This window comes from Paenibacillus sp. J22R56, assembly GCF_056269375.1.
This window is the reverse complement of sequence record NZ_JBWDNV010000003.1, coordinates 173,015-230,685: the sequence shown is the minus strand read 5'-3', so window position 1 is coordinate 230,685 and position 57,671 is coordinate 173,015. Positions and strand designations below refer to the sequence as shown.

Sequence of the window (57,671 nt, the reverse complement as noted above, 5' to 3'; positions counted from 1 at the left end):
TCATGGCGGCGGCCATGGGGATATGATATCACCCGAAGGCAGTATGAAAGGCGGTCCCCCGCCCGAGCGATCCGTATCCTTCGCGCTTGAAGCGGATAGTGATTGGAATATTACAAAGACGGATTCCCGCTTCGATATGGACAGCGACTTCTACGCACTTGCGATCAAAGCCGCTTCTACAGATAATTCCGATCAAGGTGAGTTCAACCTGGACGGTAACCGTTGGGCTTTTGACAAGCAGGCTACTCTTAATGGATATTCCGTTGTATTCCTTGACGTCACGAATCAGCATCAATTCCTGATGACGCTCTTATACACTTTCCTTGTGGTAGGATTTATTATGCTCATTGTGATCTACTTCACGAGCCGATATTTTGCGAACCGCTCCATCGCTCCGGTCAAGGAAGCTTTCGATAAGCAGCAGCGGTTTATCGCCGACGCTTCTCATGAGCTGCGAACGCCGCTCGCCGTCATTAATACGAATGCGGATGTCCTTTTATCTAATAACGATGATCTCATCCGCAATCAGGAGAAGTGGCTGCATCATATCAAATCGGAGACAGAGCGAATGAAAACACTGACGAGCGACCTGCTGTACTTGACTCAAATGGATGATGCACGGGACAATGTCATCTTCGCGCCATTCAACTTAAGTGAAGCGGTGGAAAGCGTCATTCTTACGCTTGAAGCGGTTATTTTCGAGAAGGATATTGTACTCAGCTATGATATCTCATCCGACTTATCCATTAACGGCAACGTGGAACAGATGAAGCAGGTGGCACTGATCCTGCTTGATAACGCCATCAAGTACACCAATACGAAGGGTACAATTGATCTAACGCTGAAGAAGCAGGGTCATGATATTATGCTGACAGTCACCAACTCCGGAGAAGGCATACCAGCCGAGCATCTGGGCAAAATATTCGACCGCTTCTACCGCGCGGACGCTTCCCGCTCCCGTAAAAACGGCGGCTACGGCCTTGGTCTCGCCATCGCGAAAGCAATCGTGGAGCAGCATAAAGGCAAGATCCACGCCAAAAGCGTGCCAAACGAAGCAACCTCATTCTACGTCCAGCTGCCAGCTGAACGCAGCTAAGCAAATAGTTAAGCGGTCATGTGGGTGATAAACCTGCATGACCGCTTTTTTTTGCGTCTGGGTGCGCTGATCCAAATGCATAACTACTTTACATTTTTCCGATCCATTTAACCACCGCCATGACGCGTCCACGTTGGATTTCCTCCAACCTAAGCCAGCTCGATTGCAGACTGCTGCTAGCTACGTTGGATTCCATACAGTAACTTTCGCCAGAATGAGCTTCTTCCTACCAAATGAACTCATTACGCTGGAAGATATCCAATATAGCTTTAGCTACTCGCCCTAGTGCACCATTATGCTGTACGAAATCCAATGTAGGCGGGCGGGGCTGTTTCTAGTAACTAGTTATGCCGTTATCACCGTCCATGCGTTGGATTTCCTCCAACCTAAGTCAGCTCGATTGCAGACTGCTGCTAGCTACGTTGGATTCCATACAGTAACTTTCGCCAGAATGAGCTTCTTCCCACCAAATGAATTCATTACGTTGGAAGATATCCAATGTAGCTTTAGCTACTCGCCCTAGGTGCACCATTATGCTGTACGAAATCCAACGTAGGCGGCGTATGAGGCTGCTTCTTAGTAACCAGTTAAGCCGCCATGACGCGTCCATGTTGGATTTCCTCCAACCTAAGTTAACTCGATTGCAGACCGCTGCTAGCTATGTTGGATTCCATACAGTAACTTTCGCCAGAATGAGCTTCGTTCGACCAAATGAGCTCATAACGCTGGATGATATCCAATGTAGCTTCAGCTACTCAGCCTAGCGCACCATTATGCTGTACGAAATCCAACGTAGGTGGGGAACAGGGCTGTCTTATACTCCCGATTGTGATTGTGATTGTGATTGTGATATTGCGGCGTACCGGGGTTCGCTAGAACCCTGAAGTTAGTTAGTTAGTTAGTTCATCCCTGTTCCCACCCGCACAAATAGGAAGGAGGATCCGTTTGGATCCTCCTTTTTGTCACACGGGGAAGTTGGTGGTTTGAAGGGAGCTAGGGTATCCCCTGAGGAGCGCAGCGTTCGCCTTTGCCTGGCAGGGAATATCCGCTATGCGGATTCCAATCCAGATTCCCTGCCAGGCAACAGCGACCGAAGGGGATACCCCAGCCCCTCAAACACCATCCACTCCCCTCCCTCAAATAAAAAAGGAGGATCCAATAAGAGTCCTCCTCCCCGCATTTGCACGTCCCACCCTCCCATTTAAGATTGGCTAAAGGTTGCCGATCTAAGATTACTCCATAACACAAGGCTAGCGCCTATTAAAGGAGTGATCATTATTATCCGAACCAGCAAAAAAACCAAAATCATCACCATCATAGTTGTCATCCTGCTTATTATTTCAGCCATTCTCTATAAGCTGGCCGATCGTTATTTGATCGAGCATGTAGAGGTGAAGGTTACACCTACGATTACGCAGAGCTCGAGTTCTAATTCCAGTTCAAGCTCAGGCTCAAATTCAAGTTCCAGCAGCGGAACATCAACCACCACCCCATCCTCGGATGCCGAATACGATGACTGGAACTATAAGGATGATAACCAGACGATCAGCATCAAAAAGGTGGAGACCGGCTCTGGCTCGGATCTGATCACCTACTATGTCGCCGATGTCACCTTTAACAGCACAACCAACCTGCATACCGCTTTCGCCAAAGACTCTTTTGGCACCAACATTATTCAGAACACGTCGACAATCGCGGCCAATCATAGTGCGATCTTCGCCATTAACGGCGACTACTACGGCTTCCGCGAGGATGGCGTCGTCATCCGCAATGGTACGGTGTATCGGGATGAACCAGCAAGGATTGGTCTCGCCATGTTTAACGATGGCACGATGAAGTCTTACGACGAAGAGGAGACCTCTACGGATGATCTGCTCGCTCAAGGTGTAACCAATGCCTTCTCCTTCGGGCCAGCTCTGGTTACAGACGGCGAAATCGCCGGTGATTTCAGCCATGTCGAGATCGACAAAAACTTCGGCAACCGTTCAATCCAAGCATCTAATCCACGGACAGGCATCGGAATGATCTCAGCGAACCACTACCTGTTCGTCATCGTCGACGGACGGAGCTCGGGCTACAGCCGTGGTATGACACTGACGGAATTCGCTGATTTGTTCAAGGAGCTGGGAGCAACTGAAGCTTACAATCTGGATGGCGGCGGCTCGTCTACGATGTATTTCATGGGCCGCGTTGTTAATAGTCCGCTTGGCAAGGGTCAAGAACGTGGTGTCAGCGATATTATCTATATCCCTCAATCCTAAGACATGGAGGTAAATTATTTGACTATACTTATCCCCTCCTACGAGCCGGATGAAAGGCTGCTAGCGCTCATTCATGATCTAAAAGAAGAGGCCGGCGATGCCCCTATCCTGATCGTAGATGACGGCAGTGGCGAGGATTATCGCGGGATCTTCAAATCCGCAGAACAAGCCGGTTGTACGGTACTCACGCATGCCAGCAATCGAGGTAAGGGCAGTGCGCTTAAGACAGGCTTCGATTATGTAAGGCAGCACGGTGATGCAGACGGTGTTGTTTGTGCCGACAGTGATGGGCAGCATCTTCCGGAGGATATCTTTCGAATATCGGATGCCGTTCGCAAGAACCGCAATCATATTGTATTAGGAAGCAGACAATTCACAGGTAAGGTACCGCTGCGCAGCCGCTTCGGCAATTCGGCAACCCGAATGGTCTATGCGCTCGCGACCGGCAAACCTATTCAAGATACGCAGACCGGCCTTCGGGGGTATTCCTCCGATATGCTGGACTGGCTGTGCGAGGTGCCAGGTGACCGGTTCGAATATGAAATAAACATGCTGCTGGAAGCGCCTAAGGCCGGCTATGATTTTATAGAGGTGCCGATCGAGACGATCTATTTGGAGGATAACAAATCCTCCCACTTCCGCCCGCTTACTGATTCGGCCAGAATCTATTTTCCGTTGCTGAAGTTCGTGACCTCATCAGGCTTCTCAGCTATTCTCGATTTTGTTCTGCTGTTCCTGCTGCAGTGGCTGACCTCAAACCTGCTCGTATCAGTGATGGGAGCAAGGCTGGTCAGCTCGATCTTCAACTTCTCGATGAACCGCCGTTTTGTATTTACGGAAGGACAAGGGATTGCGATCAAGAAGTCGCTCCCCCGCTACTTCTCCCTTGTTGTCGTAATTATGATATCGAACTATGCCCTTTTATATCTGTTCCATGAGAGCATCGGCATCCCGTTATTCGTGGCCAAACTGATGACCGAAGTGTTCCTATTCGCCTTCAGTTATATGGTGCAGCGAAAGTTTGTTTATTAGAGTAAAAAATAAGCACCCGGCATGATTAATGCCGGGTGCTTTCACATCCTCCTCTATTGCTTCGCTTTACGTTGCCCTATAAAGGAGTCGCTTGGCACTTCGAAATATTAGCGTCCGTATCTCCAAGGACGTACAAGTAGGTGCTAAGCGCATGATAGCATGGAATCGAGTGCTTGATTGGGAATAAAGTTGAATTGATCTCAAGTCCAGGCTCGAGATGACGGTAGCCTGCGATTTCCACTGGCACTTGCGGCACGATGTCCGGTTTATTGAATACACGAGTGTTCGGGATATTCATCCGCTGGAACGCCTCAACAAATGGGTTGTCCCCCACGCGAGGGGAGGCGAATGTCACCAGCTCAACATCGATATTCTTGCTCCCTGCGAGAAAAGCATGCAAAGTCGCTAGCGAGCTACCCAGACTATGACCAGTTACAAGAAGCTCTGTGCCTTGCGTCAGTGAATCAATTGAATCCATCAGCGATTGGGATGGCAGGCTTGCATCTGCATATTCAACCATCATGCTGCGGTACAAGTTCGTAAATCCACGCTCAGTTTTGCCGCCGTTTGGAACCTCATGAAATGTCTCCAGCACAAACTCGAAATCCGCCAGCCAGTCGAGCGCGCTCTCCGTTCCACGAATGACCACTGCCTGATGTAATGGATTATCTGTCGATCTCGCAATATAACCGGCAAATTCCCTCTCCTTCAGCTTCTCAAGGCGGGGTATCATCGTCAAATTAGCAACCAGTTCCCAACCTGCCGGAAAATCCGTTGGTACCACTGGCGACAGATGATTCTGCGCATACATCTCATAGGCAACCTTTACGAACTTCCCCCAATCAATCAGCTTTTCCATACTAATCGTATTACTCATTCGAACTAGCTCCCCCTATACAACCAAAATGGTTATTCTTACCTTTAATTCGACAAATATAGGAAAAAACCTCCAGCGGCAACTGTCTGACGACTCCAATTCGATGGACAAAAAAAGGAGCGCCCTCTACGGACAGCCCCTTCTTGTTAGGTTGTTAGGCAACCAGAACCCATACCCCGCCATTTGTCGGGATCTCACCTTTAGTCCACCATTTTGCCTTATACGTATGTCCTGCATAAGTGACTTGATCGCCGCCATTGTAAGCCTTCGTGCTGTTCCAAGCTTGTACAGCTGTCGTAGATACCGGCTTCCATACATCGGAGTTGTCCGGCTGATCTCCTTGTGTCCACCAGCCAGCTTTGTATTCGATACCGTTATACGTCACGATGTCGCCAGCCAAATAGATTTTCGTGCTATCCCATGTACCTGTTGCTGTAGGAGGTGTTACGGCTGCAGCTTTGGTTGTAAGTATCAATGCAGCACTCGCTGTCGAGCGGTTGCTCGCTGCATCAAGGGCGATAACCGTGTAAGCGTAAGCCGTTGATGCCTTGAGGCCGCTGTCAGAATAAGAAGCAACAGCTGTAGTCCCGAGTAATTTACCATCGCGATAAACCTCGTACTTCGTTACCCCAATATTATCTGTTGAAGCTGTCCAAGTAAAAGCAGCTGTCATTTCCGTCACATTACCAGCCTTAAGGCTCGACGGTCTTGTTGGTGCCTGAGTATCTGGAGCAGGAGTTACGACAGCAGGCAGTGTACTTGCCGATACCGGCACGCTTGCAGCCGAACGGTTACCCTTATTATCTACCGCTACTACGGTGTACGAGTAACTCGAATTTGCAGGCAAGCCGTTGTCGGTATAATTAGTTCCTGTCGCCGTACCAACGACTTTACCGTCGCGGCTTACTTCATAATTCTTAATCCCTGCGGAAGCAGTCGATGCCGACCATTCCATCGTGATGCTGCTTTCCGTATGACCGGAACACCATACACTTGCCGGGAAGTTCGGCAGTACAGTTGGTTCAGGGTTTGGTGTTGTTGTGCCGCCGCCTTGAGTCAAGTTCACGTCAACCGCCTGATAGAAGGCATTAACCGTGTCCCCAATCTCCCATACGCCGAGGATAATGTAATAGCCAGTCCGGTCTGTTGGCACATTACACGTATGTGTTACCGTCATCTCCGGCTTCTTCATCCCGCCGTCTACTGTACAGAACGGCTTCGATTCAAGCTGGTCGCGGGTCAGCGGCTTATTTGGATCCCAACCGATTTTCGTAATATAGTAGTCCCATTTCTCTGTAATATGATTGGCTGTGAGCGTCCAGGTGAATGTATTGCTGCCACCCTTCATATCGACCTTCTTCCAGCGATCGGAAGATTGAGCGTCCAGCTCCGTATATTTGCCTACTCCGGCAATACTGCCGTCGGCTGGTCCTGCTGCAGGGAAGCCGCCTACGCCTTCCACACTTTGCGGCTCATATTGAATGGCACCACAATTTTTGTTCGTTCCTTGGTTACAAAGCAGCGTCCGGCTTGCCGGTGAAGAAATGTAGCCATGGGCAGATGCTTTGTCTGCAACAGCAAGTGTGCAGAGTAAGCCAAGCAAAACAAAGCTGAACAGAATAGCCAGCTTGCCCCAAACCGATTGTTTCGTTATCGTCATGTCGATTCTCCTCGTTTTTTGAAATGAAATGTTAGTCGTTTCCAATCATAACCAATTAAAAAGCGTGCTCCTAGATTCCATAGACCTGTGTGATTTTTCTCTGCATACTTATAGTAAAAAGCCAATTCCAGCAGGCTATTATCCATGAAAGTGCGACAGTAGTCGCATACTAAGCTCTATTTTAGTAAACAACCAATAGTAATTGGATATATTTGTAATATAAAACACAACTGTAATATAGTCCGACTTCATCTGTTGAGTCCGTCCTATATGCGTCAGAAAGCCTATCTTTTGTCCGTACCGCTTCATAGACCATGCCAAAAAGCCCCCTTGCCTTCCGGCAAAAGGGGTTCTTTTCTCTTCCTATTTGCGATCAGCGATAACGGTCCATTAGCCCCGCCAAGCTGATCCGCACCGCTTTCCGTAGTTCATCTGGCCCCTTGAGCACCACTTCTTCTCCTAGTCCAATTAAAAATTCCGTATAAAAAGGAATATCCCCGCGGGATACGTCCACGTTGATCAAACCGCTGCCATCCTCCCGGACCTGCAGCATAGGAGCTAGCCATAGCTCTGCTTCGCATCGCTGAACACCTACCCTGCTTAGCTCCAAGTGCAGACGGATCGGATCACTTGGCGCCACTGTCGCCTGGCGGCTAAGACGGATATCCCCGAGATCCTTCTTGGCCGTACCCGAAGTATCCTCTGAGGCTGAGCGGATTCGATCGCACCGGAATACACGGAAGCCTTCGCGCAGGAAGCAATACGCCGTGCAGTACCAGAGCCCGTTATTGGCGTAAATGCACACAGGCTGGATTTTACGGCATCCCGCTTCGCTGTCCTTCGTCTCATACTCGATATCTAACAACTTCTGGTGTACCGCCGCATCGAGCAGCACGGACAGGCAGGGAGCATCTCCCCGTCTTGTTGGCGTAATGAAATCAACCCTATGCTTCATGCTGTCGATGCGGTCTCGTACATCACCAGGCATATGCAAATAAAATTTGTTCAACGCTGAAGTGGTCTCCGTTTCGAATGGTAAGGATGAGTAATGCCGCAAAGCATGCACCGCGAAGAACATTGCCACCGCCTCTTCTTCCGTAAATGCAATCGGAGGCAGCACTCTCTCTCTCAATACCTGATAACCCCCATGTGGTCCTACTTCCGAGTAGAGAGGAACACCAAGCTCACTCAGCTCTTGTAAATCCCTTAGAATGGTCCGCTTGGAGACACCAAACTCATCGGCCAGCTCCTGCACTTTGAAACGGCGTTTACGATTGACGGTCATCATGAGCTCCATTAACCGTTTGGATTTGGGCATCCTTATCCCTCCAATTTCAATATCAATGACAGAATGTGTCACTATTATCCATTACGATAAGGGCAACATGCAAGACCAAACCAAAGGAGTGACTGACCATGCTCAAATATTCCGTGCTGTTCTTCCTTATTATGTTCATGATCGGAACCGATACGTTCCTGATCTCGCCGCTGCTTCCGACTCTTCAGGCGCAATATGGCGTTTCCACCAGCATTGCGGGCTGGATGATTGGTGCCTATACCTTAGGATCTGCCTTGTTCGCACTTATCGCCGGACCTTTGTCAGATGGTTGGAACCGCAGAACAGTCATGATTAGCGGTTTAGTTGCCTTTTCCATCTCAACTGCCCTCTGCGGCTTTGCAGACGGCTTTGAAACCATGCTTCTATTCCGCTTTCTTGCTGGTGTCAGCGCTGCCTTCACCGCTCCCCAAGTATGGGCATCTATCCCTGCCGTCATGCCAGCAGCACGTATCGCGAAAACGATGGGGATTGCCTTCGGCGGACTTGCTGCCGCGCAAGCGCTTGGTGTACCGATCGGCAGTTGGCTTGCTGCATCAGATTGGCCCGTACCTTTCTGGACAATTGGCACTGCTTCGCTACTTCTCGCAGCCATGGCCTTTTATTTGCTCCCTGACATGAAGCCCAGCAGACAGAACGGACAGTCCACCTCCATTCTTAGCCGCTATATCCCTTTAATAACTAATGGTAAAGCAAGAAGCGGATTTTCCGCTTACCTACTGCTCCATCTCGGCAGCGGCACTGCTATCGCTTTCATCGGAAAATGGATGGCCGACCGCTTCGAACTGTCAGTTGGCGGAATCGGTAACGTTATGATGTGTCTCGGCTTTGGCACGCTGCTTGGTAGCATCATCAGCTCTGCCATTGTCCGCAGGCTGGGTATTACCACTGCGGTTACAGCGGGAATGCTGCTGATCGTTGCCCTCTATGCAGTTGGTCCTCATGCTGCAGGCATCAAGGTGACCACTGCTGTCTATTTCATCATTTTCACCATTCTCGGCGTGATCTTCCCTCTTGTGATGGGATTGCTCACTGCTCTTAATGCTTCGATTAGGGGGACGATCTCCAGCCTCGCCAACTCCACAATGAACGGAGCAAATACACTTGGTGCCTGGCTGGCCGGTATCCTGTATGTACAGTTTGGCGGCTATGAAGCTATTGGAATCTTCTCTGCGATATGTATTGCTCTATCACTTGGCGCATTTCGGATAGGCGGTCTGCTTGGGAGCAAGGAAGTGCAGGCCGGATAACAGACAAAATCGGCCTCATGAAATCATAAAGAGCGCTGCCTTTAAGGCCTGCGCTCTCTATTGGTATTGCTATGCTATGTTAAATTATCGACTTGACTGCATGCACATGCCTTGCAAATACGCGGTTAAGCTTTCGATATTCATTTGAATATGACGGTTGTTGCCCTCCAGCTTGCTGAGCATAATGCCACCTTCCATCCCCGACAGGGTGAAAGTGGCTAACGCATCCACATCTAGATCTGCTTTGAACTCGCCGGACTCCATACCCTCAGAAATGATCTGCTTCATAGCACCAAGCGTCCGTTCCATTCCTTGATGGGCCTTGTCCCTTAAGAGAGGGTGGCTGTCATCTGATTCTGTCGCAAGATTAAGCAACGGGCAGCCTCCAGCAAAAGGCGGAGCTTCAACGACGTTTGCATACACCCGCAAAAAAGACAGCAGCCGACCCATCGCTGTTGTCTCCTGTTCCATTGCCTCGCGTATGGACTGATTCACAATACCTCCAGCATAATGGAATGCCTCAACGGCAATTTCGTCTTTACTCGCGAAATAGCGGTAAATACCGCCCTTCTTAATACCCGTCAGTTCCGTAATGTCCGACAGGGATGAGCCCGCATAACCCCGCTGATTAAACAGCTCAGCAGACTTTGCAATGATATGATTGCGGGTATTTTCTCCTTTTTGCACGCCCGATCCCCCTGTTCCCCACGTCCAATAGTGCCTTCATTATAACAGCAAAAATGTGCTTGCGATAACAGATTATCCCATGTTATGGTAAAGATACCGATTGGTATCTTCTGTAAGGAGGGGGTCTTTATGTTATTAAATGAGATTCTAGGCGAGGCTAAGCAGCAATTCAAGTCCAAGGTGCCAGAGCACGCTCAAGCTGAAATATTCGGCCTAATCCTTGAGCAGCAGCAATCCGGTAAGGTGTATGGTCTGCAGCAGGGACATCAGGCGCCAGACTTTACACTGCCGAGCGCCAACGGGGTATCTGTCAATTTGGTTGAGCAGCTGGCAAGTGGTCCGGTTGTTTTAACCTTTTACCGGGGTGGTTGGTGTCCCTACTGCAATCTCCAGCTTCGTGCCTACCAGAACATTATGCCTGAGATCGAAGCCCTCGGCGGCAGACTTATCGCACTCAGCCCGCAAAGCCCGGACAATACACTTTCCCAGCAGGAGAAAGAGGATCTCAACTTCCATGTTCTTAGCGATCCAAATGGCAAAGTCGCTTCTCTCTACGAGATATGGTTTGAACTTCCTTCTTCCTTGCAGGAGGTTATGCTCCATACCTTAAAGCTCGATCTTATGGACTATAACATCACTGACCGCTGGATTCTTCCCATTCCCTCTACCTTCATCATCGACAAATCCGGTATCATCCGCTTCACTTATGTGAATCCCGACTTCATGCAGCGGCTGGAGCCGCAAGTCATTCTGGAGCAGTTAAAGAACTTATGAACATGCAAAAGCCCGGACACCCTCCTGGGCTTTGAAAACCATTTATATTCATACAGAGTTTTTATCGTTTTTTTATAAACTCTTTAGAGTCCGTAAACATCCACCAGCTATACTGTGGACACACATCTCAAAGGAGTGCTGTCCAATGAAAAAAAGCTGGTGGATTCTGTTTCTTCTATCCGTTGCCATTATGCTGCCTTTTGTCATTCCATACCTTAGTCTAAACCCGGCAAACAGCCGCATAGTCATTTCCTCACGGGCGCTGCAATATCCTGCCTTAGTCATCCATATCGTACTGGCTTTACTCGCCTTAGTGACGGGATTTCTCCAATTCCACAAAACATTACGAAAGAACAAACCTTCCCTGCATGTCCTGCTAGGCAAGGTGTACGTAAGCTCTATCTTACTTAGCGGAGGCTTTGCCCTCATCCTTATAGGCTACGAACCGGACTACGGAAGAGCCTTGTCTTTTCTTTTCCTGGATCTGCTTTGGCTGTTTACAACGGTAAAAGGGTTCCGGGCAGCAATGAACAAGGATCTTACAGCTCATAAAAAATGGATGATACGCAGCTTTGCTATGACCTTAACAGCAGTTAGTGCAAGAGCATTTGTACCACTACTGATTCTGATGTACCTATTACTGCACCGATTTGCCCTCCCTGACGGCCGTATGGGCATGATCGAAGAGGTACTGGACAACAATATTTGGGCAGCGCTAATCCTCAACTTTATAATAGTGGAGTGGTACTTGCTGAAGCCGCGCCGCGAGCAACTTTCGTTATAGCGAAACTTAACCACCAACTGGGATAAAATGTATGACATACTAGGGTTATCTAATTCATGGTGGTGGTCAATATGAACTTTATCATCCGTAAACTGAAACATCCCGAAGACTTTCAAGCCGTAGCGCCTCTCCTCAACTTAATATGGCCGGAACCAACAACCGCAGCGCGATTGCAGGAAGACGAGGAAAAAATCCCTCCCGGCCAGCTTCACTATAACGAAAATGGCCAGCTTATGGGCTGGGACCGTCCCAAATGGGTAGCCGAAGAGGAAAGCGGACAAGTCATAGGGTATGCGATTGCCTGGCGGGCACCGTGGACTGAAGCTGGCGCTCTCATTTACACCTTGGTTGTAGATCCGGTCTTCCGGGGGAATGGTGTTGGCACCGCTTTGTATGCTGCACTCCATGCTTGGGCATTGGAAGTAAAAGCATCGTGTCTCCTTAACTATTCCATGAAGGAGACCGATGAGAGATCGCTCGCTTTCGCAGAACGACGTGGCTATAGGAAGGAAAGACTCTCCTTCGAATCAGTTCTTGATCTGGATCAGTATGAAGTGAAGGAGCAGCTTCTTACGTCAATCAGTGATGCGGAGCAATCTGGCATCCGTTTCGTCACTTTGGCAGAAGAGCCCGGCGAAGAGAATGAGCGCAAGCTACATGAATTGTATAAAATTACTCATTCTGATATTCCCGGCTATACCGGTGATTACCCTTGGTTTGAAGAGTGGAAACGATGGAGTCTTGAGCTTCCCGGCGTACGTCCGGAATGGGTTCATATTGCCAAAGACGGTGACCGCTACATTGGCGTGGTGACTCTGCAGCATAATGAGCAGACTGGGGCTATGTATCATGAATACACCGGTGTTCTGCCAGAGTACCGCGGCCGCCGCCTTGCACTCGCTTTGAAGCTGCTTGGTTTGCAATCCGCAAGAGCAGCCGGAGCCCCTTATCTGAGAACTAATAACGATTCCGCTAATCATCCGATGCTCCGCATTAATCGCGATCTGATGGGATTCCGGGCTGAGCCTGGGAGTTATAAGATCGTATGCGAGCTTTAGCGTACACAACAAAAAGGTCATCCTTAGCGGGATGACCTTTTTGTATCTCTCTATAACATGCTTTTGAAGATTTTTGCCTTCTCCTCAAGCTGGTAGGCAGAATGTCCAATTTGAGTGAACTCATCAACGGCTTTTTGAGCACGCTGCTGGCTTTCTGTAATAATCGTTTGTGACCGATGCATACCTTTCGCCATGTTGCCAACTTCAGCGGCTATTCCGACCAGATTGGCTTGCACCGCTTTCGCCGCTTCCTCTGCCTGATTTGCCAGCTTACGAACTTCAGTGGCTACTACATTAAAGCCCCGTCCATGCTCCCCAGCATGCGCTGCTTCGATGGCGGCGTTTAAGGCAAGCAGATTGGTTTGTTTGGCTACTTCCCGAATAATTCGAATCGTGCTCTGAACGGACTCCGTCTCATGCTCCAGCGCCCCAAGCACCCTCATGTTCTTATCTGATTCTTGAGCCACCCCTTCTATGGTTTGCTCAATCTGTCTGCTGCCGGCAATTCCGTCTCCCGTTCGTTGCAGCAAATCCTGAGCCATATGCTGAAGCTCATCCACGAGCCTTGCTGAAGCATTTTCTCTGGCCGTAATATCTGTTGCCACTTTGAGTATCCCCTCAACAAACCCCTCATTATTAAATACAGGCATATAAGTGGCTTCAAACCACAATAACCGGCCATCCTTTGACACACGTGAGATTTTCTCCTGAAAAATGCTGCCGCTTCTTAAGTTATCCCATAATTCCGAGTAGGAAGGACTGTTTACGAATTCTGTTGTACAAAACTGCCGATGCCAGAGTCCCGGCATTTCGTTTGCCTCATAGCCCATAGCCTGCGCAAAGTTATCATTTGCCCATAGCACTTTCCCGTCCGTACTCAATTCAATCATAGCAAGCGACTGCTCCATAGCCGCCAGTACGGAATGCACATCCAATACTTGAGACCTGGAATGCCGATCCTGGGATGTTGTAAGCATTCGGATCACCCTCTAGTTATAGTCGTATAATTTCTGTATAGTATTTCCATTAAAATTATACATAAATTATATTTCCATCGCAAGGAAAGAGGGGAGTCTATGCTTTTTGTATAACTTATGTATAATAAACCTGAGGTGTACGCGTATATGTATAGCATTCGAAAAGTATCCCAATTAGTAGGGATTCCGGCTGTAACCATTCGGGCATGGGAGAACAGATTTCAGCTCACCGAACCGGTCCGGAGTACGGGCGGTCATCGTTTATACCGTGATGCAGATATCGATACCCTAAGATGGATTAAACAGCAGATGGACAGCTCGCACTTAAAAATCAGCGAAGCTGTCGCACTCTATCGGGACAGGCAGGCAAAGAAACCGGTCGTAACCTTGAGTCAGCCTAACCGCTTCGATAACCTTACAGACCAGCTTTACCGGGAGCTTACAGATTTAAATACCATTCAAGCTAATGAAGTTATAGATTTGGCTTTCTCTTTATTTCACCATGAAGAAGTATTCCATTACATTCTGACTCCCGTTATGAAGCGGATTGGCGGGGCATGGGAGGATGGCTGTATTTCGGTTGCTCAGGAGCATTTTGCCTCCCACATTGTTATACAGAGATGCACTCAATTTTTACGGATTCTACCGCTTCATTCGCAGCTTCCAAGAGCGGTAGCTTTATGCCCTGAAGGAGAGCAGCATCAAATGGGGCTTATGTTGTTCAGCCTGTTTCTACGGAATAAAGGCCATGATGTCATTTATCTAGGACCAGATACCCCGTTAAATGACATCACAGCCTTAATCCGAGCGAAAAAAATTGAGATTGTCGCCATATCGGTCAATAATCCAATCTTGGCAGACTCCGTCGAACGATGGATTGCAGATTATCGGCAAATCCATCCCGAGCTTACGATTGTTGTAGGAGGCGAAGGCTTTCAGAATACCAGCCCTTCCCTTGCCCCTTTCGTTTGCCCTCCCGGTCCTTCGGAATGGGAGAACTGGTATAGCTTACTCATGCGTTGAGAGATACAGCAGGGTGACGCTCGGCGTCTGCTCTGCTGCCTATCATCCCTTCAGATGGCTGATTGTTTCCTTAATCCCTTGCTCGAAGCTTGTTGCTGTGACGGGACCAATAAATCGTTCATATTTTTTAGTGCTGAGGCGAAGAGGTTCGTTCGTCAAATAAAGCATCTCCACGACTTCCTTCATAACAGGGACAAACAAGCCAAGCAGCGACAAGCCTACTTTCCCAAGAGCTAGAACGGATTTGCTGGAGCCGCTGACTTCCTGCGCAATACGGACAATCTCTTGGCCTTTGATTACCCCTCCGCCAGGTATGTTCCACTCTTGTCTGTAAGACTGATCACGCAGCGAAATTTCGACGATCATATGTGCGGCGTCCGGCAGATAAACATATTCGCGCGGAACTTGCATGTTGCCAATAAAAAAGGCCATTTTACCAGCAGCAATGGCTTCCAGTGTAGAGCCGAGATATGAGGCCTCGTTTGCCGTTGGTCCATAATAATCGGGCAGCCGGACAATGAGGGGACGAGCTCGGTTCCATCGTTTATCAAATACCATCTCTGCGAATTTCAGACGAGTACGCCCTTTTCGCGTATGAGGCTGCTTGGGATGCTCCTCGGTTACCCTATCCATTTGCCTTCTTCCATATGGATAGATACCATCTACAACAACGACCTTGAGACCAAGCCGGTTGGCTGCCTCCATAACCGCCTCGCCGAGCGGGAGCAGACGTTCAGCCATCTCATGGTACGGAACATTGGCACAATGGAACATCACATCGGCCCCTATGGATGTCTTCTCCACATCATCCGCATTGAACGCATCCCCTATGGCAAGCGACAGATGCGCAGGATTGCCTAACCTATTAGCGAACTGTTCCAGCTTAGATCGAGACCGCCCGAACGCAACGACCGGAATCCCCCTCGTTACTAATTCTTCCGTAATAGCAGCACCTGTGCCGCCTGTCGCCCCTATAACAATTGCCTTTTTCATAACTATCACTCCTCTTCATATATGTGATTGATCAATCACTAACCTTTGTTGAGTTCAATATAGCATCTATTTAGTGATTAATCAATCACTAAATTTCAAGGCTTTACAGCCCCTATTATTTGTTCATCAGCTCCGGTATATCGAGTGCCATCGAGATATTGCAAAGCATGCCGCGGGCAAGGAACAGCAGCGTCCTATCTTCTGGATTCGATAGCGTATTGTTCTGGAAAGCTTCCAGTACAATACGGCGGACTTCTTTTAAGCCCGTCTGCATTGCAGCACGAATTGGCTCCTCCTGCATCGTCTGTGCCTGCATCTGGAGCAGTGTCTCCTGGCGGTGTACCGCTAGAATTTCCTCATACGTCTCAATTAGTTCCTTCTCCAATTGTTCCGGTGATGCTGTTGTGACGACTTGACTAAATGCTTCCGTGATTCTCTCCCACGAAACCTCAAGTGCCGCTAGCATTAACGCTTCCTTTGTTGCAAAGAACTTAAATACATAAGGCTGCGAAATGCCTGCTCGCTGTGCGACCTGGGCCGTTGTTGTGCGGTAATAACCAGTTTCCGCGAATACCTCAATTGCTGCCGAAATAATCTCCGTCCGTCGGTTAACCGATGCTGTATCGTTTCTCGCCATCGTCCATCGCTCCTCTGTCACTTGTAATTAGTGATGAATCACTTATTTATCGTTAGTATACCAATTGCACACACATTGCGACAACCCGAGCACTTTAACCAGATAACAAAGGTCTGCTGTTTATCTTCCTTTTAGTTTCTAACGAACCGCAGTATTTACGTGTTCACGGAGCAGCGTGTCTGCGGTTCGTTAGGATAACATCTAATCAGAGAAGCCGTCGTTACAGCAGATGCATCTTCGCTTCCGCTTCATCCCAAGGTACCGTATAGCCGCTGCCCTTCGCACAAAAAATCGAAGATGAGCTGTACAGCGGATCAGCATCCTTTCGATAGCCCTTGCGCTCAATGACTTCTTGCTCATTGTGACAGCGGTCATAACCGGCGAAAACAAGCTGAATGCTTCCTCTGCCATGAGTATAGGCAGCAAGCTCCGTGTTGTAATCCATAAAGGTAGCGACAGGCACCTTGCCTGTAACTACCGCATGAGTAGCAGTCGTGTGCGACGGATCAAACTGCCCGGATGCTCGCTGAAGATCCGATAGTACTTTGCCCAGATGATCAAGCTCAACCTTGATTTTATACTCGTAAAATGGCTCCAGCACCACGTTCTCCGCCTTCTCAAGCCCTTGCCTTAATGCCCGGAATGTTGCCTCCCGAAAGTCGCCGCCATGTGTATGCTCGTTGTGGGCGGCACCCGTCAGAAGTGTCACTTTTATATCCGTAAGCGGCATGCCGGTAAGCAAGCCATGATGCTCGCGTTCAAATAGATGCGTTTCAACCAGATTCTGATTGCCGATGGTGAGATCATTCGGATGGCAGGCATTATGATAGGTAATTCCACTACCCCGCTCTCCCGGCTCTAGCAGCAGATGTACCTCAGCATAATGTCTCAAAGGCTCAAAGTGGCCATAACCTCTCACTGTGCTAGCAATCGTTTCTTTATACAGAATTTCAGGGCTGCCAAAGGCAACCTCAAGCTGGAACCGCTCCTTCACCAATTGCTGAAGCACCTCAAGCTGAATGAGGCCCATCACATGAATATGGATCTCCTGCAGGCTCTCCTCCCAGAGAACATTCAAGGACGGGTCCTCTGCATTCAGAATACGGAAGGCCTTCAGCACATCCTTCACATGAAGCGATTCAGGAAAAATAACCTTCGACGTAAGCGCAGGTACAAGTTCATAAGCCAGCTTGTCCGAATAAAGGCCAACGCCTTGCCCCGCCTCGGCACCGGAAAGTCCAACCACAGCAAACAGATCACCTGCTGTGACCTGGTCTACGGCCTGCGACTTGCTTCCGTTAACAAGCAGGAGCCGGGTTGCTTTTTCGAGTATCTGGTCCTCATCATTCCCATTGCTATAGCTGAGTTCATCGCGAACTTTTAGCGTACCGCTCAAGGCTTTAATATAGGTTAAACGTGTACCATTGCTGTCATGGCGGATTTTATAGACACGTCCTCCGAATGGAGCCTGCTCGTTATAATGAACAATTGTAAGCAGATGTAGCTGTTCTAACAGCTCAATGACGCCAACATCCTGCAAAGCCGAACCACTGGCGCAAGGATACAGGTGACCACTCCGGATCATCTCTTGAAGCGCCTGCAGCCAAAAGGCTTGATCTCCTGTACCCGCTAGAAAAGTGTCCAGCAATTGTTCATCCCGCTCCGCCAGACTTTCCATCAGAGCTTCCCCTACTTGGCCGCCGGCGAAGCTGCCCGTAAGCATACAAACATCCGCCGTCAAATGCATTCTAATTTCCTCAAGCACACGGTCTACGTCTGCCCCGGTCCGGTCGGTTTTGTTTATGAATATAAAGGTTGGTATGCGATTCTTTTGAAGCAGCTGCCACACTGTTTCCGTATGTCCCTGAACCCCTTCTACAGCGCTCACTACGAGAACCGCATAGTCCATCACCTGAACAGCCCGTTCCATCTCTGGTGAGAAATCGACATGCCCCGGTGTATCAATCAAATAATAAGCAGCACCCTTATACGTCATAATGGCCTGATCAGCAAATACCGTAATCCCTCTAGCCCGTTCGATATCATGGCTGTCGAGGTAAGCGTCCTTATGATCGACTCTTCCCCGCTCCCGAATACTGTTCGTATGATACAGCAGTTGTTCTGCCAGCGTCGTCTTGCCCGCATCGACATGCGCAAACATGCCAATCGTTACATGCTTCATGCGTTTCCCCTTGGTCTGTTGAATTTGCCATTATCATATCATACCGCCTGGTCCGATTGACCACGTGCTTCTAAATTCCTCATAAACAAGGAGATAACAAATGACACGGTTAATAAAATAAAAGGCACCATACAGATCAGCACGCGGAAGGTTGTCTCCGGATGAGGTCCAGGCTCATCGCCACTCTGATAGCCGTAAATAAGACCAACAATCCAGAAAGCCAGCGCTGCAATAAGTCCGCTCGACCGCGTAATGAAACCAGCAACCGCAGTGTAAATGCCTTCTCTTCTTTGCCCGGTCCTCTCCGCGTCAAGATCAATAATACGAGCACTAAGCATAGCCGGAGTGACCAGAAAGCCCGCCATGCCAAAGCCAACAACAATACCAGCAGCAATGCCGCTGCCAAGATTACCTGCGAACCAAAGCGGAATAACGGACACCGCATATACGGCGAGCGCAAGCCGCCAGCTGTGAAGACCACCAAGCTTCCGGGAGATCAAATACCATACCGCTACCAGCGGAATAATGGAAACGAAGACAGCTCCCATCAGGATGGATACCTCTCCCTCCGAGATGTTGAGCGCATATTTGGCATAGAAGGGAAGTAAGGCTGCGAGTAGACCGTTCACCGTTTGTGCAAAAGAGCCTGCGATATTAAATATCCAGAACGGCTTATTTGTTAGTGTCTCGCGAAACGATGCAAGAAGCGGCATTGGCGCCTCCCGATGGGTGCTGTCCTTCTCCCGCACGGAGAGGGCAAACCAGGTCATGAATATACCGAAGATAAGCGAGTAGATAACCGACATCCATCCGAAGCCAATCGCTTCGTACAGAATTGGAGTCAACGCTGTTCCAATTAAGATCGCTACGATCTGGAATCCCTGCTGGACAGCGGATGCTTTCGCCCGCAGCCGGTCTCCCTCGAATAACTCTGGAAACAACGCTCCGTAGTTTACCCACAGCAGTGTTGCGATCCCTTCGAACAGAACCAAGGAAGTAAGCAGCCAGACGAATAGCTCCGTATTGCCAAGCCCCTTCGGAACGGAGAAGACCATGATGAACACGAGCATAAAGGCTGGCGTGGAGAAAAAAATCCAAGGCCGCCGCCGGCCGTAACGCGAACGGGTCCTGTCGGACAAATAGCCCGCCATCGGATTGTTGACCGCATCCCAGATCAGATAGATCGTACGTGCAATCGTGGCTAACCCAAGGCTGAGGCCCAGCTTTTCCACGTAGTAGTAATTAAAGAAGGACGCAAAAGCCTGACTTGGCACCATCATCGCAAACATGCCCAGCGCATAGGCAGTTGGTGAATTGATAAATTTCCTGCTCATCAGCTTGCAACACCCCTTGAAAAATCGACTACTTACGTCTTATGCGGCGTGTCCTTTATATATGCGGTCTGTGACTTACCCTAATCGGCAAATCATTGTTACTGATCCCCTATATTTTACAATGGATTTTATCCAGTCGATTGATGGTAGTTAAGCCTTCTTCCGTGCTTATACTGGACTTCATCCAATCTAATCCACTTTTCATGGGATCCTACGGTGTTTCTTTCAATTTCTGTTGGATAGAATCCAATCCATGCCCCCTACTTCACCTCTCTACACCTACCTGATGGATGAAATCCAACATAGCCGCGATATCAACATATAACCAAAAAGAGCTATCCCAGTCATCTAAAAGATGACATACGGGACAGCCCCTTCGTGTTGTTTACGGGATAGCGATTCTTCCATCCGCTGTGTTCAGCAGGCTTGTAACAGCGGGAGAAGTTTCCGCTATCAGTAAGCCCCTCCGGTAAACATACCTCGGTGCTTGGCGCGTTCGGATTAATTCGCCTGTATCAGCCGCATCAAACAGCAGGAATGACGCAGGCTCACCGATTCGAAGCAAGCCATTGTCGAAACCGTATGTTTTCCCTATATTCATAGCTTTGGCTCCGCCTGTTGTGATCATGCCAACGAGATCTTGCAGATCCTGTCGGCCGGACATATGAGCCAAATGGGCTGCCATATGAGCAGCATCCAGCGGATTTCCTGTTCCAAGCGGATAAAATGGTGTGCGGATATCATCATGGGCCAACGCAACGTTGATGCCAGCCCGGTGGAAATCTTGAATACGGGTAATTCCCCGCCCCTTCGGATTCGTATCATACCGCCCCTGCATGACGCTATTGATGAGCGGGCAGGCCACGATCGAAATACCGGATTGACGCACTAGACCAAGCAGCTTCTGAAAATACGACTCATTGTAATAAGCGGCAGCATTCGCATGAGCGCAAGTTACCTTCGCACCAAGACCGGTCGATAAGGCAAGTGAGGCGCATACCTCAAGAAAACGAGAAGCTTCATCATCTGTCTCGTCGCAGAAGACGTGAACAAACGCACCGTAACGCTCTGCCATGCCAAACGCTTTGCGAAGGCTTAGCACGCCATCCTCGCGGGTCCGCTCCAGATGAGGAACTGCAGAGACACCATCCGCACCAAGCCGAAGCGCCTCTTCCGTCCGGGCTTCATTATCCGGGCAAGCGACAATGCCGTCCTGCGGAAAAGCGATGACTTGGATATTCACGAGCTCCCGATAACGCTCCTTCAATTCCAACACAGCCCGCAGCGCCGTAAGCTGAGGGTCGCCGATATCGACCATTGCGCGCATGTGCAGAACGCCATAGCCGAGAAACAGCTTTAACGTACGCTCCGCTCGTGTGAGGACATCCTCACGCGTAAGCTGTTTTTTACGGGAAGTCCAGATCGATATCCCTTCCGATAACGTGCCGCTTTCATTCCATAAGGGGTCACCCGCCGTTAATGTCGTATCTAGATGAACATGGGATTCAACGAATGGAGGAATCAGCAATTTCCCTTGGGAATGAACGATTTCTTTGGAGGCGGATCCGGCCAAGCTGCCGATTGCAGCAATTATACCGCCGGTAATGCCAATGTCTGTCGTCACTCCGTTGCTGCCAGGCAGCCTTACCTGAGAAAGAAGTAAATCAAATGGTATCGTCATTGTATCCCCGCCATTCATTTTATGCCTATGGTTGCTGCTGCAAATCTTGCTACTCTAGCACTCAGCCTTCCAGCCATCCGCAGCTCACGCTCATCTGGCGATCGAGAACTATCAGGACCTGCTAAGGTAGACGGCCCATAAGGTGAACCGCCGATCGCATCGGCCGTCAAATACTCCGGATTTTGCGAATACGGCAATCCCACATACACCATTCCGAAGTGTAAGAGCGGTATGATTGAGGTTAATATCGTCGCCTCATGTCCGGTATGAATCGATCCGGCACTCGTCATAACGCCGGTTGGCTTCCCTTCTAGCTCCCCACTCGCGCACAAACTGCCCGACAAATCAAGGAATGACTTAACTTGTGCAGGCATAGAACCGTAATACGTCGGAAAGCCCCACACAATGCCGTCGGCCCAGCGCAAATCATCAGCGGTTGCCAGCGGAACGGACTGTTGAACCTCTTGGGCCGCTTCATACTTTTCCCATCTGCCTCCGACCCGGAAGGTGCTGGACAATCCACTGTCCTCAGCCCCACGCCTGCGTTCCGGATGATCTAGCAGCGCCGTAATGTTATCCGGATGGAGAAAATCAGGAATGCGCACCAGCTTTGCCACATGCCCCTCGCTGACTGCCCCTTCTGCAGCAGCCTCCGCCATCTTGTGAATATGTCCGTACGCGCTGAAATAGATGACCAGTACGTTTGCCATTCCTATCTCCCCTTGATAAAGCGAGAGCCGCGCATACCAGCATGCGGCGGCTCAGCCTTAAGTCCACTCTATTTTTAACAATTACTTGCCTGGCAAGAACTCATTCGTAAAGACATCATCGATTGGCTCTGCATCCTTCAGCAGTCCCATGTCAATCAGCTGATCCTGCAGACCGGACCAAATGTCTTTGCTCATATAGCCAACGCCGTTCGCTTCAGCGTCACCGCCATAGACAAGCGGCTCTTGGGCTTTGGCGCCAAAGGCCATCGCTTCCAGCTTCAGATCAGGATTCTTCTCTTGCATCACTTTATTGATTTCTTCGGAATTGGTTTTGTAATAGTCCCAGCCCTTAATGGAGGCTTCTACATAAGCCTTTACCACATCCGGATGTTTCTTCATGTAGTCCTCAGTCGTGTAAAGGATATTGCCATATTGCTTATAGCCGAGGTCGTAGTTGAGGAAATAATCCACATCTACCCCTTCCTGCTGCATCGAGAATGGCTCCGAAGTGACATAGATTTGCGTCGCTGCCGTTGGATCTGCCACGAAGTTAGCAAGCGAACCGGTGTATTTCATTTCAGTCACTTTGTCGAGGCTGTAAGCTTTCTTCAGATATTCCCAGAACACGACACCGCTGCCGACAAAGATTTTGTTGCCGTTAAGCTCCGTTATATCTTTGTATTGCCCCTTGTGGAACATGATGCCTTGCGGATTCTTCTGGAAGGTTGCCGCAATTGCTACAAGCGGGATGCCATTCTGACGTGCCAGCAAAATCTCATCCGCCTGCCCCATGCCAAACTCCGCCTTGCCTCCGGCGACAATCTGGGTGGAAGAGATGCCTGGTCCGCCGGATTGGATCGTCATATCCAGTCCTGCTTCTTCATAGAAGCCTTTGGAGAGTGCTGCATATTGTCCGCCATGCTCAGGCTCCGCGAACCAGTTGGTCACCTGACTAACCTTTGTGAGTTCCTTTGAATCCCCAGACGAATTATTGCTGCCGCAGGCAGTCAGACTGAGGGTTACGGCCAGAAGCGCGGTGAGTCCACCTATCTTTTTCTTTGCTCCAGTTGTTGTCAGCATGTTTCTCTTCCTCCCTTATCCTCTAAGTAATCTAATCTATATGTGCATCCCTCTTGCTGGGAAAGACACCTTGGAACACGCTAAGTATGGTTAAATCTAGATCGGGGATATGGCTGTTCCATAGGCATGGTTCTCCATCCCGAATCGGCTTAGCTTTGAGGCAAACGTCCACTTCGATTTGTTATAAATCCATCGCGTTGACGGCAGCTCCTGGAACAGCTCTTCTTCAGAGCGGGCATCCATAATGACAAAGCTTGCCGGGTTGCCGGCTGCTATTCCGTAATTCTGCACCCCTGTTATTGCAGCAGGAATAGAAGTCAGCATTCGCAGCACGGAGACGATGTCCTCCTCTTTGGCCAGATGAGCAGCGTAAGCGGTCATTAGGCCAATCTGCAGCAAATCCCCTTTGCCAAACGGATGGAATGGATCTTGGATATTGTCCGAAGCAGCAGCGACAGCAACACCGGCTTCCGCCAGTTCACGTACGCGAGTCACACCACGCCGGACATTCCCGCGATCTCCGCGGCCCTGTAAATACAGGTTCACAGCCGGCAGGGTGACTGCTGCAACGCCGGCTTCGGCCATTTTCCCAATCAGCCGTTCTGCCTCATGATGCTCCATGGCCGATAGGGAGCAGAGATGTCCAGCTGTCGCTCGACCTCCATACCCGCCTGCTTTCACGTAATCACAGTAGATATCAATCGTCTTCGTCGATGGATCATCCGATTCATCCGAATGAAGATCAATTGGCTTATCAAATTTCTGAGCAAGCTTGAACGCCCAAGCGATATTGGTCTCCGGATTAGGAGACAGATGCGGCGAGCCGCCTACCCCGTCAATCCCCATACGAAGCGCTTCGGAAGAAAAGTCGGTCAGCTCACGCTCGTATGCGGGATCATAAAAGAACATCGGGAAATATTGAATATCAATCGTTCCGCTGACGATCTCCTTTGCTTCAAGTGCCGCCTCTATCGTTCGCATCGCCATAGCGCGTCCGAGATGTACCGGTACATCAAGATGGCTGCGAAGCATAGCCGATCCGTAAGAAGCCGAGCTTAATGCTGCTTTCACGATGCGGTCACGAATGACTTCCTTCGTAAAGGTTGGCGCAACAGAGCGGTAGTTCTCGATTGCCTCTAGGAGCGTTCCGGATCGGTTGCGGACCCAGGGAAGCGAGTACGCTTTATCCAGATGCATATGGGCATCTACGAAGCCCGGCAGCATTACTTTGCCATCAAGGTCAATAAGAGCGGTCGTCCGCAGCTCGTCGAACTCGAGCGATTGAATCGGTACATGCTCGGAAGAGACAATAATACCTTCCTGCCGCTCAATCGCCGTCCAGCGGCCGTCGTTCACCGTCACCGTGTACAGCACTTCGCTTTCTTGCAGCGGAAGCTTCACATTAATGGCTTCCAAATGGAGTGATTGCAATCGACATCTCTCCTTTCTCTTTGACCGGAATATTTAGCCCTCGGAGGAATTCATCTCGGATTCATGCCAAGAGCTGAGCATCCATTTGGCGAAGGCATTAACGAGCAGGAAGAACAAGATGCCAAGCAGGGATGCAGATAAGCCGCAAGCGAACAAATAAGCCGTTTGCAGTCGAGAAGAAGCAACCGTAATGGCATAGCCTAGTCCACCTTTTCCTCCACCGATGCCGGCAATATACTCACCAACAATTGCGCCGATAACAGCGAGCGTACAAGAGATTTTCAGCCCCGCCACAATGTAAGGAAGAGCAGCTGGAATACGTAGTCGGAGCATGGATTGAAGAGGGGAAGCATTGTAAAGATAGAAGAGGTTCTTCATGTTGTGGTCGGTCGAGTTAAGACCAATTAACGTGTTGGACAGCATCGGGAAAAACCCGATTAGGAAAGCAATAATGATAATAGCGTTCATGCCTGCACCAAACCAAATGACGATAATAGGTGCAATCGCGACAATTGGAATGGTCTGCATGATAATGGCGTAAGGATAGACGCTCCGCTCAATAAGCTTCGAGCTGGCGAGCAGAATGGCGAAGCCAACGCCAAGCACAATGCTGAGAAGAAATCCGAGCACCGCTTCCGTAATGGTGGTGTAGACGGACACCCACAAATTCGAAGCATTCTCCGATGCAGCCATCACAATATCTGAAGGCTTAGGCAGCAAATAAGGCTTAAGGCCGGATAAACGGCAGAACAGCTCCCAGCCTCCGATGAATAAGATAAAGGCCACACCCGGAGGTCCGATTCTCTTCCACATTTTGTGAAGCCATGACACTCCCAGCTTTGTTGATTTACCAGGGGCAGCTGATGTTCCAAAGGATAATTCCGGTTTCGTAAATACCTCTTCTCGCATCGTTTATCCCTCCTGATTCATAGCGGTACTGACCGGCGTTTGCAGCTTGCCTGGATTAAGTAGTCCACGGGGATCATTATCCCGCTTGGCTTCGTGCATCACATGCCATTCTCCCCGGCCTCCCATTTCCAGAACCCAGGTATGAGGATCGTTAACACGAACACCAATGGAGTTAAAATAAGCAATAATCTCATAGAGCCGCTCATGGGTGGTGTAACGGATAACCGGCAAAGCAGCCGGTACAACAACACCTGCCGAACGCATAAACTCCAGATGCATGAGTACTTCATCGCTAAACTTCTCTTTAATAGAATGAATCTGCTCCAGGAACCGGTCCTTATCAAAGCCGGCTTGCAGATAGGTTACAGTCGGATCCGTCTTTAGTGCCCACAGCGTCGTATGATTCCATGTAAAATCGGACAGCCCGATTACTTTTCGGTATTGCTCGGGGGCAATCGTGTACCCGATTCGGCCACCAGCCTCACTAGCATGTTCCGCTAGCTGCGCCTCACTACCCTCTGCCGTCTCCAGCAGGCAAGCACTGCTGCCCGCTTCAAGTTTTGCAGCAATGGGCTTGAAGAAGGATGGAATCGGCCATTCCACTGGAGCGACCAGCCGCTTGCGGATGGAGTCATCTACCGCAACAGCATGAGAGAAACGCGCGGCGGATCCAAAATCATCGAATTGTACAACAGTCTGCGTCCATTCGACCTTGGGAGCAATTGGGATTACCACTTCAACCAGTACTCCCGTCGTTCCGTAATTGTGGATGTAGGCCTTCAGTTCATCACCCTTGACGGTCAGCCTGCGTGGTGTCTCTTCCAGCGTGAGGACAACCGCTTCAAGAACATTGCCGTCCCACAGGTTGCCCCAATGGATGGAGCCAATTCCGCCTGACCCGCCGCATACGAAACCGCCAACTGTTGCTTTCATATAAGTACTTGGATAAATTCTTAGCTCTTTCTCCTGTGTACGCAGCAGCTTCTCGAGCGCTCCCAGCCGAACCCCCGCCTGTACGCGGGCATACGTATCGGTCACTTCGAGCACCCGATCCAGCTTACTTAGATCAAGAACGATGCCGCCTTCGAGCGGTACCGCTTGCCCATAGTTGCCAGTACCTGCACCTCGGGTTGTTACGGGAACCCGTCGTTTCCAGGCAGAAGCAAGCACCTGAGCTGCTTCGTCCACTGTATGTGGTATAGCAATAGCCTCCGCACGTTTATCTTGAAGCAGCGGCACCAGTACAGGGGAATACCAATAATAATCCTTCGATAGTTTATCTACCTGCTCGGGATTTGACAGCAGCCTCTCTTCCCCAACTGCAGCCTGCATCTCAACCATCCAATCCTTCATCATGCCTCTTCCTCCTCTCTAATGCTTAAGGGCCAACGATACGGAACGGACGATCTGCCCAAATTCCGGGGTTGTACGGAATGTTTCATCACGGGGGAAAGGTACCGGTACATCAATCAGCTCGGAGATCTTGCCCGGCCGAGGTGTCATGACGGCGATACGAGTAGATAGAAATACAGCTTCAAATACGTTATGAGTAACGAACAGCACCGTCATTTCAGGATCTTGACGCCACAGTTCAAGAAGTTCAATTTGCAGGGTCTGGCGGGTAATCTCATCCAGCGCACCAAATGGTTCATCCATCAGTAATAGCTTTGGCCTCGCGACAAGGGCACGTGCGATAGAAGCACGCATTTTCATCCCCCCGGACAACTCACGCGGCATTGACCGCATGTAGTCCTTCAGTCCAACCATCTCGAGCACTCGTTCCGCTTCCCGCTGACGTTCCTTGCGTGGTACTCCACGCAGCGCAAGTGGCAGCGTCACATTATCAATGACCGAGTTCCAAGGAAGCAGCGTATGATCCTGGAAAACGAATGCCGTATCGGATTGCTTACGAGCGTCGCTCGCTGTTGTTCCCATCACCTGCAGCGTTCCGCTGCTTGGATTGGACAAGCCTGTTATCATCTTGAAGATCGTGGACTTCCCGCAGCCCGAAGGTCCAACAAAGCAGAGAAATTCTCCCTCATGGATGGTCAGGTCGACCTCCTTCACCGCAACCGTTCCGTTCGGGTACACCTTGGACAACCTTTCCATTTTCACCCATTCTTTAGCCTGCGTGATCGTTGCCATCGTTAGTCCCTCCTAAAAAGAATTGCCACTATTGCGGCTTAAAGCAATCACCTATCCGTTCTTCAATGATTCCATCTCGAACTTTGCAATACCCAACAGCGCTTCTGCCAATAACGGTCCTGCTTTCTTCAGCATCGCCTCACCTCTCTCAGCTGTTGCTTTAGTTGCATCCCCTGCTATCCCGCTGCGGGAGATGTCATCCATAACCCAAGCGAAGGAGCGCGATCTGAAGGAGAACGAACGGGAATCTGGAAACCGCGGCATTTCTCGCGGAGCGAGCTCTGCATCTACCCAATCAGGGCACATGGCCATAACAAGTGACGTCTCCACATCTCCGGCATGGATGCCGCAGGCTTTTTCCTCATCATCTATGAACAAATCACTGTAGCCGACCGCTCCGGGATCAAGTCTATACACCTCAAGTCCCGTCGCAATTCGAATCTCACGAGCCATCATGCCAAGCAAATCTGCATTGCCGCCATGCGTATTAAATAACAACAGCTTCCGGAATCCACTTCTCGCTAGAGAGGCCGCAATATCCTCCAGCACAGCCATCAGCGTCTTAGCTGAAAGGGTAATCGTGCCCGGATGACCAATATGCTCGGTGCTCTTCCCGTAACTTACAGATGGCAGCAGCCAGATCGGTGAATCCTCAGGCAAATGTTCAAACGCCTCTGCCAGCATCGCCTCTCCAATCAGCGTATCTGTGAAGACCGGCATATGAGGACCATGCTGTTCCACTGCACCAACCGGAAGAATGAGTAATACATCGTCTTTGGGCATTGCAGCAACCTCTTTGGTCGTTAAGCGCGGTAAGAAATGGCGGTCAAATGCAGTTCCTTGATAACGAAAGAACATGTTGTTCACTCCTCACAAATTTTATGTCAATATACCTAACATAATTGCAACGTAGATGACTCGATTTTAGAAGTTTTAATGAAATAGTGGCAAATTATCTGAATATTAAGTAAACTAAAATCACATCTAAGTCACATAAAACTACCTCATATCTACCTTATATCACAGAAACGAAAGAAAGTATACAGAATTTTCACACAATTGAACACCGATGTAACATTGTATGTAATATTATTAGTGCCCGGTAGGAGGAGGAGATTATGTTGTTAATAGGAACACGCCGCCACGAAATTATGATGCTATTGGACTCAAAACCTCAGTTAACCATTCTCGAGCTCGCTGAACAATTTAACGTCTCCAAGATGACGATCCGACGTGATCTGGACCTCTTACAGTCGGAAGGGAAAATCCAGAGGTTCCATGGCGGTGCCGTCAAAGTAAAACGATTCATGGGTTCGAAATACGAGCAGCGCGCAAATGAACACAAATTAGAGAAAACAGCGATTGCCAAGGAAGCGATCAAGCATATCCAAGACGGTATGAGCATCATCCTCGATGCTGGCACAACAGTAGCTGCGATGGTGGATGAACTAGAATCGTTTAGGGGACTCAAAATCATTACCCGCGACCTGCACACCGCACTAATGTTATCTAATGAGGAGCGGTTCGGAAGCTTTGATGTCTATTGCACAGGGGGCAGAGTGAGTAAGTGGGCTTACAGCCTCGATGGCATTTATACGGAGAAAATGATCAATTCCCTTACGGTAGATGTGGCATTCCTCACTTGTGAAGCCGTCTCACTTACAAAAGGAGCGATGGCTTGGTCCCCGCATTTGGTCGGTGCCAGACAGACGACCATGGATGCTGCGGGGAAAACGGTACTATTAGCAGATTCAACTAAATTCAGCTATAACTCACTTGCCATCTTTGCTGGAATTGATGCGTTCGATGAAATTATTACGGACAGTCGCCTTGGTGCCTATGAAGCAACGGCGTATCTTCAGGCTGAGATTCCGTTAACGATCGTCTATAGCATGGAGTGACATGGAATAAAAAAATAACCGCAGGCACCCCTGCGGTTATTTTGGTCTATTTTATTTCAACCGTTCCGGTACAGATTTCAGCTGATCTCCCCATACGTTCCAGAAGAATTGGTCAGCAGCATGCTGATCAGCCGCGAAATTCTGAGCTTGCTTTATACGTCCATCCTCTATCTGATAGACAAGCACCCAATTCATATCAACCTTATGTTCGCCATATTCTCCCCAGCCGCGATGTACGTCAACAACGTGGTTCTCGCTCGCCGACAGCGAGATAAGCTCCGCTTTAAAGTTAGCCTGTGCGATCGTTGCGAAATAGTTGATAATCTCCTCCGCACCTTTTTTCACACCTGCTAATGGATGATGGCCCGGAATGATCCAAGTTACATCCTCCGCTAATATCTCCCGCTTCATCGTCTCCAGATCTCCGCTGCCGTAACATTCGAAGAACCGCTGTACAAGCTGGATATTCTCATCATTATGAGCCATAAAAATACCTCCTGATCATTCCTAACGAATAGTCTGAAATGGATAGCACCCTTCTATATACGCTCACCAAGATGACATCATTACTATAAATTTTGTACAATCTCTGGACTATTCTCCTTTAAATTTCTCCTTCACTATTCCCGAGCCAATCCCCGCACCAACCATAAGAACTAGAGGAGCAAAGTTCCAGAACCATGACCCGTTCAGCAGGGCAATATCCAAGCCGGCCAACTTGTTCAACGCCAGCACCACTAGCTTAATAATAAGTAGTACCACACCTAGCAGGAATAACAGGTCAAATAACACCTTTAGCCCCGGATACGCCAGCTGCTTGCTGTCATCAATCACTTTCTTGGTCAACTCTTCATCACTCCTCAACAGCTCATCTATCGTAACCGCAAAGAGATCACTAATATTAATAATAATCTCGATACTGGGATAGTTCTGATTGTTTTCCCACTTCGATACGGACTGACGGCTTACAAACAACTTCTCCGCTAGTTCATCCTGTGACCAGCCGTTTGCCTGCCTCATGCTCTTTAACTTCTCTCCAAATACCATCTTCTCCATCACCCTCCTGCAAGCAACCTCGTACCCTCATATTGCTAAATCCTATGTACGAAGTAAAGCGAGCTTTCGTTGCGAAGCCCCGCAACCGCAGGTTGCACGTCTATCGAACCCCCATTTGGCGGGGGATAGCTTTTTATTGGATCCTTTATGCTTCGTCCCAATTGTTCTATCGTGCTGAGGAACATCCTCCTCGGATTCCTATTTATCTGTTTCATTCTGCTGATTACAGCACAACTCCCCCTTTATTCATATGGTTTCTCATGGGTTTATTGGAATTCTCATGGCCCATTGTGCTCGGTTTCCTCCTTCATTTCCTGTTCGCTGCTCTCGCCCTATGGGGAAGTGCAGCAACTTTGTATGCGTTTGAGAAAAGGAGATCCCTCTCCGCCACCGGCAGAGGTGACTGGGAATTTTGATCGGGAACAACACAAAAAAGATCATCCTACCGCGTCACGGTTAATGATCTTTTGTAATATCGGGATCAAATGAACGGTAAAAAAATTGAACTAAGTCAATTCTCCAGCATAGTAAGCATAAATCTGCTCAATAGGCTTAAAGTAGAGATGCCCGTCTTCCCATGGCTGAAAATGAAGATCCATCCGCGAATCGCTCCAATTCTCGGGTGTCCCCTTCGTTTGAAGACGCCCTGGTACGACGGGTTCTTCTGTCACATTCGGGAACTCCTGATAGCCGAACAGAAGAGTCTCATGCATGCCGATGATCTCATATTTGGGACCAAAGAACGCCCGCTCCTCCTGAAGCTGATAATGGTAGTAAATATAGCTGCTGACCATCTCCGGCTTCAAATGTGCGACCCTGCCGACTCGTCTCTCCACTTGATGCTTACGCTGCCAGTGCTCGGCGCCCGCCGGTTCATTAAAGTGGAATACGTCGACCATACGAATCCATTGCCGCGGCCCCCCTTGCCCGGGCCAATCCTTCAAATACGGCGTGGCCACACTTGCGAGCTCTTCGGGCTGGATGGATCCATCCATACACTCGTAGTAGAGGAAAACGTTATTGTTCCAATGAAACGCTGCTGCTGTCATTAATCGACCCTGTTTCACCAGACTGGCGGCCTGTTTGTCGAGCTTCAACGCCTGCAGACCTTCAGTTGCCTGCTCCTCTTTCCACACTGCTCTATAAATCAATCGCTCTATCAAATTCCTCAACTCCACTTCCGTATAAGGATTAAGAATAATAACGACGCTTAGCCAGCCACTCGCCTGCATAATCAACGGCTTCCTTCATCTCAAGCAGTATACTTTCCGCTTGGCCCACTTGACCGATGGTGACCGTGCCTTCATCCGCAAAATGCCTTCCGAGCTCTTCAAAATCATCGGAGCTGTAGGCATAATCCATAAACCATTTCCACGACCGCCGACCATTCACCATCATCGCTGCGCCCATCTTTTTGGTTGGCATCCCTTGAAGCCTCGTCTCAGCAAGATGAAAGCTCGTACAGGAATCGAAGCCAGCTCCAAGCAGCAGCACTTTTGCATTTGCAGCGTAAAGCTTACCCAGCGGCGAATCCTCACCAAACTGCGGGGTTAATGGATGGTCTGCCACAATATACGAGGCATGCCGGCCATTAGCGCAAAATGAAACCTGCGGATGACTAGAGCGCAGTGTTCCCGGATAAGTCCGGAACAGCTCTGCAATCCTTCCCATCCCCCGTGTAGGAGTAACCTTTGCATCAAAGGCTGGCATTTCTTTATATATAATATCGATCCAGTCCTGAGGCACAGGAGGATTCCCCCATTCGGCGGGATCACTCCAATCTCCGCTTTGCGCTGGCATGACCAGCGTTCCAGCGTCCCCGATCGATTGTAATAACGCTTGAATGACGGCCTGAGCACCACCGCACACCCATCCAATGCTGGACAAAGAGGAATGAACAAGAACATGATCGCCTTCTTGTATGCCTAGCTGTTTGAGGTCGTGAACCATGCCAGTTACCGTAACAGGCAGTTGTGTTCGATTGATAATGTCATGCTCGCTCATTCGTTGTCACTCCTTGACCTGTAGTTCTCACAGGCGTAATTAGAAATAGGGCAGAAGAACAATCGTCTGCTGGATGAATCATGATTGGACTACGTTGTCCGGTAAATCGCAAACGAAGATACCTGCTGTCCATAAAACGAAGGAGGTCGATAAGAAATTTACTGTTAACTGCGATCTCGAAAGGATCACCACTTATTTGCTGTAAAGGTATTGTCTCATGAACCTCTCCTATTTCGGCTGTTCTAGATAGTAGGTCTAATTGATTGGCAGCAGCCGCAATTCGGATTACACTTTCACTCGCAAATACCGTTGTCCGCTCCACGGCACGAAGGAATAAAGATGTATCCACAACAATCTCTGTCAAATAAGAGGTGGGAATGAAATTTTTTATAAGCGGATAAACGCCCTCAAGTAATACGGATTGAAGCTGAACTCGGCCTACTCGAAAGCTTATGTAATGGTGACCAATTTCTATCTCCGTTCTGGCAGTCTCCTCATCCAATAGTCTGGCTGCCTCCATTAAATTCCTACTGGGAATGATAATATCAGCATCGAGGTCAGCCTGTCTGTTTATTGGTATAGAAAGAGAGGCAAGACGGATTCCATCTGTAGCAGCCAGACTAAGCCATTCATTTTGACATACCAAATGAATACCCGTTAATACAGGACGAGTCTCCGAGGTAGAGGCAGCAGCAGCTACCTGCTTAATGGATGTCTTCAGTGTGGCATTGTTTACACTTAACTTCAACAAAGAAGTGCTCACTGTTGTTGTAACTGGAAATTCTGCTGGATTCATTCCGCTTAGTCGAATCCGGGAATGACCAGACACAATCGTAAGAATGAATGGTTCCAACTGTTCTATTGTAATAGCTCCCGCATCAAGTTTACGGATGACCTCATGAAAATATCGCGCCGGAACAACGATTCCGCCTACTCTTTGCACCTTCATACAACGATCATCTTGAGCAATTGTGTATTGAATCTTCACACTTGAATTACTGGCTGTCACAGTCAGCCCTTGTGTGTTTGCCTCTATATGTATTCCCGTTAATATGGCGATAGGATTATTCGTTGATACCGCTTTTAGCACATGCTGAATTGCGTCTATAAGGGAGTCCTTTGTAATCTCCAACCGCATAACCTTCACCTGCCTTCGAGGGCAATTATGAATAATAGGAATTAATGATGTTACGGATAACCTCCGAGCGCGACAGCTGTTGTTCCTGACACTGCTTCTCTACTTTGTCCCATATTTCTTCGGTCAGCGTTAAGGATACCTTTTTAGTCGCCCCGATATTTTTTCTGCCAGCCCCTTTCCTCAGGCCGCCTCTCGCAGATATAAACCCCAACTGACCATCTTTATTGGAAACACCAATTTTAATTTCATGATTACTCATCTCGACAGTATCCCCTGTTAATTGATTTAGGTAACTTTAATCAAAATATGTAATTTAATTGTATCATGAAATTAGAAAAAATTACAAATTAATCTCCGTAAACAACTGCCGTATCCAGCTAACACAGCAATATCCCTTCTCCCACTAAGATGGTAATATAAAACTATCAATTATTATCCAATTAGGATAGGTGACCACATAGATGTCTATTACCTATAAGATGTATACGATGTGCATGGTGCAAGACAAGGATAAGGTTCTATTAATTAACCGACCGGATAAAATGGGCTTCCCAGGCTACATTGCTCCCGGCGGCAAGGTTGATTTTCCCGAAAGTATTGTGAATGGGGCAATCCGAGAAGTTCGTGAAGAGACAGGCCTGATCGTTAAAGATATTGTTTACAAAGGGTTAGAAGAATTTTGCGATCCAAGCAAGCAGCTTAGATATATGGTGTTTAATTATTTGGCTACTTCGTTCGAGGGACAGCTGCTCGAGAATCCACCGGAAGGTGAACTGCTGTGGGTGAACAAAGAAGATGCGCTGAAGCTGCCCATGCAGGATTGGTTTGCACGCCGATTCCCACTGTTCTTCGAGGACGGTACCTTTGAGCTCAGCTATGTTTGGGATGAGAATAGAGATCAGACATTGGATAAAACAGAGCGGCAGTATAGGAGCAAGAGCAGCATCAGCTTATAACCACACAGCAAGATATTAGCACTTGTATAAAATAAGCAGCATACGCTATACTAGTAAAAATTAAGATTATGCCGATGAAGAGAATCCAACTCGGAGGCGTTCTCGTCAAGGGGAAGCCAATTCCCCCTAAGTTAACCGGGCCCGCCCGTTACCGCGGAACTAAGTGGATTGAGCAGTGATGCTGTTTAATCAATTTGGGTGGCACCGCGAGAATAAGCGCTCTTCGTCCCAATTTTGGGAGGATTGAGCGCTTTTTTGTATTCTCAAAATTAAAGGAGCGAGTGCCATGTTAGACATCAAATGGATTAGACAAAATCAAGAGCTTATTCAAACCACAGCCGATCAAAAAGGAATCGCCCTCTCGGTCTCGGAGTTAGTAGAATGGGATGATAAGAGACGTGCGTTACTTCAGGAGATTGAACAGCTTCGACAGGAACGGAATCAGACCATTGAAGAGATTAATCACTTCATTCGCAGCAATGACCTTCCTCACATCGAACCTAAGAAGCTTCATATGAAAGAAATCAACAAGTGTATCAGCACGTTAGAAAATGAACACAAAGAAGTCCATCAGCATTACACGAATCTCCTGTTATATGTTCCGAACATCGTCTCGCCAGACACGCCAATTGGTCTCTCGGATCAAGACAATGTGGAAGTAAAAAAGGTCGGAGAACCAACCAGCTTCACCTTTGATCCCAAAGATCACGTGACTCTTGGTGAGCTTCACCGGATGATTGATATCCCTCGAGGAGTAAAAACAGCCGGAAGCCGCAACTATTATTTGACTGGTGCGGGAGCTGTCTTGCATCGTGCGGTACAGCAGCTAGCCGTAGACTTGCTCACAGCAAAAGGCTTTACCCTGCTCGAGGTTCCTTTAATGGTACGGCAAGAAACCTTGTATAATACCGGCTTTTTCCCGCTAGGCGAGGAGCAAACTTTCCGCATAGCGGATGAGAATAAATGGCTTGTTGGTACTTCGGAGGTACCACTAATCTCGTACTACGATAACGAAATTGTAGATGTAACCGAACCAATCCGGCTAGCTGCAGTCTCGACCTGTTTCCGCAACGAAATAGGTTCGGCAGGCAGAGACGTACATGGTTTGTATCGGGTTCACCAGTTCTCGAAGGTGGAGCAGGTTATTATTTGTGAAGACAGCCTAGAGGCATCGGAGCAAGTTTTTCAAGAGATTACAGCAAATGCGGAAGAGCTATTGCAGCTGCTTGAGCTTCCCTATCGCGTAATGGCTGTCTGTACCGGAGATATGTCGCAAAAAACCTATAAACAGCTCGACATCGAGACTTGGATGCCTAGCCGGAACGCCTACGGCGAGACACATTCGTCGTCCAATCTTCTCGATTTCCAGGCACGCCGTTCGAACATTAGGTATCGGGATGCTGAGGGTAAAACACGGTTCTGCTACACCCTCAATAATACAGCTGTAGCTTCGCCACGCATATTGATCCCTCTATTGGAGAACCATCAGGAGGAAGACGGCTCGATCCGCATTCCTCAAGCTTTGCGCAAATATATGAATGGGATTGAACGTTTTCATATTTGATATCACCGGCCGAAAGGGTACTACTCCACTCCATTCGAGTCGCGCCCTCTTTAGCTGCGTTGTACTTTATACAGGTTATTTAAAGCTACCGAAGCGAGGGGGCTGCCTATGTAGTAAAATATGCAGGATATCGGCCGCTTTTTAGCTAATTTGCATCCCAGAAGAGCGAATATACTGTATTAAATACAACGTACCGCGGCTGATGAGGCGCAGGGTGGGCGAATGTATCTAAAAACAAACAACAGACCTCCTCTAACCAAAGAGGAGATCTGTTCTACTTTCTATTTCTATTCACGCTACAATCTGAAATTCACAGAGAAGATCGTTCCCCACTCGCTGGTCTGTACTTTAATGACCGCGTCATGCCGGGAGGCAATGCCATAGCTGACGGATAGGCCAAGGCCGGTTCCACTCGACTTCGTGCTGAAGAATGGCGTTCCGAGCTTTTCAAGGAATTCTTCCTTAATGCCGCTTCCTTGATCTATGACCTCCATGACAACTTCCTTATCGTTGGAGTAAGTCTTAATCGTTAAGATACCTCCGAGTGGCATCGCGTCTAGTCCGTTCAGGACAAGATTCAGCACTAGCTGGCGGATCTCCTTCTCATCGAGTTGAATGGGCGGGCATTCTCCCAGATCCAGTGCAATATCGTGATTGCCTGTCATCGCCTTGGATTGAATGAGTGGGAACAATGTTTCAATAACGGTGTTGATCTGCTTGAGCTTACGGCTCGTTGGAGCCTGCGCACCTACAGACAGAAACTCGGTTACGATATTGTGCACGCGGTCGAGCTCTTCAATCATTATGTCGGTATATTCCTTCGACGGGTTGTTCTTCGACAACTGCAGGAATCCACGGACAGTCGTCATTGGATTACGGATTTCATGCACAATACCAGCAGCCATTTCTCCAGTTATGTTGAGCCGGTCAAGCCGCGTAATTTCCTTCTCCAGAAACACACGCTCGGAAATATCAGTCACCACACTAAGGAGACATTCCTCTCCATGCACCTGCATCACTTCGCTCGACAGTAAGCCATCACGCAAATCACCAGATTTGGTCATATAGCGAATGCGGATATTCCGAACCGGCTCCCATGGGTTATGACGATTCGAAGCCGAGTCGCTCCTCTCCTCTGTCTCCACAATATATTGCAGCAAATCTGAGGTTTGATTCATCAATTCAATTCCTTCAAAGCCGGTAGCCTGCAGCAAGCTCTCATTCACATTAATATATCGCTGATCCTTTATCGATCTTAGGGCGATCAAGCAAGGTGTCGTATCAAAAATTTTACGGAAACGCTCCTCTTCCATCATTTTGCGGTCGGTCACATCACGGATCGAGCAGACGTATAGCTCTTGTTGGGCAATACTGGCTTTGCCAATCTGTACATCAACGGGGAATGGAACAGAGTCCTTACGAACTGCCGTTGTTTCGATCAGGTGAGTTCCTTGAAGATTCTCTGCACTTAGCAAAGAAGACATAGCAGGTACAATCTGATCAATATGCTGCCCTGCCAGTTTATCTGGCGTATAACCAAACATCTTGGCCGCAGTAGGATTCAAGGTTTGCATAATGCCGTACTCATCAACGGTTACGATCGTGTCATTAGAAGTCTCACCGATCACCTTAAGCAGCTCATTTTGCAACTTAATCTGCTCCTGATACTGATACATTTGGACAAAAGCTTCAATCTTCATTTTTAACGTTTCAGGATGGAACGGTTTGAAAATATAATCGATTGCGCCAACGGAATAGCCATGCTTCACATGTTCGGCCGCCTGGCTGATCGCTGTAATGAATATAATAGGAACATACTTGGAGCGCTCTCTCATCTTAATGAGACGGGCGGTTTCGAATCCGTTCATACCTGGCATCTGAACATCCAGCAGGATAACCGCAAAGTCTGTCGTTAGAACATGACGGAGCGCTTCTTCGCCGGAATGAGCCGAGAACAAGCGGTAATTGGGGGAGGCCAGTATCGCCTCAAGCGCGATCAGATTTTCCGGCCGATCGTCTACCATTAATATGTTGACCGTGGATACGGCGCTATTTAATTTTGCGGTAAAGCTTTTCATTAGGCTCCATCTCCTTGTAACAGTCTGTAAAGCTGGTAAAGGTCATGCTTTCCTTATGCCCAAGTCCCAGAAACCCGGAAGGGGACAAGCTCTCATAGAACAGTTCATGAACACGATTCTGAAGATGGGAGTTAAAGTAGATCATCACATTACGGCAAATAATAACGTGAAATTCATTAAAGGATTCATCAACCGCCAGGTTATGCTGGGCAAATGTGATTTTCTCCCCTAGGAAGGAGCGGAATTTCCCATATTCGTTCGCATAGGAGAGATAATCCTCAATCGAGCCTTTGCCGCCAGACAACTTATAGTTATGGGCATATTGCTCCAAGCGCTCGAGAGGAAACGATCCCAGCTTTGCTTCTTCAACGACCGCTTCATTCATATCCGTAGCATAAATTCTTGTTTTCTCAAGCAAGCCTTCCTCATGCAGCAGGATTGCCATCGAATAGGCTTCTTCACCTGTTGAGCAGCCCGCATGCCAGATCCGAATGAGAGGATAGTCCTGCAGCTGGGGAACGATGGTATGACGGAATGTTTTGAAGAAGCTTGGATCACGGAACAACTCTGTTACATTAATGGAGAAATCACTGGCCAGCCTCTTAAAAATAAGCCGATCATGCAAAACCTTCTCCTGCAAGCCGGATATCGTCTTCAGACGCTCAGCCTGGATGCGGTACCATATTCGGCGGCGTATGGTCGGCAGGACATAGTTGCGGAAATCCACACCGTAATACCGATAGAGCGCCTCAAGCAGCAATTCAATTTCAATCCGCTCGAGCTCTTCGAGCGGTTCCTTATCATTCTTGCACAAATGCCTTACCACCTATCTGCTCAGCCAAGCATGTATGCGGGCAAACAACTGCTCCAGCTTGACGGGCTTGCTCATATAATCAGATGCACCTGCTTCAATACATTTGTCTTTGTCATCTTTCATTGCTTTGGCGGTTAACGCAATAATCGGCAGCGATACGAAGCCTGGCATTTGCCGCAACGTGCGCATCGTCTCATAGCCATCCATTTCAGGCAGCATAATATCCATCAGGATAAGATCCACATCCGGATTGTCCTTCAACACTTTTAAGCATGAAAGTCCATTCTCAGCAAAAAGGACATTGACCTGTTTGCTTTCCAGGGCGATGGTTGTGGCGTATATATTTCGCATGTCGTCGTCGACGATTAATATCTTTTTGCCGACCCATACCGCGTCATCCAGCTCATTCTCAAGGTCTTGTGGTTCAACCACAATCTCAGGCTCTGGCTCGGCTACTGCGGCAGCTGATTCTTGATGAACAATCGCTGCTCCCTCGGCCTCTTCCTCATGAGGCAATACCAGCGAGAACACACTTCCTTTACCAACTGCACTGCTCACGTTAATCTCGCCATTCAACAAATGAGCCATATTGATGCTGATCGACAGCCCAAGTCCCGTCCCGCCGTATCTCCGGTTGGTTGTCCCATCCGCTTGTTGGAATGCTTGGAAGATCAGCTCCTGCTTCTCCTTCGGAATGCCAATACCGGTATCTGAGATAGAGAAGGCAATTCCCGAATGGGATAAAGAGCCTGTATGGGCACGATGAATATGCAGCTTCACTTCACCCCGCTCGGTGAATTTGAAGGCGTTGGACAGCAGGTTCTTAATAATCTGCAATAGACGCTGTTCATCCGTAAAGATAGCCTGCGGCAGATCAGGATCCAGGACCGTTGTGAACATGAGACCTTTCAGACGGGCAACCGGGAGAAACTGCTGCTCGGCAAATTCACTGATATCATGCAGACAGACCTTTCCGTTTACGAGATCGATCTTCCCGGCTTCAACCTTGGCCAGATCAAGGATATCGTTAATTAACTGAAGCAGATCATTACCCGAATGATGAATCGTATTGGCGTATTTGACCTGGTGCTCATTCAGATTGCCCTCTACATTGGTTGCCAGAATATTAGACAAGATGAGCAGACTGTTCAGAGGTGTACGCAGCTCATGAGACATATTAGCTAGGAATTCAGATTTATACTGGGAGCTAAGCGACAGCTGCCTTGCTTTTTCCTCCAGCTGCGTCTTGGTCTTCTCCAGTTCCCGTGTCTTCTGCTCAGAGTTCTTGTACTGCTCCTCCAGCTTCTCATTAATTCCCCGCAGTTCTTCGGACTGGGTCTGCAGCTCTTCCGTCAGAACCTGTGACTCCGCGAGCAGCTGCTCAACCTGCATACGTCCGGAAATACTGCTTAACACACCTCCAAGATGTGCGGATGCTTGCTGCATCAGCGTTTGTTGAATGGGGCTGAATGGACGGAATGAGGCTACTTCGATAACCCCAACCACCTGCCCTTCGAAATGGATCGGCATAATCAGCAGACTCGCTGGTGCGGATTTTCCTAATCCCGACGTAATTTGAATATAGTTGTCCGGGAGATTGTTCAGCAGAATCGTCCGATTTTCCAAGGCAGCTTGTCCAACAAGCCCCTCACCCGTCTTAAAGGATTCCACTCCGATGCTGGTCTGTTGATACGCATAGGAAGCCAACTTACTCAGCTGTTGACGCCGGCCTGCGCCTTCTTTCAAGTAGAATACGCCATAACTCGCTTCAACGAGTGGTGTAATGGTGGTAATAAACAGCTGTGCTAATGCTTCTAAATGATTAATGCCTTGGAACTTTGTAGCCATTTCGGCGACATTCGTCTCAAGCCAGCGCTGTTCTTCTTCAAGGATTGAATATTTATTAAGTGTGATCGCCATCTCATTAAAGGAACGGGCAATATCGCCAATCTCGTCCTGTGAGCGGACTTGTATTTGAGGTAGTTTGGAGGCTGTATTGGAATCGTGGGTAAAACCTGTAATCACACTTGTAATTTTGAAAAGATTGCTCGTGATGCGTTGAGATAACAGGAGTCCAATCAGCAGAGTTAATAGAAAGGTAACAACAGTAAGCATAGCGGTCATCGTGTTAACGAAGTCCACCATAGAGGCATTCTTGGCTCTTTCTTGATCTAATAATTGCTGTTGATGATTCACAAAAGCCTTAGAAAGCGGCCCCAGCTCTTCCCCTATTGGAAGTACAGCCGTTTTAAAATAAGCGAGTGCCGTCTCCTGATCATGATCCTTCTCCAGATTAACGAGCAGCTCATCAGAAGCTCTAATGAAGGATTCGTCCGTATTCGCCAGCTCCTGGAACGCTTCCTGCACATCAGGCTTAATGATCAGGTTATCCACCTCATCAACAAGGGCCGTCATTTGCGTATTTGAGGCACGAAGCTCTGTCAGAAAATCAGGGTCTTGCGTCAGCAAATAGCCCCTCAGGCTGTTCGTTTGCTGAACAGACAAATACTGAATTTCCGTAGCTTTACTGAGCACGGCTACCCGTCTGTCAATTAATTCATCAAAGGATTGATTGAGTTTATCGTTGTAAATGTACGCCGTTATATTCACAGCTGTTACAAAGAAAGCAACGGACAAAAAGCTGACAAGCAGCTTACTTCTAATCGTAAACCTCATGAAACACCTCTCTATTCATTTCTTTTATATTACTATTGTTACTATTAAGTGAATATAGCAAAAAGTACTAGTTATACAGCAATTTTAATTTGTCACAAAATAGACACATTTAAGCAAGGGGTTTCGACATACATTCAATGATTGGTTGCTCTATACTTGCGTTATTATCCGAATGTCACAATAACTAACACACTCATAATGAATGAAGCAATAAGAACAATGGAGGGATTTCTGTCATGGCCATGCTTATGATGAAGGATAACATGAACCAGCTCTTCGCTGATTATGAACATCCGGCTTTTTACGATGAAATGTTTGAAGGGCGAGGCAAAGGCAGAACCCACTACGGTGCTATCCTGCAACGGTTGTCCAAAATGGGGCTGGAAGAATTAAAAAAGCGTGACGCCATGATGCAAGAAGAAATGGTCAAGCAAGGGATTACCTTTACCCTATACAGCAATAATCCGGAAGAAGCCTCGCAAGAGAGGACCATTCCTTTTGACATGATGCCGAGGGTCATTACTTCTGATGAATGGCTTCATCTGAATCAAGGCCTAAAGCAGCGGGTCAAAGCATTGAATCTTTTTATATGGGACATCTATCATGAGCAAAATATATTAAAAGACGGACTCATTCCTTCCGATATGGTTCTGAATAATCCTTATTATGTGCCAGAGATGGCTGGAGTAGATGTTCCAAACCGCACTTATATTCCATTATCCGGTATTGATATTATTCGCGGCCTTTCTGGAGAATTTTATGTTCTCGAGGATAATCTTCGAACCCCTTCAGGCCTTTCCTACGTGTATAAGAACCGGGCTCTCACAACAACCTTACTTCCCGAATTGTTCTTCGATCAACGAGTTCGCAGTATCGATCAAGGAATGAACGCCCTGCTCTCTAGCCTTCGCAGCTTAGCTCCGAATTCTAAACTAGACCCTCGCGTAGTTTTACTTACTCCAGGCATTTATAACTCCGCCTATTATGACCATACTTTTCTGGCGCAAGAAATGGGAATTGACTTGGTTGAAGGCAGCGACCTGATTGTCAAAGACCGGGTTGTCTATATGAAAAGCAGCGATGGACTTCGCCAAGTTGATGTCATTTACCGCCGAATTGACGATGAATATTTGGATCCTCAAGTTTTCCGCAAAGATTCCTTACTAGGTGTACCAGGACTCATGGATGCCTATCTTGCCGGTAATGTAGCATTAGCGAATGCCCCTGGAACAGGTGTAGCTGATGATAAAGCGGTGTATGCATATGTGCCAGATATAATCCGTTACTACCTCAAGGAAGAACCCATCTTGAACAATGTTCCCACTTATATTCTAACAAGACCTCATGAGAGAGAGTATGTGCTGTCGCGCATATCCGATATGGTCGTCAAAGAAAGGTCCTTATCTGGGGGGTACGGCATGCTGATCGGGCCAACGGCCACGGAAGAAGAGATTAAAGCTTTTGCCGAGAAAATCGCCCAGCATCCGGAGCGTTATATTGCGCAGCCTACTGTAAAGCTGTCCTGCAGTCCATCACTTACCGGCGGCCGTGTTGCTCCCCGTCATATTGATCTTCGCGCTTTTACCTTCATGGGCTCCGAAACGTACGTCATCCCGGGTGGCTTAACCCGTGTGGCATTGAAGGAAGGCTCTCTTGTCGTCAATTCATCGCAAGGCGGCGGTACAAAGGATACATGGGTGTTGGCCTAATCCGGCATTATAAATTTCACGAAGAGGTGGAAAAAATGATAAATCGTTATGCGGAACTCCTACTCCTGATCGGACGTCTTTTGGAGAGAGCAGATAACTATTCCCGCATTATTAATGTCTACTATAGTATGCGTGATGAGCTGGTCGAAGAGGAGCAAGGCTATACATGGGAGCGGCTTGTTGCTGCCGTAGGCGATGTCGAGGAATTTAAACGGGTGCAGCCACAGGCGAGTGAGTGGGCTGTCCTTCACTACCTGACATTCGAACGCTCAAATGAGGATAGCATTTTTTCCTGTGTTCAGCAGGCTAGAACTCATATCCGTACCTTAAGGCCAATGCTGCCCGTCGAGCTGTGGGATATTATCAATTCCTTCTATTTATGGCTGAAGGAACAGGAAGTTAATAAGATGATGCCGCAGTCTCCTTATATGTTCTATAAACGGGTCAGTGAATGGCTCTCGATGTTTAACGGTGCGGCGGATTCCACAATGGTTCGTGGACAAAGCTGGAATCTCTTTCAATCCGGAAAATTCCTGGAACGGTTAAACAGTACCGTTCGCATTATACATGCCACTTATGGCAACCTGCTGAAGGATACGAAGCAGCTTAATGAGGAAGCCCGCTATAATCGATTCCTTGTGCTCCTGAAATCCTGCGGCGGCTATGAGGCCTTCCGCAAATTCCATGCTCAGGACGTCCGGCTCGCTGAAGTGACGGAATTCCTGCTTCGAAATGCTGAATTCCCGCGCTCCGTCCGATTCGCAATTGATTCTCTGGCCAGCAATGTGGAGATTAATCCGATTGTAAATCAATCCATAAAAACATTATCCATCCAAACAAGTGATGTCCTCGCTTGTATACGTGCCAACAAACAGCGTTATGGTGATAATGTGACCGAGGAAGTGCAGCTGCTCCTGCAGCAGTTGCTGCACTCCCAAGGTGATCTTGGATCGTTTATTGCCGAGGCTTGTTTACAAGTGGAGGAGCAGCAGGATCCTGTGGAAATATGAAAGGGTTATCAAGGAGCTGCCGCGGCAGCTCCTTTCTTACATTTAGACCTCTATTTCAACACCAAAAAATACAACAGACTCGATTTCTTTTGTATTCACTATTGGGGTAAAGGGTTTTACGATGGTAATCGTATCATCGCCATGATCTCCAATGACCATTCCATTAAAGACAGCTGTTGTTTTAGAAGTTCCATCTTTATAATTAATAGTAAGCGGGTAGCTGTCGGAATACTCGTTTGGTCCAATCTCCTTAAATAATGGGCTAGCGGCTTCCGATATCTCTTTTGTATAAGCACTACCTAGCTTTAAGGTAACGGAAATAGGTGAAATGGATAGTGTTGTTATTTCAGCCTTATAGCCATATAAGGATACCGCCTGATTTAACGGATACGTTGTAGACATATTGATGTAGTCCATTTTAAATGGAATTTTCCACGAACCTCGAATGAGGGTCTCATATTGATCGGGATAAACATCAGCCTCTTCCAAATTGCTGAGCATCAAAGTAACATCTTGTCCTGCTACCTTATTATTCTGCAGCAAGCAGCTCATAACCAAGCTGATTTTATTATCGTTTGGGTTGTCATCTTCTAACAAGGTGTAGTCGTAGCTGTAAGTTGAAGATAATCCCGGAGCATTCTGACTTAAAGAGGCTTCAAAACGATATCGTTTTGCATTCAAATCGATGCCCTCTGGCGCAGCAAAGTCCATTAATATGTAAATCAAATTGCTGTCACCAATAACTTGCTTCACTTCAAGCTTTCCTTCTTTGTTGGCTGCTTGCTTGTTAACCTCAAGAGCCCCATTATCTAAGTACAATCCTTGTTCGTTATTTGATGGACTTAGAAAGCTCAACCACTTCACATCCAAGCCTAAATAGCTCCCAGCATAAGCCGTTGTCGCTAATACAAAAATCATAACCGCTGCTGCCAGCGCCCCGAATCGAAAATGTCTCCGTGATAATGGTCTTCTTTGCTCTATCGTGATTTTCGCTATTATTTCATCAAAGAGTTTCTGTTGATGCTCCTCATTAGGCTTTAGTGCCTCAAATTGTTCCTTGAGATGGCTCTCGATCAATGTACTTCCCTCCCATATCCGCCTTTAGACGCTCACGCCCTCTGGATAACTGCGTTTGTATCGTGCTTTCTCGAAGGTTGAACAGCTTAGATATTTCTCGTATGGAGTGATCCTCTATATAGTACAAATACAGAACCGTTCTATATTTTTCAGGCAGCAGAAGCAGCTTCTCCAGCACCTCCCTCTGCGGCTCATTGTTCTCCCAGTATGTCTTTTCAGGCAAGACCTCAAGGTCTACACGGCGGGATCTCCACCAGCTTTTCAGAACGTCCTTGCAGTAATTTTTGGTCGTCACAATAAGCCATGCTTTTTCATGTTCATGATCGTTAAAAGCTGCTTTCTGCTTAATTAGCTTTAGGAATATCGATTGAACAGCGTCATCCGCATCAGCCGTATTTTTCAGAAAAATAAAGCATAGCCTGTACACCGTGCCTATATTTCGCTTGTATATATCAGCAAACTCGCTATCTTGGGCGTTCATTTATTCACCTCCTGTATATATCACGATTGGCTAATGAAAAATATCTCATAGAATCTTCAGGAAGTAAAAATAAAACCGCCTTTGTGAAAGGCGGTATATACCCATTAATTATTTATTTTTTCACTATATATCCAAAGCATTTTTTATTGGCTTTTGAAGGACATCCACAATGGCCGCGATGATACCTGTTGCTAAAATACCAATTAGACATAACGGTACAGGAGCCGCATCACCACCTGTAACTTTAGCGCATATCTTTAAGCTTACTATTGCTAATAAAAAGAGGAAAATGACTGTAATCGCACATTTCTTTATAATCTGCAAAGATTTAAGGGATAGTTCAGAGAATGCATTGTTCTTTTCGACGTAGGTTAATAGTTTATATGCTTGGTACAGCGCAACAGAAAACGCGATACAGAATCCGTATGCACATACTAGAAAAGGGATTAGGAAGTAAGCTGTATCTGGATGCACTCTTGCATCTTTAACAGTCGCCCCAGGCAACCAGATGCACAATGTAAGCACTGCAATTCCAGCTAGAAAAATAATGCCCTTCAAGAAAGTGGTTGAGCCCCATTTAACATTCATTTATAACACCTCACTTATTTAATGACAATATGATCTTATCATTTGATTTATCGTTTTTCAATAAATTAGTATTGTATTATATATTATTATTATTGTTATTTAAACATCCTTATCATTTTATTAAAAATAAAATGAGACCCTCCATATAAGGAGAGTCTCTTATATTTAAATTACCTTATTCTTTAATCAGTGTAATCTCAACGACCGTATCCCGCTCATCCGGGAGCGGATAAGTCGAGTGCTCCGGTCTAGCAAAGTTGAAGAAAGCATCCTCCTGATACAACGATGCATTCCACGGACGAGAGACGAACACCTCGGCGCCGTCCGACAGCAGCCTCGCGTACTTCACGCGGCCCGCCAACCCGACCAAATTGATCGGACCAACACTTTCCTCGAAGAGATGAGCGTAAAGCTTATTCCCTTTTCGGGTATATCTGCCCCATTCCGGCTTCGTTAGACCAGCTTCGCCGCAGCCATAAATGCTGTCTCCATTCCTGCTTATCCATTGCCCAACTTCTTCAAGAATATCTAGGGATTCGCGTGGAATCTCGCCCTTCGCATCAGGTCCAACGTTTAATAACAGGTTGCCGTTCTTACTAACGCATTCCACGAGCTTACGGATCACCGTCTTAGCCGACTTATACGTAAGATCTGCCGCGCTATAGCCCCAGTTATTGTTCAGCGTAATACATGCTTCCCAAGGAATGGAGTTACCCGCTTCATCCGTAATTCCACTTGGCGGAATAATTTGCTCCGGAGAGGCAAAGTCACCGGAGAACACGCTCGGATTATCCGTATAAATTGAACCGCCCTCCTCGCCGCTCGCTTCGAGACGGTTATCCACGATGATGTGCGGCTGAATGGAACGAATCATCTCCATAAGCTCCGTAGCACGCCATGCTTCTCCCTTTAGATCGCCATAGGAGAAGTCGAACCACATAATATCGAGCTTGCCATAGTCGGTCAGCAATTCTCTAACTTGACCGTGCATATAGTTCAGATAATTCACGAATCGCTCAGGGTCACGCTTGTACTCCTCATTGTCCCGCATCGGATGAATTTGATCGCCATAGGCCGGATAGTCCGGATGATGCCAATCCAGCAGCGAATAATATAAACCAACCTTCAGCCCTTCCTCGCGGAAGGCGTCAAGGAACTCTCTCACCAGATCCCGGCCGGATTTCGTGTTCGTTGACTTGTAATCCGTCAGATTACTATCGAACAGACAGAATCCGTCATGGTGCTTGGCTGTCAGTACTGCATATTTCATCCCCGCTGCCTTGGCCGCTTTCGCCCATGCCTTTGGATCATAGCGTTCCGGGTTGAATTCATCAAAGTAGACCTGATAGTCCTCATTGCTGATTCGTTCAGCGTTTCTCACCCATTCCCCGCGCGCGGGAATGGCGTATAGTCCCCAGTGAATGAACATGCCGAATCGGTCCTGAAGGAACCACTGGGTACGTTCTGTACGCTGCTCGATATAAGATTGACTCATCGGAAAGGATCGCCTCCATAGCATCTGATATACCCTTAGTCTAGCAATGATTTATGCTATGATATAGGCAGTAAATTAGCTAGTATGGGGATCAGATTAACCTAAGTTGAGGTGTCCACCGCATGCCGCTTGACCAAAACCCAGAATTTCTAAATGAGATGCTTCAGCACCTGCAGGTGCATCTGGAGGAAGCTTATTATACCGAATGCTCACCGCAATGGCGCGAGCTGGATTACGTTCCTAAGTACAATAAGTTTTATCTGATCTGCGAGGGAGAGGGCTGGCTGCAGATAGACGGAGAGGAATACCGACCTGTTCCAGGCCAGCTGGTCCATATGCCCGCTCACGTTCTGCAATCCTATTCCGCTGTAAGCGATATGCCTTATGCGAAATATTGGTGCCATTTTACCGCCACGATGGGAGAAATGGATCTTTTCCAATGGGTAGATGCTCCTTCTATCTTAGATATCTCTCCCCCGCTCATGGACAGGCTGATGTCGCTATTCCGTGAGCTGAGCAGCTTGTACCAGAATCGAAGTTACCTGGCGCGAATCCGAGAAAAAGCCATTCTGCTCGAGATCATCGCCTTGTTCTTGTCCGAATCTAATACCCATCTTCGGTTTGTACCGGGTCGGCTTGGCGAGATCGAACGATTAAAGCAGATTGAGACTTTTATCGAGGCCAATCTATCCGAATCCCTCACGCTGGAGCAGCTGGCCAAGCATGTTCATCTTCACCCGAACTATCTCGTCCGTTATTTCAATAAACATTTTGCCGTCTCCCCGCTCAAATACATCAATCGCAAGCGAATGCAGAAGGCCAAGTCCCTGCTAGGATCGACCGACTTGTCCATAAAAGAAATCGCGGAAGCTGTCGGCTTCCCCGATACGAATCATTTTGCCAAGGCGTTCCGTAAGGAAGCGAGCTGCTCTCCAACCGAGTATCGTCTGCGGGCGGGGCGGATCTGAAACAGGTGAAGATTATGTGAGGCCATATCCGTCGCCAGTCTGAGACAGCTTCCATCCTTGGGGCGATTATCTCCTTGCCGCTTTGCTCTATAATGAGGGACAAAGAACAATCGTCCAGGGAGGATTGAGGTAAATGCTCGATAATCGAGAGGATATTCAGGCGATACATGAGGTGTTTTCTGCCTTATCCCTTGCTTGGCAGCAGGGCAATGGTAAGGCGTATAGCGAGATCTTCACGCCTGATGCAGACTATGTAACCTTCTTTGGCCAACACTTAAAGGGCCGAAGCGAAATTGATCACGCCCATCAAGCCTTATGGAATGGTCCGTTACGTGGTTCAAGACTTATTGCGGACTCCAATGATATGAAGTTACGCTTCTTAACCTCCGAGTTAGCGATTGCACATGCCACTGGAGCTGTTATGATGCGATGGCAAAAGAAAGCTCCAGCGAGCCGCGATTCCATTAATACAAACGTGTTAGTGAAGCAAAATGGCGAGTGGAAAATCGCCGCTTTCCATAACTGCCGGATCAAAAAATTTAACTGGCTGACACGCCGTTTGTTTAAAGTGGAATAATATCATTTTATAGTACAAAAAAAGGGTTGTCCCCAAACGCGGGGGCAGCCCTTTTGACTATGTGGACATAAAAAAAGAGTCCCGAATTTTTCCAAGACCTTATTCAACATCATAACAGACGGGAAATGTTCAGTCTATATCTTTTTCGCCAAATATGTAAAAATATGTTTCATTACTACAATCTACGGGGGTGGGGCTTTCAATGATACCAGCATGCTTATCTGAATATCGTTCCTTGATTCCAGTGTTGAGTGACGTTGCGGAATGGTCACTGTTACGGAAATGGGCACTTTCTGAAGTGTACAGAGTAAGGCTCCGAACAAGAGAGTCTCGAATTATTAAATGGGGCGGCAATGAAATGGCTGGAGAAGCCTGCATTTATCGAGAACTGGTACATCCTTTACAAATCAAAGCACCGCAGATTTTTGAATATGTCGAGTTGAAACACAGCGGAGTTATGATTATGGAGGATGCAGGTCACACTAACCTGGAAGTTGAACCGCAGCCCACTCATTTTCTTGAGGCAACCAGAGAGCTGGCAAGGTTAAGAGAACGCGCAGTAATAAACATAGAAAAAAGGCTTCCAAAACCCGTTATCGATACTTATTTCGTCTCCATGAACCAGTTTCTGGACCTGCTTAATGACCTGCTGCAGTCGGAAAAGCTAGCTGATGCAGAAGTGCTGCAGAATCTAAAGGCTGAACTGCCCCATCACTTGGAAAGATTGTATCACACGGTACCTGTTACGCTCGTTCACCATGATTACCATGCCAAAAACCTCGTCATTGGGCACCAGGGCATTATGCCGATTGATTGGGCGCTGGCTTATTTAAGTCCTCATCTTGGCGACTTGTACTGCCTGATTACAGAGGCCGAGGCCTACAGCAATCTAGCTAGGCAAGATATCCTTACAGCCTACCTTGAAGTAGCGGATACACCAGCTGACGAACTGAACTGGCAAGAGTCCGTAGGCGGCATATGCTGGCTGATCAAAACCTTACGATGGCTGATTTATGGGGGAACAGAAATCATTCCTGGATCCGAGGCCTGGATTCCAGATCTAATGAGTGATGTCGAGCAGCTATATCAGGAAATTAGAATATAAAAAAAGCCATCCATTGTTGAGTCAACAATGGATGGCTTCCCTAACCTCTATGCTAATGCCGATGCAGATGTAGATGGTTTTTTACTTACTAAGCCAAGAGCCTCGTTCGTTGTTGCATTGATTTGTTTAATCAGCTCTGGCTGCTGCAGAAGCTTCGTGCCGTAAGATGGAATCATTTCTTTAATCTTAGGCTCCCACTCTTTCATATGCTGCGGGAAGCAATTGTTGATTACTTCAAGCATGACAGATACAGCTGTCGATGCACCTGGCGAAGCACCAAGCAACGCAGCGATCGAACCGTCAGCGGCATTAATAACTTCCGTACCAAACTGAAGCGTTCCTTTGCCTGCCTTCGTTTCTTTAATAATTTGAACACGTTGGCCAGCAACGAGCAACTCCCAATCATCGCTCTTCGCATCCGGGATGAATTCTCGCAGAGCTTCCATACGCTGCTCTTTCGACAACATCAGCTGTTTGACCAGGTAAGTCGTCAAAGACATATTTTTCGCGCCTGCCGCCAGCATATTCGTAAGGTTATGCGGTTTGACAGAAGTGATCAGATCCATGTTCGATCCATATTTCAGGAACTTTGGCGTAAACCCGGCAAATGGGCCAAAGAACAACGATTCTTTGTTGTCGATTACGCGTGTATCCAGATGCGGTACGGACATTGGTGGTGCGCCAACTGGAGCTTGGCCGTAAACTTTCGCACGATGCTGAGCCACAACCTCCGGTTTTTTACACACCATGAACAGACCGCTAACAGGGAATCCGCCAATGCCTTTTCCTTCGGGAATGCCGGTTTTCTGCAACAGATGCAGACTTCCGCCGCCACCACCGATAAAGACGAACTTGGCATTAATGCGTTCCTTGCTGCCGTTCTCCATATTCCGAACTTTCAGTTCCCACGAGCCATCGTTCGCACGTTTAATATCATCTACATTATGGTTGAAGTTTATGTCAACGTTCTGTTTCTTTAATTGATTAAACAGAATGCGCGTTAAAGCGCCAAAGTTAACATCCGTTCCCGTTTCAATTCTAGTAGCCGCGATGGGTTGGTCCACTTTACGGTCTTTCATCATAAGCGGAATCCATTCAGCCAGCTTCGCAGGTTCATCGGAGAATTCCATTCCTTCAAACAATGGATTGACCGACAACGCTTCAAACCGTTTCTTCAAGAAGGTTACATCCTTTTCCCCTTGCACAAAGCTCATATGAGGAACGGGTACAATAAAGTCCCGCGGGCTGCGGATCAGATTGCTGTTAACAAGATAGGACCAGAACTGCTTGGAAACCTGGAACTCTTCATTAACCTTATTCGCTTTGCTAACATCGATGGATCCGTCCGGCTTCTCTGTTGTGTAGTTCAGCTCGCATAGCGAAGAGTGCCCGGTACCTGCATTATTCCATTCGTTAGAGCTTTCCTCACCTGCGCTTCCACGCCGTTCAAACACTGTAATCTCCCAGTCCGGTACTAGTTCTTTCAGTAGTGAACCGAGAGTCGCACTCATGATTCCGGCACCAATTAATACAACGTCTGTTTTCGTTTGTTTGCTCATTTCAACCGTCCTTATACCCTTCGATTTGCAGAAAGGATGCAACACTCCTGCTTATCACACATCTTTTCTGTATCCATAATTAAACTGATTATATTGTAGCGCTACGATCAATGAATAAAAGTATCTACTCCTATTATACGATAGTTTCAAGGTATAATCGACGCTATTTCGACATGATTTTTTAACCATTCCCTGAACAATTCTCCACAAAAGCATTCGAATTTGCTCATAAAATAACAAAACCACTCCTAAGTTTGGAGTGGTTTCCATTGAAGTTCAGCTTAACACTTTATTGGGTATATCCCATAAGCTGTAATGTTTAGCGAACGGTTTTCCTGTTTACTGCATGCTTCTTGCCCCACTCGCCCATCCTTTCGAGGATCGGAATAAATTCTTTCCCTGCTTCGGTAAGGGAGTACTCAACTTTTGGCGGCACCTCTTGGTACACCTTTCTGTTGATCATTTGATCCTTCTCCAGCTCTCTAAGCTGACTGGTCAAGATGGCCTTCGATATGCCTGGGACAAGTCTTTGAAGCTCACCAAACCGTCTTGTCTCCCTCAAATGCCACAAAATGAGGATCTTCCATTTGCCTGCAATCACGTTTTGCGTCTCCGTTACGGGGCAAACTTCAACTTGTTCGACCGGAACTTCCCCCTCGAATGAACTTCGAGCCATGCTAAATCCCTCTCTTCTCTAATGGTTCTGTTTTTATGACTATGTTATAAAATAGTGACTACTTTTAAAAATCGAACTATTGAAATAATATAGGATTATGCTTAAACACACAACTTATCCACTTAGGAGGAATAGATCATGAACATTGGTATCATTGGTGCAAACGGCAAAGTCGGAAGCCTTATTATGCAGGAAGCTTTAAATAGAGGTCATGAAGTGACCGCTATTGTTAGGAACGCCGCGAACATAAGCGAGACAACTATTAATGTGCTCGAAAGGGATATTTTTCATTTAACCGCCGCTGATTTGAAAGCATTCGACGTGATTGTTAACACGTTTAAAGCAGCTGATGGTGAAGAACATCTCTATATCGATGCCGGAAGAGCTCTGGTTCAAGCTTTAAAAGATGCTCCAAACACGAAGCTGATCGTTGTTGGAGGTGCCGGAAGCCTCTACGTCGATGAACAAAAAACAACCAAACTGATGGATACACCGGAGTTCCCGGACTTCGTATACCCTACTGCCTCTAATGCCGGGAAACAGCTTGAGGAATTGAAGAAGGAGACTTCCATTACATGGACGTACATCAGCCCTGCTGCTTTCTTTGATCCAAGCGGAAAAAGAACAGGTTCCTACACGAAGGGCCTCGATCATGTTATCTTAAATAGCCAAGGCCAAAGCTACGTCAGCTATGCCGACTATGCAATTGCCGTACTTGATGAAATTGAAAATCCGCAGCATGTGAATCAAAGATTTACGCTTGTAGGCGAAGCCGAATAAATACAAGAGGCACCCGTGAGGGTGCCTTTACTATTGTATTAACCTTTTTCCTGCGAAAGTCTGGAGGATAACTGTGCTTTTACCTCTATATTTAACAGCCTTGTCTTTGTCACCATACCCGCACTCTCCAAGGTGCGCTTGGAGGCTTCGTTATAATACCAGCAGCCGCATATCGCGGTTACGCCATGATCTTTGCACCATTTGCGCAAATTTACGATAATCGCTTTCCCGATTCCCTGCTTCCTGAAAGCCTCATTCGTAAACATCCCGATGCTGGCTAATCCATCAAACATTTTGGACGAGTCCATGATTCCGATACCAAGCAGATCCGTTCCTCTGTAATAGACGAACAGCAGCTCTTTGGCTATCCACTGGTCATAATCATTCAAGAAATCCCCGCACACCTGCTGTATAGTTGGAAGATCATCCTCTACCGCAAGTCGGAATACTTCCTCACCTTCAGCTTGGCGAATCGCAATGTCTGTCTGACTATCTTGGAAGAAGTAAGCCTGCTTATTGATCTTGAAATCCTGATCGACGGCTAGACTTAGGAACAATTCATCACAGGTCGGTACGAACAGATTTTTAACAGCATGCCGCTCCAGCGCTTCAAGAAATAATGGCTGTGCATGCATCAGATAAGATTGCCGGATATAAAACTGGGTAAGCAGTTCCTGATTGTGTATCGCGTAATACCCGGCATCCTCCGGACCGTCCTGAATCCGGTAAAAGGCTGAGGATAGAATATGGTCTTCCAGAAAGGAATCAAACGGCGAGGACAATCCCTCCAGATACTCGGTAACAAGGTGTTGAATTTCATCGTATGTGCATGAATGAATGACCATATCGCCTAACCCTCTCCCTTAAAATATTGAATCGGACGAATCTCAATTCTCCACCCAAACTGCTCCCCCGCTTCTACCTGCACAGCAGGATGCAAGGAGGCGATTCGTATCGCGTCTTCCATGTCCTGCGCTTCAATGAGAAAAGCACTGCCGATCATCTCTTTTGTTTCAATAAAAGGACCGTCCATTACTCTCACTTTGCCGTTTGCCCGCTTCAAACCTGTTGATTTCGGGGCGAGACCAGCATCCATAATCACTTGGCCACTGTTGTAGAACTCCTCAAGGTGGGGCGGACACTGCTGCATAATTGCAGTAATTTCCTCTTTGTCGATTGCATCCATTGCCTCCGCATTCAAATAACCCAAACATAGGAATTTCATTGTTATTACCCCTTTAACGTTAGATTATGGTCCCGGAGCTGGTTCACTCCAACCTCTTATTGAAACGACGAATAGACTCTTGCAAGATCGACAACTTCATAACTGTATCCTAACGCAAAAATATTTTTTTCACAGCATAAAAAAAGCACCCAAAAGGGTGCTGTGCTGCGAACTATATAAGCAGAGGTTAGATCACTTAAACGCAACAAAGGTTAAGTCCTTGCTTTTTAAATATTTTATAATGGCTGGAAGCGCCTCTAGCGTGTTCTTGTCTTCATGAAGTACATAAATGCCGCCAGCGGCTTCTACATGATGGAAGTAACGAATAATGTCTTCCGGATTCTTGGCATTCCAGTCTTCCGGATCCCGGTTCCACAGAAGGGTCTTCATATGCTGCCCCTTAGCTGCAGAAACCAGGTCAGCGTTAACCGCACCATACGGGGGGCGGAACAACGTGACAGGCTTATCCGTTAGAGACTCGATAGCATGGTTTGCCTTGGACAAGTTCTCACTTTGTTCCTCTCGATCCGATTTGGTCATAACACTATGATCCCAAGAATGATTCCCAATCGACATGCCATGTTCACTTGCATAAGTAACAGCATCCGTATGATGACTCACATTTTGACCGATGAATAGAAAGGTCGCAGGAACCTTCTGCTCCGCGAGAATATCTACAATCTCTCTCGTGAGCTTGGATGGTCCGTCGTCAAAGGTTAAAGCGACATATTCCTTCGGCAATCCGAAAAATTTCTTTTCTTCCGTGATGTCGATCACTTTAAAGGCTGATTGTGTTTCATGATCACTAAGCTGAATCAAGTCCTGCTCCGTTATCACGGTCTGATCGGCCGTCACAACCTCTGCAGCATTGGATACAGCAGCCTTGTTCAGATCACTAAATGATGCGGATACATGAGCCGTTGGCACATCACTCTTGGTAACCTCGGCCTTCGCTGCTTGTCCGCCAAGAATACGTGCGGAATCGACCTTGCCTCCAGTGGCAATAGAGAGAATAGCGAGCAAACCAACCATAATTAACAGTGCAACTGCAATTCTAGGCATACGTGCGGTGTAACGCCTCGGGAGCTGTGGCGGATTCACAATAGCGATCTCGACTGCATCTTCCTGCTTCACCTCTTCCATTGGAACAGGTGTAAGCTCGCCTTGCCTGATCTGTTTAATTAAACTAAGGTAAGCCTCGCTGCACGCAAAGTACAAAGTGTTCCGGGAAATGCCTGTAGTTCGAATAATAGAACTATAAAACGTATTTCGGAAAGGATCCCATTTGGAGTAGGGAGAAATTCGTATCCTGTCTCCATTTAACGGCCCCAGTGCTTCAAGTTGAAAAAACGTAAACTCATCAATATCGATTACGTAGACAGCTTGCATGTCCTCTTGGGTTACGGCAATTCTGAGTAGGTTAGCACCACCCGAAGTCCTCTCAAGCGACAGCAGCTCCATCACCTGTATGCTGTATGTGTCCATCCCCATGTGCGTCCTTCTCTTCCCATTCCCGGCATGACCTTATTCCGATGAACCTCCATCAGTAGAGCTTGCATTAGGTGCAAACGGAGACGTTAGCCGGTTCGTAAAGTCATTTACAATGTTAAGAAGATGCGTTTTCTCCTGACGGAGGGCATCGAATTTCTGTCTCATTTGAGAAAGCTCGGATTCCAGCCTTGTATTCTTCTCTTCCAGCTCATTAATTTTCTTGTTCTTATCTGCAGTTGTCTCATTGTGCTTTTGCAAGAGGCCTGCGTAGTTCTGGCGTTCGAGCTCGATAACGCTTTTCAGCTCCTCAATCTCACCGGATAAGGTGGAATGAAGCTCCCGATAGTCATCCATCATCTGGTCAACCTTCAGGTTCTTATCGCTTAGTCTCTTCTCCAGATCAATAATACTCTTCTCACGCTCTTCAATGACCTTGCCGAGATTCTTTACGTCCCGGTTTAATCGATCAATCTGCCCATTTGCATGGCCCAGTCGATCTTGCAAATCGTTATGGCTCATTTCGACATGCTGTTTGGCTTTTATCATCTGCTCAACGGCAAATACCAAGTCCAGCGATCTTTTGTCCATATGACCTTTATTTATTAGAATAGAGCCGGATGACTCCTCTACGATCTCGGATGCAGCTGAATTAACCGACACTTCCTCCTGCGGTTCTTCCAAGTCCCTCCTTACCCCAAGATCCTCTCGCGAATGCTGCTGCTCTTTCTTCTTTTGGAAAGGAGAAAACATAGATCAACTCACCTTTTCTGAGAAAATATGTCGATTCATATCGAAAAATGTTTCCTTCATTATAGATTAATTTTCC

At 47.7% G+C, this 57,671-nt stretch carries 53 protein-coding genes (1 of these 53 cut by a window edge); 17 read left to right on the top strand and 36 right to left on the bottom strand.

From position 1 onward, the window contains the following. From AC0YNT_RS08990 to AC0YNT_RS08980, 3 genes are all read left to right on the top strand, one after another. Positions 1-1,096 carry the 3' portion of a sensor histidine kinase gene (locus tag AC0YNT_RS08990; RefSeq protein WP_475804260.1) on the top strand. The gene continues 194 nt to the left of window position 1, outside the view, so only the last 1,096 of its 1,290 coding nucleotides appear in the window; the start codon falls outside the window, past its left edge; its stop codon occupies positions 1,094-1,096. A 1,268-nt stretch (positions 1,097-2,364) separates the two neighbouring features. Beyond that, a complete protein-coding gene (locus AC0YNT_RS08985) occupies positions 2,365-3,357 on the top strand; it encodes a phosphodiester glycosidase family protein (protein ID WP_475804259.1) in 993 nt (330 codons plus the stop codon). 18 nt (positions 3,358-3,375) lie between these two features. Further along, entirely contained in the window at positions 3,376-4,389 is a 1,014-nt protein-coding gene (locus tag AC0YNT_RS08980; RefSeq protein ID WP_475804258.1) for a glycosyltransferase, read from the top strand. A gap of 76 nt (positions 4,390-4,465) precedes the next feature. Here AC0YNT_RS08980 and AC0YNT_RS08975 read toward each other — a convergent pair whose 3' ends face one another. The 3 genes from AC0YNT_RS08975 to AC0YNT_RS08965 form a co-directional block, all read right to left on the bottom strand. Then, entirely contained in the window at positions 4,466-5,266 is an 801-nt protein-coding gene (locus AC0YNT_RS08975) for a lipase family protein (protein WP_475804257.1), read from the bottom strand. Between the two features lie 154 nt (positions 5,267-5,420). After that, complete coding sequence (locus AC0YNT_RS08970; protein ID WP_475804256.1) at positions 5,421-6,926, bottom strand: lytic polysaccharide monooxygenase; 1,506 nt, start codon at positions 6,924-6,926, stop codon at positions 5,421-5,423. Between the two features lie 373 nt (positions 6,927-7,299). Beyond that, positions 7,300-8,244, bottom strand: coding sequence for a helix-turn-helix transcriptional regulator (locus AC0YNT_RS08965; RefSeq protein ID WP_475804255.1), 945 nt, complete (start codon positions 8,242-8,244; stop codon positions 7,300-7,302). Positions 8,245-8,342: 98 nt separating this feature from the next. Between AC0YNT_RS08965 and AC0YNT_RS08960 the strand changes: the two genes are divergently transcribed. Beyond that, positions 8,343-9,512 carry an MFS transporter gene (locus tag AC0YNT_RS08960; RefSeq protein WP_475804254.1) on the top strand — a complete coding sequence of 390 codons (1,170 nt, stop codon included), beginning with the start codon at positions 8,343-8,345 and terminating at the stop codon, positions 9,510-9,512. Positions 9,513-9,596: 84 nt separating this feature from the next. Here AC0YNT_RS08960 and AC0YNT_RS08955 read toward each other — a convergent pair whose 3' ends face one another. Then, positions 9,597-10,199, bottom strand: a complete 603-nt coding sequence (locus AC0YNT_RS08955) for a TetR/AcrR family transcriptional regulator (protein ID WP_475804253.1) — start codon at positions 10,197-10,199, stop codon at positions 9,597-9,599. Positions 10,200-10,328: 129 nt separating this feature from the next. Between AC0YNT_RS08955 and AC0YNT_RS08950 the strand changes: the two genes are divergently transcribed. The 3 genes from AC0YNT_RS08950 to AC0YNT_RS08940 all read left to right on the top strand — a co-directional run bounded on the left by AC0YNT_RS08950 (position 10,329) and on the right by AC0YNT_RS08940 (position 12,815). Next, positions 10,329-10,973, top strand: a complete 645-nt coding sequence (locus AC0YNT_RS08950) for a peroxiredoxin-like family protein (protein ID WP_475804252.1) — start codon at positions 10,329-10,331, stop codon at positions 10,971-10,973. A gap of 145 nt (positions 10,974-11,118) precedes the next feature. Next, positions 11,119-11,757: a DUF2306 domain-containing protein gene (locus tag AC0YNT_RS08945; RefSeq protein ID WP_475804251.1), complete on the top strand. Its 639-nt coding sequence runs from the start codon at positions 11,119-11,121 to the stop codon at positions 11,755-11,757. Between the two features lie 71 nt (positions 11,758-11,828). Beyond that, complete coding sequence (locus AC0YNT_RS08940) at positions 11,829-12,815, top strand: GNAT family N-acetyltransferase (RefSeq protein ID WP_475804250.1); 987 nt, start codon at positions 11,829-11,831, stop codon at positions 12,813-12,815. Between the two features lie 50 nt (positions 12,816-12,865). Here the strand turns inward: AC0YNT_RS08940 and AC0YNT_RS08935 are convergent, their stop codons facing one another. After that, a complete protein-coding gene (locus tag AC0YNT_RS08935) occupies positions 12,866-13,792 on the bottom strand; it encodes a methyl-accepting chemotaxis protein (protein ID WP_475804249.1) in 927 nt (308 codons plus the stop codon). 147 nt (positions 13,793-13,939) lie between these two features. Here AC0YNT_RS08935 and AC0YNT_RS08930 point away from each other — a divergent pair, with 147 nt between their 5' ends. Further along, positions 13,940-14,815, top strand: coding sequence for a MerR family transcriptional regulator (locus AC0YNT_RS08930; protein ID WP_475804248.1), 876 nt, complete (start codon positions 13,940-13,942; stop codon positions 14,813-14,815). 42 nt (positions 14,816-14,857) lie between these two features. Here AC0YNT_RS08930 and AC0YNT_RS08925 read toward each other — a convergent pair whose 3' ends face one another. The 12 genes from AC0YNT_RS08925 to AC0YNT_RS08870 all read right to left on the bottom strand — a co-directional run bounded on the left by AC0YNT_RS08925 (position 14,858) and on the right by AC0YNT_RS08870 (position 28,775). Further along, positions 14,858-15,808, bottom strand: a complete 951-nt coding sequence (locus AC0YNT_RS08925; RefSeq protein ID WP_475804247.1) for an NAD-dependent epimerase/dehydratase family protein — start codon at positions 15,806-15,808, stop codon at positions 14,858-14,860. Positions 15,809-15,923: 115 nt separating this feature from the next. Next, on the bottom strand, positions 15,924-16,445 hold the full coding sequence (locus AC0YNT_RS08920; RefSeq protein ID WP_475804246.1) for a TetR/AcrR family transcriptional regulator: 522 nt from the start codon (positions 16,443-16,445) through the stop codon (positions 15,924-15,926). 220 nt (positions 16,446-16,665) lie between these two features. Then, positions 16,666-18,627 (bottom strand): GTP-binding protein, encoded by a 1,962-nt coding sequence (locus AC0YNT_RS08915; protein ID WP_475804245.1) that lies wholly within the window; start codon positions 18,625-18,627, stop codon positions 16,666-16,668. Positions 18,628-18,665: 38 nt separating this feature from the next. Further along, positions 18,666-19,961 (bottom strand): MFS transporter, encoded by a 1,296-nt coding sequence (locus tag AC0YNT_RS08910; RefSeq protein ID WP_475804244.1) that lies wholly within the window; start codon positions 19,959-19,961, stop codon positions 18,666-18,668. Positions 19,962-20,346: 385 nt separating this feature from the next. Then, complete coding sequence (locus AC0YNT_RS08905) at positions 20,347-21,642, bottom strand: amidohydrolase family protein (protein ID WP_475804243.1); 1,296 nt, start codon at positions 21,640-21,642, stop codon at positions 20,347-20,349. Positions 21,643-21,656: 14 nt separating this feature from the next. Then, on the bottom strand, positions 21,657-22,352 hold the full coding sequence (locus AC0YNT_RS08900) for an NAD(P)H-dependent oxidoreductase (RefSeq protein WP_475804242.1): 696 nt from the start codon (positions 22,350-22,352) through the stop codon (positions 21,657-21,659). Positions 22,353-22,433: 81 nt separating this feature from the next. Beyond that, the gene (locus tag AC0YNT_RS08895; RefSeq protein WP_475804241.1) at positions 22,434-23,432 is read right to left on the bottom strand and encodes an ABC transporter substrate-binding protein; all 999 of its coding nucleotides are present in this window, start codon (positions 23,430-23,432) and stop codon (positions 22,434-22,436) included. A gap of 96 nt (positions 23,433-23,528) precedes the next feature. Next, a complete protein-coding gene (locus AC0YNT_RS08890; RefSeq protein WP_475804240.1) occupies positions 23,529-24,863 on the bottom strand; it encodes an amidohydrolase family protein in 1,335 nt (444 codons plus the stop codon). Between the two features lie 33 nt (positions 24,864-24,896). Further along, positions 24,897-25,772, bottom strand: a complete 876-nt coding sequence (locus AC0YNT_RS08885; protein WP_475804239.1) for an ABC transporter permease — start codon at positions 25,770-25,772, stop codon at positions 24,897-24,899. Positions 25,773-25,775: 3 nt separating this feature from the next. Continuing rightward, positions 25,776-27,128 carry an FAD-binding oxidoreductase gene (locus AC0YNT_RS08880; protein WP_475804238.1) on the bottom strand — a complete coding sequence of 451 codons (1,353 nt, stop codon included), beginning with the start codon at positions 27,126-27,128 and terminating at the stop codon, positions 25,776-25,778. A 15-nt stretch (positions 27,129-27,143) separates the two neighbouring features. Further along, positions 27,144-27,917, bottom strand: coding sequence for an ABC transporter ATP-binding protein (locus AC0YNT_RS08875; protein WP_475804237.1), 774 nt, complete (start codon positions 27,915-27,917; stop codon positions 27,144-27,146). Between the two features lie 51 nt (positions 27,918-27,968). After that, positions 27,969-28,775: a creatininase family protein gene (locus tag AC0YNT_RS08870; protein WP_475804236.1), complete on the bottom strand. Its 807-nt coding sequence runs from the start codon at positions 28,773-28,775 to the stop codon at positions 27,969-27,971. A 260-nt stretch (positions 28,776-29,035) separates the two neighbouring features. Between AC0YNT_RS08870 and AC0YNT_RS08865 the strand changes: the two genes are divergently transcribed. After that, positions 29,036-29,818 carry a DeoR/GlpR family DNA-binding transcription regulator gene (locus AC0YNT_RS08865; protein ID WP_475804235.1) on the top strand — a complete coding sequence of 261 codons (783 nt, stop codon included), beginning with the start codon at positions 29,036-29,038 and terminating at the stop codon, positions 29,816-29,818. Between the two features lie 51 nt (positions 29,819-29,869). Here AC0YNT_RS08865 and AC0YNT_RS08860 read toward each other — a convergent pair whose 3' ends face one another. The 6 genes from AC0YNT_RS08860 to AC0YNT_RS08835 all read right to left on the bottom strand — a co-directional run bounded on the left by AC0YNT_RS08860 (position 29,870) and on the right by AC0YNT_RS08835 (position 34,275). Beyond that, complete coding sequence (locus AC0YNT_RS08860; RefSeq protein ID WP_475804234.1) at positions 29,870-30,304, bottom strand: nuclear transport factor 2 family protein; 435 nt, start codon at positions 30,302-30,304, stop codon at positions 29,870-29,872. A 108-nt stretch (positions 30,305-30,412) separates the two neighbouring features. Further along, the gene (locus AC0YNT_RS08855) at positions 30,413-30,865 is read right to left on the bottom strand and encodes a helix-turn-helix domain-containing protein (RefSeq protein ID WP_475804548.1); all 453 of its coding nucleotides are present in this window, start codon (positions 30,863-30,865) and stop codon (positions 30,413-30,415) included. 515 nt (positions 30,866-31,380) lie between these two features. Continuing rightward, positions 31,381-32,037: a hypothetical protein gene (locus AC0YNT_RS08850; RefSeq protein ID WP_475804233.1), complete on the bottom strand. Its 657-nt coding sequence runs from the start codon at positions 32,035-32,037 to the stop codon at positions 31,381-31,383. Positions 32,038-32,065: 28 nt separating this feature from the next. Further along, on the bottom strand, positions 32,066-32,878 hold the full coding sequence (locus AC0YNT_RS08845) for an AAC(3) family N-acetyltransferase (protein ID WP_475804232.1): 813 nt from the start codon (positions 32,876-32,878) through the stop codon (positions 32,066-32,068). Continuing rightward, complete coding sequence (dnaN, locus tag AC0YNT_RS08840) at positions 32,865-34,016, bottom strand: DNA polymerase III subunit beta (protein WP_475804231.1); 1,152 nt, start codon at positions 34,014-34,016, stop codon at positions 32,865-32,867. Before dnaN ends, AC0YNT_RS08845 begins: the two co-directional genes overlap by 14 nt. A gap of 25 nt (positions 34,017-34,041) precedes the next feature. Continuing rightward, positions 34,042-34,275, bottom strand: coding sequence for a ribbon-helix-helix protein, CopG family (locus AC0YNT_RS08835; protein ID WP_475804230.1), 234 nt, complete (start codon positions 34,273-34,275; stop codon positions 34,042-34,044). 202 nt (positions 34,276-34,477) lie between these two features. On the opposite strand from AC0YNT_RS08835, the gene AC0YNT_RS08830 reads away from it, so the two are divergent. Together AC0YNT_RS08830 and serS are read left to right on the top strand one after the other, a co-directional pair. Then, positions 34,478-34,972: an NUDIX domain-containing protein gene (locus tag AC0YNT_RS08830; protein ID WP_475804229.1), complete on the top strand. Its 495-nt coding sequence runs from the start codon at positions 34,478-34,480 to the stop codon at positions 34,970-34,972. Positions 34,973-35,258: 286 nt separating this feature from the next. Further along, positions 35,259-36,536, top strand: coding sequence for a serine--tRNA ligase (serS, locus tag AC0YNT_RS08825; protein WP_475804228.1), 1,278 nt, complete (start codon positions 35,259-35,261; stop codon positions 36,534-36,536). A gap of 296 nt (positions 36,537-36,832) precedes the next feature. Here the strand turns inward: serS and AC0YNT_RS08820 are convergent, their stop codons facing one another. The 3 genes from AC0YNT_RS08820 to AC0YNT_RS08810 are packed head-to-tail and all read right to left on the bottom strand — an operon-like array spanning position 36,833 to position 42,104. Continuing rightward, positions 36,833-38,614 carry a PAS domain S-box protein gene (locus AC0YNT_RS08820; protein WP_475804227.1) on the bottom strand — a complete coding sequence of 594 codons (1,782 nt, stop codon included), beginning with the start codon at positions 38,612-38,614 and terminating at the stop codon, positions 36,833-36,835. After that, on the bottom strand, positions 38,586-39,428 hold the full coding sequence (locus AC0YNT_RS08815; protein ID WP_475804226.1) for a CheR family methyltransferase: 843 nt from the start codon (positions 39,426-39,428) through the stop codon (positions 38,586-38,588). Before AC0YNT_RS08815 ends, AC0YNT_RS08820 begins: the two co-directional genes overlap by 29 nt. A gap of 12 nt (positions 39,429-39,440) precedes the next feature. Continuing rightward, a complete protein-coding gene (locus tag AC0YNT_RS08810; RefSeq protein WP_475804225.1) occupies positions 39,441-42,104 on the bottom strand; it encodes an ATP-binding protein in 2,664 nt (887 codons plus the stop codon). Positions 42,105-42,340: 236 nt separating this feature from the next. Between AC0YNT_RS08810 and AC0YNT_RS08805 the strand changes: the two genes are divergently transcribed. Both AC0YNT_RS08805 and AC0YNT_RS08800 read left to right on the top strand, forming a co-directional pair. Beyond that, the gene (locus AC0YNT_RS08805) at positions 42,341-43,813 is read left to right on the top strand and encodes a circularly permuted type 2 ATP-grasp protein (protein ID WP_475804224.1); all 1,473 of its coding nucleotides are present in this window, start codon (positions 42,341-42,343) and stop codon (positions 43,811-43,813) included. A gap of 35 nt (positions 43,814-43,848) precedes the next feature. Further along, positions 43,849-44,823 (top strand): alpha-E domain-containing protein, encoded by a 975-nt coding sequence (locus tag AC0YNT_RS08800; RefSeq protein ID WP_475804223.1) that lies wholly within the window; start codon positions 43,849-43,851, stop codon positions 44,821-44,823. A 42-nt stretch (positions 44,824-44,865) separates the two neighbouring features. Here AC0YNT_RS08800 and AC0YNT_RS08795 read toward each other — a convergent pair whose 3' ends face one another. The 4 genes from AC0YNT_RS08795 to AC0YNT_RS08780 form a co-directional block, all read right to left on the bottom strand. Further along, positions 44,866-45,900, bottom strand: coding sequence for a DUF4179 domain-containing protein (locus AC0YNT_RS08795; protein WP_475804222.1), 1,035 nt, complete (start codon positions 45,898-45,900; stop codon positions 44,866-44,868). Further along, complete coding sequence (locus AC0YNT_RS08790) at positions 45,869-46,381, bottom strand: RNA polymerase sigma factor (RefSeq protein ID WP_475804221.1); 513 nt, start codon at positions 46,379-46,381, stop codon at positions 45,869-45,871. Before AC0YNT_RS08790 ends, AC0YNT_RS08795 begins: the two co-directional genes overlap by 32 nt. 123 nt (positions 46,382-46,504) lie before the next feature. Next, on the bottom strand, positions 46,505-46,969 hold the full coding sequence (locus AC0YNT_RS08785) for a DUF2975 domain-containing protein (protein WP_475804220.1): 465 nt from the start codon (positions 46,967-46,969) through the stop codon (positions 46,505-46,507). Between the two features lie 175 nt (positions 46,970-47,144). Continuing rightward, positions 47,145-48,464: an alpha-L-fucosidase gene (locus AC0YNT_RS08780; RefSeq protein WP_475804219.1), complete on the bottom strand. Its 1,320-nt coding sequence runs from the start codon at positions 48,462-48,464 to the stop codon at positions 47,145-47,147. A gap of 122 nt (positions 48,465-48,586) precedes the next feature. Between AC0YNT_RS08780 and AC0YNT_RS08775 the strand changes: the two genes are divergently transcribed. From AC0YNT_RS08775 to AC0YNT_RS08765, 3 genes are all read left to right on the top strand, one after another. Then, entirely contained in the window at positions 48,587-49,432 is an 846-nt protein-coding gene (locus AC0YNT_RS08775; RefSeq protein ID WP_475804218.1) for a helix-turn-helix transcriptional regulator, read from the top strand. A 133-nt stretch (positions 49,433-49,565) separates the two neighbouring features. Continuing rightward, a complete protein-coding gene (locus AC0YNT_RS08770; RefSeq protein ID WP_475804217.1) occupies positions 49,566-50,009 on the top strand; it encodes an SgcJ/EcaC family oxidoreductase in 444 nt (147 codons plus the stop codon). 202 nt (positions 50,010-50,211) lie between these two features. Further along, positions 50,212-51,114 (top strand): phosphotransferase, encoded by a 903-nt coding sequence (locus AC0YNT_RS08765; protein WP_475804216.1) that lies wholly within the window; start codon positions 50,212-50,214, stop codon positions 51,112-51,114. Between the two features lie 47 nt (positions 51,115-51,161). Here the strand turns inward: AC0YNT_RS08765 and AC0YNT_RS08760 are convergent, their stop codons facing one another. Next, positions 51,162-52,673, bottom strand: coding sequence for a malate:quinone oxidoreductase (locus tag AC0YNT_RS08760; RefSeq protein WP_475804215.1), 1,512 nt, complete (start codon positions 52,671-52,673; stop codon positions 51,162-51,164). Between the two features lie 319 nt (positions 52,674-52,992). Further along, positions 52,993-53,349, bottom strand: coding sequence for a winged helix-turn-helix transcriptional regulator (locus AC0YNT_RS08755; RefSeq protein WP_167281469.1), 357 nt, complete (start codon positions 53,347-53,349; stop codon positions 52,993-52,995). A gap of 138 nt (positions 53,350-53,487) precedes the next feature. Between AC0YNT_RS08755 and AC0YNT_RS08750 the strand changes: the two genes are divergently transcribed. Next, on the top strand, positions 53,488-54,129 hold the full coding sequence (locus tag AC0YNT_RS08750; RefSeq protein ID WP_475804214.1) for an NAD(P)-dependent oxidoreductase: 642 nt from the start codon (positions 53,488-53,490) through the stop codon (positions 54,127-54,129). A gap of 38 nt (positions 54,130-54,167) precedes the next feature. On the opposite strand, the gene AC0YNT_RS08745 is transcribed toward AC0YNT_RS08750, so the two are convergent. The 4 genes from AC0YNT_RS08745 to AC0YNT_RS08730 form a co-directional block, all read right to left on the bottom strand. Continuing rightward, positions 54,168-54,974 (bottom strand): GNAT family N-acetyltransferase, encoded by an 807-nt coding sequence (locus AC0YNT_RS08745; RefSeq protein WP_475804213.1) that lies wholly within the window; start codon positions 54,972-54,974, stop codon positions 54,168-54,170. Between the two features lie 5 nt (positions 54,975-54,979). Next, positions 54,980-55,354, bottom strand: a complete 375-nt coding sequence (locus tag AC0YNT_RS08740; protein WP_475804212.1) for a YciI family protein — start codon at positions 55,352-55,354, stop codon at positions 54,980-54,982. Between the two features lie 192 nt (positions 55,355-55,546). Next, positions 55,547-56,845 carry a polysaccharide deacetylase family protein gene (locus AC0YNT_RS08735; protein WP_475804211.1) on the bottom strand — a complete coding sequence of 433 codons (1,299 nt, stop codon included), beginning with the start codon at positions 56,843-56,845 and terminating at the stop codon, positions 55,547-55,549. A 33-nt stretch (positions 56,846-56,878) separates the two neighbouring features. Next, complete coding sequence (locus AC0YNT_RS08730) at positions 56,879-57,595, bottom strand: hypothetical protein (protein ID WP_167281451.1); 717 nt, start codon at positions 57,593-57,595, stop codon at positions 56,879-56,881. Between the last annotated feature and the right edge of the window lie 76 nt (positions 57,596-57,671).

Excerpts from the sequence above, each read along its gene's own strand:
- AC0YNT_RS08975 (WP_475804257.1), bottom strand. The coding sequence starts at position 5,266 with ATGAGTAATACGATTAGTATGGAAAAGCTGATTGATTGGGGGAAGTTC.
- AC0YNT_RS08970 (WP_475804256.1), bottom strand. The coding sequence starts at position 6,926 with ATGACGATAACGAAACAATCGGTTTGGGGCAAGCTGGCTATTCTGTTC.
- AC0YNT_RS08965 (WP_475804255.1), bottom strand. The coding sequence starts at position 8,244 with ATGCCCAAATCCAAACGGTTAATGGAGCTCATGATGACCGTCAATCGT.
- AC0YNT_RS08960 (WP_475804254.1), top strand. The coding sequence starts at position 8,343 with ATGCTCAAATATTCCGTGCTGTTCTTCCTTATTATGTTCATGATCGGA.
- AC0YNT_RS08950 (WP_475804252.1), top strand. The coding sequence starts at position 10,329 with ATGTTATTAAATGAGATTCTAGGCGAGGCTAAGCAGCAATTCAAGTCC.
- AC0YNT_RS08945 (WP_475804251.1), top strand. The coding sequence starts at position 11,119 with ATGAAAAAAAGCTGGTGGATTCTGTTTCTTCTATCCGTTGCCATTATG.
- AC0YNT_RS08940 (WP_475804250.1), top strand. The coding sequence starts at position 11,829 with ATGAACTTTATCATCCGTAAACTGAAACATCCCGAAGACTTTCAAGCC.
- AC0YNT_RS08935 (WP_475804249.1), bottom strand. The coding sequence starts at position 13,792 with ATGCTTACAACATCCCAGGATCGGCATTCCAGGTCTCAAGTATTGGAT.
- AC0YNT_RS08930 (WP_475804248.1), top strand. The coding sequence starts at position 13,940 with ATGTATAGCATTCGAAAAGTATCCCAATTAGTAGGGATTCCGGCTGTA.
- AC0YNT_RS08925 (WP_475804247.1), bottom strand. The coding sequence starts at position 15,808 with ATGAAAAAGGCAATTGTTATAGGGGCGACAGGCGGCACAGGTGCTGCT.
- AC0YNT_RS08920 (WP_475804246.1), bottom strand. The coding sequence starts at position 16,445 with ATGGCGAGAAACGATACAGCATCGGTTAACCGACGGACGGAGATTATT.
- AC0YNT_RS08915 (WP_475804245.1), bottom strand. The coding sequence starts at position 18,627 with ATGAAGCATGTAACGATTGGCATGTTTGCGCATGTCGATGCGGGCAAG.
- AC0YNT_RS08910 (WP_475804244.1), bottom strand. The coding sequence starts at position 19,961 with ATGAGCAGGAAATTTATCAATTCACCAACTGCCTATGCGCTGGGCATG.
- AC0YNT_RS08905 (WP_475804243.1), bottom strand. The coding sequence starts at position 21,642 with ATGACGATACCATTTGATTTACTTCTTTCTCAGGTAAGGCTGCCTGGC.
- AC0YNT_RS08900 (WP_475804242.1), bottom strand. The coding sequence starts at position 22,352 with ATGGCAAACGTACTGGTCATCTATTTCAGCGCGTACGGACATATTCAC.
- AC0YNT_RS08895 (WP_475804241.1), bottom strand. The coding sequence starts at position 23,432 with ATGCTGACAACAACTGGAGCAAAGAAAAAGATAGGTGGACTCACCGCG.
- AC0YNT_RS08885 (WP_475804239.1), bottom strand. The coding sequence starts at position 25,772 with ATGCGAGAAGAGGTATTTACGAAACCGGAATTATCCTTTGGAACATCA.
- AC0YNT_RS08880 (WP_475804238.1), bottom strand. The coding sequence starts at position 27,128 with ATGATGAAGGATTGGATGGTTGAGATGCAGGCTGCAGTTGGGGAAGAG.
- AC0YNT_RS08875 (WP_475804237.1), bottom strand. The coding sequence starts at position 27,917 with ATGGCAACGATCACGCAGGCTAAAGAATGGGTGAAAATGGAAAGGTTG.
- AC0YNT_RS08870 (WP_475804236.1), bottom strand. The coding sequence starts at position 28,775 with ATGTTCTTTCGTTATCAAGGAACTGCATTTGACCGCCATTTCTTACCG.
- AC0YNT_RS08865 (WP_475804235.1), top strand. The coding sequence starts at position 29,036 with ATGTTGTTAATAGGAACACGCCGCCACGAAATTATGATGCTATTGGAC.
- AC0YNT_RS08860 (WP_475804234.1), bottom strand. The coding sequence starts at position 30,304 with ATGGCTCATAATGATGAGAATATCCAGCTTGTACAGCGGTTCTTCGAA.
- AC0YNT_RS08855 (WP_475804548.1), bottom strand. The coding sequence starts at position 30,865 with ATGGTATTTGGAGAGAAGTTAAAGAGCATGAGGCAGGCAAACGGCTGG.
- AC0YNT_RS08845 (WP_475804232.1), bottom strand. The coding sequence starts at position 32,878 with ATGAGCGAGCATGACATTATCAATCGAACACAACTGCCTGTTACGGTA.
- dnaN (WP_475804231.1), bottom strand. The coding sequence starts at position 34,016 with ATGCGGTTGGAGATTACAAAGGACTCCCTTATAGACGCAATTCAGCAT.
- AC0YNT_RS08835 (WP_475804230.1), bottom strand. The coding sequence starts at position 34,275 with ATGAGTAATCATGAAATTAAAATTGGTGTTTCCAATAAAGATGGTCAG.
- AC0YNT_RS08830 (WP_475804229.1), top strand. The coding sequence starts at position 34,478 with ATGTCTATTACCTATAAGATGTATACGATGTGCATGGTGCAAGACAAG.
- serS (WP_475804228.1), top strand. The coding sequence starts at position 35,259 with ATGTTAGACATCAAATGGATTAGACAAAATCAAGAGCTTATTCAAACC.
- AC0YNT_RS08820 (WP_475804227.1), bottom strand. The coding sequence starts at position 38,614 with ATGAAAAGCTTTACCGCAAAATTAAATAGCGCCGTATCCACGGTCAAC.
- AC0YNT_RS08810 (WP_475804225.1), bottom strand. The coding sequence starts at position 42,104 with ATGAGGTTTACGATTAGAAGTAAGCTGCTTGTCAGCTTTTTGTCCGTT.
- AC0YNT_RS08805 (WP_475804224.1), top strand. The coding sequence starts at position 42,341 with ATGGCCATGCTTATGATGAAGGATAACATGAACCAGCTCTTCGCTGAT.
- AC0YNT_RS08800 (WP_475804223.1), top strand. The coding sequence starts at position 43,849 with ATGATAAATCGTTATGCGGAACTCCTACTCCTGATCGGACGTCTTTTG.
- AC0YNT_RS08790 (WP_475804221.1), bottom strand. The coding sequence starts at position 46,381 with ATGAACGCCCAAGATAGCGAGTTTGCTGATATATACAAGCGAAATATA.
- AC0YNT_RS08785 (WP_475804220.1), bottom strand. The coding sequence starts at position 46,969 with ATGAATGTTAAATGGGGCTCAACCACTTTCTTGAAGGGCATTATTTTT.
- AC0YNT_RS08780 (WP_475804219.1), bottom strand. The coding sequence starts at position 48,464 with ATGAGTCAATCTTATATCGAGCAGCGTACAGAACGTACCCAGTGGTTC.
- AC0YNT_RS08775 (WP_475804218.1), top strand. The coding sequence starts at position 48,587 with ATGCCGCTTGACCAAAACCCAGAATTTCTAAATGAGATGCTTCAGCAC.
- AC0YNT_RS08770 (WP_475804217.1), top strand. The coding sequence starts at position 49,566 with ATGCTCGATAATCGAGAGGATATTCAGGCGATACATGAGGTGTTTTCT.
- AC0YNT_RS08765 (WP_475804216.1), top strand. The coding sequence starts at position 50,212 with ATGATACCAGCATGCTTATCTGAATATCGTTCCTTGATTCCAGTGTTG.
- AC0YNT_RS08760 (WP_475804215.1), bottom strand. The coding sequence starts at position 52,673 with ATGAGCAAACAAACGAAAACAGACGTTGTATTAATTGGTGCCGGAATC.
- AC0YNT_RS08755 (WP_167281469.1), bottom strand. The coding sequence starts at position 53,349 with ATGGCTCGAAGTTCATTCGAGGGGGAAGTTCCGGTCGAACAAGTTGAA.
- AC0YNT_RS08750 (WP_475804214.1), top strand. The coding sequence starts at position 53,488 with ATGAACATTGGTATCATTGGTGCAAACGGCAAAGTCGGAAGCCTTATT.
- AC0YNT_RS08745 (WP_475804213.1), bottom strand. The coding sequence starts at position 54,974 with ATGGTCATTCATTCATGCACATACGATGAAATTCAACACCTTGTTACC.
- AC0YNT_RS08740 (WP_475804212.1), bottom strand. The coding sequence starts at position 55,354 with ATGAAATTCCTATGTTTGGGTTATTTGAATGCGGAGGCAATGGATGCA.
- AC0YNT_RS08735 (WP_475804211.1), bottom strand. The coding sequence starts at position 56,845 with ATGGGGATGGACACATACAGCATACAGGTGATGGAGCTGCTGTCGCTT.
- AC0YNT_RS08730 (WP_167281451.1), bottom strand. The coding sequence starts at position 57,595 with ATGTTTTCTCCTTTCCAAAAGAAGAAAGAGCAGCAGCATTCGCGAGAG.